The organism is Acinetobacter sp. 12966 (genome assembly GCF_031196995.1).
Lineage (GTDB): Bacteria > Pseudomonadota > Gammaproteobacteria > Pseudomonadales > Moraxellaceae > Acinetobacter > Acinetobacter geminorum.
Window position 1 is genome coordinate 1 of record NZ_JAVIMC010000048.1, and the last position, 56,015, is coordinate 56,015.

40 protein-coding genes, 3 pseudogenes and 1 CRISPR repeat array are annotated in these 56,015 nt (G+C 36.9%); of the genes and pseudogenes, 20 read left to right on the forward strand and 23 right to left on the reverse strand.

Features of this window, described 5'->3' with window-relative positions; genetic code table 11:
* The first annotated feature begins 95 nt into the window (after positions 1-95).
* From betI to RFW85_RS06705, 7 genes are all read left to right on the forward strand, one after another.
* Positions 96-719, forward strand: a complete 624-nt coding sequence (gene betI, locus RFW85_RS06675) for a transcriptional regulator BetI (RefSeq protein ID WP_005070763.1) — start codon at positions 96-98, stop codon at positions 717-719.
* Positions 712-2,184, forward strand: a complete 1,473-nt coding sequence (betB, locus tag RFW85_RS06680; RefSeq protein ID WP_078224601.1) for a betaine-aldehyde dehydrogenase — start codon at positions 712-714, stop codon at positions 2,182-2,184. The genes betI and betB overlap by 8 nt, the downstream gene beginning before the upstream one ends.
* 95 nt (positions 2,185-2,279) lie before the next feature.
* Positions 2,280-3,938 (forward strand): choline dehydrogenase, encoded by a 1,659-nt coding sequence (gene betA / locus RFW85_RS06685; protein ID WP_086400188.1) that lies wholly within the window; start codon positions 2,280-2,282, stop codon positions 3,936-3,938.
* A gap of 510 nt (positions 3,939-4,448) precedes the next feature.
* Positions 4,449-6,089, forward strand: coding sequence for a malate dehydrogenase (quinone) (gene mqo, locus RFW85_RS06690; RefSeq protein WP_309171269.1), 1,641 nt, complete (start codon positions 4,449-4,451; stop codon positions 6,087-6,089).
* 91 nt (positions 6,090-6,180) lie between these two features.
* The gene (locus tag RFW85_RS06695; RefSeq protein WP_170248868.1) at positions 6,181-6,651 is read left to right on the forward strand and encodes a hypothetical protein; all 471 of its coding nucleotides are present in this window, start codon (positions 6,181-6,183) and stop codon (positions 6,649-6,651) included.
* 216 nt (positions 6,652-6,867) lie between these two features.
* Positions 6,868-7,746, forward strand: coding sequence for a homocysteine S-methyltransferase family protein (locus tag RFW85_RS06700; protein ID WP_170248867.1), 879 nt, complete (start codon positions 6,868-6,870; stop codon positions 7,744-7,746).
* Between the two features lie 5 nt (positions 7,747-7,751).
* The gene (locus RFW85_RS06705) at positions 7,752-9,086 is read left to right on the forward strand and encodes a basic amino acid/polyamine antiporter (protein ID WP_170248866.1); all 1,335 of its coding nucleotides are present in this window, start codon (positions 7,752-7,754) and stop codon (positions 9,084-9,086) included.
* 55 nt (positions 9,087-9,141) lie between these two features.
* On the opposite strand, the gene RFW85_RS06710 is transcribed toward RFW85_RS06705, so the two are convergent.
* Complete coding sequence (locus RFW85_RS06710) at positions 9,142-11,055, reverse strand: triacylglycerol lipase (protein ID WP_216076559.1); 1,914 nt, start codon at positions 11,053-11,055, stop codon at positions 9,142-9,144.
* 149 nt (positions 11,056-11,204) lie between these two features.
* Positions 11,205-11,912, reverse strand: coding sequence for a YoaK family protein (locus tag RFW85_RS06715; RefSeq protein WP_170248865.1), 708 nt, complete (start codon positions 11,910-11,912; stop codon positions 11,205-11,207).
* 321 nt (positions 11,913-12,233) lie between these two features.
* On the opposite strand from RFW85_RS06715, the gene RFW85_RS06720 reads away from it, so the two are divergent.
* A complete protein-coding gene (locus RFW85_RS06720; RefSeq protein ID WP_130173819.1) occupies positions 12,234-12,509 on the forward strand; it encodes a hypothetical protein in 276 nt (91 codons plus the stop codon).
* Between the two features lie 13 nt (positions 12,510-12,522).
* On the opposite strand, the gene RFW85_RS06725 is transcribed toward RFW85_RS06720, so the two are convergent.
* Positions 12,523-13,413 (reverse strand): LysR family transcriptional regulator, encoded by an 891-nt coding sequence (locus tag RFW85_RS06725; protein WP_170248864.1) that lies wholly within the window; start codon positions 13,411-13,413, stop codon positions 12,523-12,525.
* A gap of 187 nt (positions 13,414-13,600) precedes the next feature.
* On the opposite strand from RFW85_RS06725, the gene RFW85_RS06730 reads away from it, so the two are divergent.
* The 4 genes from RFW85_RS06730 to RFW85_RS06745 all read left to right on the forward strand — a co-directional run bounded on the left by RFW85_RS06730 (position 13,601) and on the right by RFW85_RS06745 (position 18,459).
* On the forward strand, positions 13,601-14,545 hold the full coding sequence (locus RFW85_RS06730; protein ID WP_309171270.1) for a dihydrodipicolinate synthase family protein: 945 nt from the start codon (positions 13,601-13,603) through the stop codon (positions 14,543-14,545).
* 172 nt (positions 14,546-14,717) lie between these two features.
* A complete protein-coding gene (locus RFW85_RS06735) occupies positions 14,718-16,103 on the forward strand; it encodes an MFS transporter (RefSeq protein ID WP_309171271.1) in 1,386 nt (461 codons plus the stop codon).
* 79 nt (positions 16,104-16,182) lie between these two features.
* Positions 16,183-17,529, forward strand: coding sequence for an OprD family outer membrane porin (locus RFW85_RS06740; protein ID WP_309171272.1), 1,347 nt, complete (start codon positions 16,183-16,185; stop codon positions 17,527-17,529).
* Between the two features lie 645 nt (positions 17,530-18,174).
* On the forward strand, positions 18,175-18,459 hold the full coding sequence (locus RFW85_RS06745) for a hypothetical protein (protein ID WP_004842151.1): 285 nt from the start codon (positions 18,175-18,177) through the stop codon (positions 18,457-18,459).
* 271 nt (positions 18,460-18,730) lie between these two features.
* Here RFW85_RS06745 and RFW85_RS06750 read toward each other — a convergent pair whose 3' ends face one another.
* From RFW85_RS06750 to RFW85_RS06765, 4 genes are read right to left on the reverse strand one after another with little or no spacing between them, the layout of a single operon-like run.
* Complete coding sequence (locus RFW85_RS06750) at positions 18,731-19,159, reverse strand: hypothetical protein (protein ID WP_044101117.1); 429 nt, start codon at positions 19,157-19,159, stop codon at positions 18,731-18,733.
* A gap of 9 nt (positions 19,160-19,168) precedes the next feature.
* Positions 19,169-19,825, reverse strand: coding sequence for a hypothetical protein (locus RFW85_RS06755; RefSeq protein WP_044101118.1), 657 nt, complete (start codon positions 19,823-19,825; stop codon positions 19,169-19,171).
* 8 nt (positions 19,826-19,833) lie between these two features.
* Positions 19,834-20,352, reverse strand: coding sequence for a PAAR domain-containing protein (locus RFW85_RS06760; protein WP_309171273.1), 519 nt, complete (start codon positions 20,350-20,352; stop codon positions 19,834-19,836).
* 17 nt (positions 20,353-20,369) lie between these two features.
* Positions 20,370-20,798 carry a PAAR domain-containing protein gene (locus RFW85_RS06765; RefSeq protein WP_309171274.1) on the reverse strand — a complete coding sequence of 143 codons (429 nt, stop codon included), beginning with the start codon at positions 20,796-20,798 and terminating at the stop codon, positions 20,370-20,372.
* A gap of 341 nt (positions 20,799-21,139) precedes the next feature.
* On the opposite strand from RFW85_RS06765, the gene RFW85_RS06770 reads away from it, so the two are divergent.
* Both RFW85_RS06770 and RFW85_RS06775 read left to right on the forward strand, forming a co-directional pair.
* On the forward strand, positions 21,140-21,628 hold the full coding sequence (locus tag RFW85_RS06770) for a hypothetical protein (RefSeq protein WP_309171275.1): 489 nt from the start codon (positions 21,140-21,142) through the stop codon (positions 21,626-21,628).
* 127 nt (positions 21,629-21,755) lie between these two features.
* On the forward strand, positions 21,756-22,283 hold the full coding sequence (locus tag RFW85_RS06775; RefSeq protein ID WP_309171276.1) for a hypothetical protein: 528 nt from the start codon (positions 21,756-21,758) through the stop codon (positions 22,281-22,283).
* 190 nt (positions 22,284-22,473) lie between these two features.
* Here RFW85_RS06775 and RFW85_RS06780 read toward each other — a convergent pair whose 3' ends face one another.
* Together RFW85_RS06780 and cas3f are read right to left on the reverse strand one after the other, a co-directional pair.
* The gene (locus RFW85_RS06780) at positions 22,474-22,878 is read right to left on the reverse strand and encodes a hypothetical protein (RefSeq protein ID WP_309171277.1); all 405 of its coding nucleotides are present in this window, start codon (positions 22,876-22,878) and stop codon (positions 22,474-22,476) included.
* A 169-nt stretch (positions 22,879-23,047) separates the two neighbouring features.
* On the reverse strand, positions 23,048-26,284 hold the full coding sequence (gene cas3f, locus RFW85_RS06785) for a type I-F CRISPR-associated helicase Cas3f (protein ID WP_309171278.1): 3,237 nt from the start codon (positions 26,282-26,284) through the stop codon (positions 23,048-23,050).
* A gap of 1,210 nt (positions 26,285-27,494) precedes the next feature.
* Between cas3f and RFW85_RS06790 the strand changes: the two genes are divergently transcribed.
* Genes RFW85_RS06790 through cas1f form a run of 5 tightly spaced genes read left to right on the forward strand, consistent with a single transcriptional unit; the run spans position 27,495 to position 32,209 of the window.
* On the forward strand, positions 27,495-28,661 hold the full coding sequence (locus tag RFW85_RS06790) for a hypothetical protein (protein WP_309171279.1): 1,167 nt from the start codon (positions 27,495-27,497) through the stop codon (positions 28,659-28,661).
* The gene (gene csy2, locus RFW85_RS06795; RefSeq protein ID WP_309171280.1) at positions 28,658-29,542 is read left to right on the forward strand and encodes a type I-F CRISPR-associated protein Csy2; all 885 of its coding nucleotides are present in this window, start codon (positions 28,658-28,660) and stop codon (positions 29,540-29,542) included. Before RFW85_RS06790 ends, csy2 begins: the two co-directional genes overlap by 4 nt.
* Before the next feature lie 29 nt (positions 29,543-29,571).
* On the forward strand, positions 29,572-30,633 hold the full coding sequence (gene csy3 / locus RFW85_RS06800; protein ID WP_309171281.1) for a type I-F CRISPR-associated protein Csy3: 1,062 nt from the start codon (positions 29,572-29,574) through the stop codon (positions 30,631-30,633).
* 2 nt (positions 30,634-30,635) lie between these two features.
* The gene (locus RFW85_RS06805; RefSeq protein WP_309171286.1) at positions 30,636-31,244 is read left to right on the forward strand and encodes a type I-F CRISPR-associated endoribonuclease Cas6/Csy4; all 609 of its coding nucleotides are present in this window, start codon (positions 30,636-30,638) and stop codon (positions 31,242-31,244) included.
* Between the two features lie 11 nt (positions 31,245-31,255).
* A complete protein-coding gene (gene cas1f, locus RFW85_RS06810) occupies positions 31,256-32,209 on the forward strand; it encodes a type I-F CRISPR-associated endonuclease Cas1f (protein WP_309171282.1) in 954 nt (317 codons plus the stop codon).
* Between the two features lie 97 nt (positions 32,210-32,306).
* A CRISPR array of direct repeats spans positions 32,307-33,775; the repeat unit is 28 nt; unit sequence GTTGCTCATCGCATAGATGATTTAGAAA.
* A 475-nt stretch (positions 33,776-34,250) separates the two neighbouring features.
* On the opposite strand, the gene RFW85_RS06815 is transcribed toward cas1f, so the two are convergent.
* The 6 genes and pseudogenes from RFW85_RS06815 to RFW85_RS06840 form a co-directional block, all read right to left on the reverse strand.
* Positions 34,251-35,954: a LeoA/HP0731 family dynamin-like GTPase gene (locus RFW85_RS06815; RefSeq protein WP_202732879.1), complete on the reverse strand. Its 1,704-nt coding sequence runs from the start codon at positions 35,952-35,954 to the stop codon at positions 34,251-34,253.
* Entirely contained in the window at positions 35,955-38,330 is a 2,376-nt protein-coding gene (locus RFW85_RS06820; protein ID WP_284109167.1) for a GTPase, read from the reverse strand.
* 179 nt (positions 38,331-38,509) lie between these two features.
* A pseudogene (locus RFW85_RS06825) lies at positions 38,510-38,638 on the reverse strand (helix-turn-helix domain-containing protein); the annotation flags it as partial.
* A 143-nt stretch (positions 38,639-38,781) separates the two neighbouring features.
* Complete coding sequence (locus tag RFW85_RS06830; RefSeq protein WP_309171283.1) at positions 38,782-40,785, reverse strand: DUF262 domain-containing HNH endonuclease family protein; 2,004 nt, start codon at positions 40,783-40,785, stop codon at positions 38,782-38,784.
* Complete coding sequence (locus tag RFW85_RS06835; protein WP_130118758.1) at positions 40,785-42,212, reverse strand: DUF262 domain-containing protein; 1,428 nt, start codon at positions 42,210-42,212, stop codon at positions 40,785-40,787. The genes RFW85_RS06830 and RFW85_RS06835 overlap by 1 nt, the downstream gene beginning before the upstream one ends.
* 115 nt (positions 42,213-42,327) lie before the next feature.
* The gene (locus RFW85_RS06840) at positions 42,328-45,240 is read right to left on the reverse strand and encodes a type I restriction endonuclease subunit R (RefSeq protein WP_130118759.1); all 2,913 of its coding nucleotides are present in this window, start codon (positions 45,238-45,240) and stop codon (positions 42,328-42,330) included.
* Between the two features lie 175 nt (positions 45,241-45,415).
* Between RFW85_RS06840 and RFW85_RS06845 the strand changes: the two genes are divergently transcribed.
* The gene (locus RFW85_RS06845; RefSeq protein WP_130118760.1) at positions 45,416-45,637 is read left to right on the forward strand and encodes a hypothetical protein; all 222 of its coding nucleotides are present in this window, start codon (positions 45,416-45,418) and stop codon (positions 45,635-45,637) included.
* An 88-nt stretch (positions 45,638-45,725) separates the two neighbouring features.
* On the opposite strand, the gene RFW85_RS06850 is transcribed toward RFW85_RS06845, so the two are convergent.
* The 8 genes and pseudogenes from RFW85_RS06850 to RFW85_RS06880 form a co-directional block, all read right to left on the reverse strand.
* On the reverse strand, positions 45,726-46,187 hold the full coding sequence (locus tag RFW85_RS06850) for a GIY-YIG nuclease family protein (RefSeq protein WP_130118761.1): 462 nt from the start codon (positions 46,185-46,187) through the stop codon (positions 45,726-45,728).
* Positions 46,188-46,216: 29 nt separating this feature from the next.
* Positions 46,217-47,776 (reverse strand): type I restriction-modification system subunit M, encoded by a 1,560-nt coding sequence (locus RFW85_RS06855; RefSeq protein ID WP_130118762.1) that lies wholly within the window; start codon positions 47,774-47,776, stop codon positions 46,217-46,219.
* 53 nt (positions 47,777-47,829) lie between these two features.
* Positions 47,830-48,546: pseudogene (locus RFW85_RS20055) on the reverse strand (restriction endonuclease subunit S); the annotation flags it as partial.
* Positions 48,535-49,023: pseudogene (locus RFW85_RS20060) on the reverse strand (hypothetical protein); the annotation flags it as partial. The pseudogenes RFW85_RS20055 and RFW85_RS20060, both read right to left, overlap by 12 nt.
* Positions 49,023-50,594: a type I restriction-modification system subunit M gene (locus RFW85_RS06865; protein ID WP_130118764.1), complete on the reverse strand. Its 1,572-nt coding sequence runs from the start codon at positions 50,592-50,594 to the stop codon at positions 49,023-49,025. The pseudogene RFW85_RS20060 and the gene RFW85_RS06865, both read right to left, overlap by 1 nt.
* 418 nt (positions 50,595-51,012) lie before the next feature.
* Entirely contained in the window at positions 51,013-52,764 is a 1,752-nt protein-coding gene (locus RFW85_RS06870; RefSeq protein ID WP_202732884.1) for a UvrD-helicase domain-containing protein, read from the reverse strand.
* Positions 52,761-54,578: an AAA family ATPase gene (locus RFW85_RS06875; protein WP_309171284.1), complete on the reverse strand. Its 1,818-nt coding sequence runs from the start codon at positions 54,576-54,578 to the stop codon at positions 52,761-52,763. Before RFW85_RS06875 ends, RFW85_RS06870 begins: the two co-directional genes overlap by 4 nt.
* Positions 54,579-54,912: 334 nt before the next feature.
* Entirely contained in the window at positions 54,913-55,728 is an 816-nt protein-coding gene (locus RFW85_RS06880; RefSeq protein ID WP_309171285.1) for a hypothetical protein, read from the reverse strand.
* Positions 55,729-56,015: the final 287 nt, after the last annotated feature.

The window sequence follows — 56,015 nt, forward strand, 5'->3', positions numbered from 1 at the left end:
CAATCAATAACAAGTATGATAAAAAAGTGCTATGATGCTCTGCAAGTTAACATGTTGAATTTTAAGCACCCATAAAAGTGCTGATGTGGACAACCATGACAAAACGCAGAGTAAAACCAGAACATGTGCGACGTGAAGAAATCATGAACGCTGCACTCGACGTAATTTATGAAGTGGGGTTATCCAATACCACCATTGCACAAATTGCAAAAAAAGCCGAGCTGTCGACCGGCATTGTCAGCCATTACTTTGGCGACAAACAGGGGTTGATAAATACCTGTATGCAAGAAATGTTAAATGTTCTGCGTCGTAAAACCGAACAGTACAGAGCAGAAGCAGATTCGCATCCAGAGAGCCAAATTAAGGCCATTATCGACTCTAACTTTGACATTAGTCAGGTCAATGAAAAAGCAATGCGGGTCTGGTTGGACTTTTGGTCAGCAAGTATGCATGTACCAGACTTAAGCCGCTTGCAAAAGATTAATGATCAACGCCTGTATTCCAACTTAAAGTTTTATTTTCTTAAGTTAATGGATGAACAACAGGCCAGTGTTGCCGCTAGAGGTTTGGCAGCATTGATTGATGGATTATGGTTACGAGGCAGTTTAAGCCGTCATAACGAATTTGACAGCAACCTTGCTCGTTCCATTGCTTACGATTATGTACAAACGCAATTGCAATTTGCGAACAAGCCTTTGCAGGAGAGACAAAATGAGTGATGTACAAGTTCATCAATTGTATATCCATGGACGCTACGTTAAAGCAACCAGTGGTAAAACATTTAATAGTATTAACCCTGCCAACGGCGAGACAATCGCGACTCTTCAACAAGCTTCTGAACAAGATATTGAAGCTGCTGTACAAAGTGCCCAACAAGGACAAAAAATCTGGGCTGCCATGACTGCCATGGAACGTTCACGTATTTTACGTCGTGCTGTCGACATTCTTCGTGAACGTAATGATGAGCTTGCCCGTCTTGAAACACTCGACACAGGTAAAGCTTTTAGCGAAACATCTACAGTCGATATTGTGACTGGCGCAGATGTACTCGAATACTACGCAGGACTTGCAACAGCCATTCAAGGTGAACAAGTTCCACTTCGCGAATCAAGTTTCTTTTATACACGCCGTGAACCTTTAGGCGTAGTTGCCGGTATTGGTGCTTGGAACTATCCAATTCAAATCGCATTATGGAAATCTGCCCCTGCCCTTGCTGCCGGTAATGCCATGATTTTCAAGCCAAGCGAAACCACCCCACTTACTGCATTTAAACTTGCAGAAATCTATACAGAAGCTGGCGTACCAGACGGCGTATTTAACGTGGTGCAAGGTGCGGGTCGTGAAATTGGACAATGGCTGACTGAACATCCCGTGATTGAAAAAATCTCATTCACTGGTGGTGTGGAAACTGGCAAAAAAGTCATGGCAAGTGCCGCTGGTTCTACGCTTAAAGAAGTGACTATGGAACTCGGTGGTAAATCTCCACTGATTATTTGTGAAGATGCTGACCTGAACCGTGCCGCAGATATTGCCGTTATGGCAAACTTCTTTAGCTCAGGTCAGGTATGTACTAACGGTACACGCGTATTTGTTCCAAAATCACTTTTAGCCGACTTTGAAAAAGCTGTTGTAGAGCGTGTAAAACGTATTCGCATTGGCGATCCAATGGCTAAAGACACAAACTTCGGACCGCTCACTAGCTTCCCTCATATGGAAAAAGTGTTGTCCTTCATTGAGTCAGGCAAACAACAAGGCGCTAAAGTGTTAATTGGCGGTGGCCGCGCAACTGAGGGTGAACTTGCCAAAGGCGCTTATGTACTACCGACAGTATTTAGCGACTGCACTGACCAGATGGCGATTGTTCAAGAAGAAATTTTTGGACCGGTTATGAGCATCTTAAGCTATGAAACCGAAGAAGAAGTCATCCGTCGTGCTAACGACACCACCTTTGGTTTAGCTGCTGGCGTTGTTACTCAAGACATCAGCCGTGCTCATCGCATTATTCACCAAATTGAAGCTGGTATTTGCTGGATTAACACTTGGGGCGAATCGCCTGCCGAGATGCCAGTCGGTGGCTATAAACAATCTGGTGTAGGTCGCGAAAATGGCTTAACTACGCTTGGGCACTATACCCGTATCAAATCTATTCAAGTTGAACTTGGCGATTATCAAAGCATTTTTTAATGCCTCCATCGCTTTAAACACTTCAACCTAAATCACATATGCCGAGCAGTCTTTATAGATTGCTCAGGCAAACTGTTAGTAAAAAAAGGATAGTTATGAATATTAAAGAATATGATTACATTATTATTGGCGCAGGATCTGCCGGAAATGTACTCGCTGCGCGTCTTACTGAAGACAAAGATACCACCGTTTTACTCTTAGAAGCGGGTGGACCAGATTATCGCTTGGATTTCCGTACACAAATGCCAGCAGCTTTGGCTTACCCTCTTCAAGGCCGCCGCTATAACTGGGCTTATTTAACCGACCCAGAACCACACATGAATAACCGTCGTATGGAATGTGGTCGTGGAAAAGGTTTAGGTGGCTCATCTTTAATTAATGGTATGTGCTATATCCGCGGTAACGCAATGGATTTAGAGCAATGGTCAACTCATAAAGGCCTTGAAAACTGGTCTTATGCTGACTGTTTACCTTACTACAAAAAAGCCGAAACTCGTGATATTGGTGGCAACGACTATCATGGTGATAGCGGTCCAGTATCCGTTGCTACGCCTAAAAATGGCAACAATGTGTTGTTCCATGCCATGGTTGAAGCAGGTGTACAGGCAGGTTACCCGCGTACTGATGACTTAAACGGTTACCAACAAGAAGGCTTTGGTCCAATGGACCGTACGGTAACCCCTAAAGGTCGTCGCTCAAGCACTGCACGCGGTTATTTGGATATGGCAAAAGGTCGTCCAAACCTCACTATCTTGACCCATGCTACAACCAATAAAATCTTGTTTAATCAAAAGCAAGCGATTGGTGTTGAATACATTATTGGTGCTGACCAAAACAACTTACAACGTGCCTTGGTTAAACGCGAAGTATTACTTTGCGCAGGTGCAATTGCGTCACCACAAATTTTACAGCGCTCGGGTGTGGGTCAAAGTACCTTCTTAAAATCAATGGACATTGATGTGGTTCATGATTTGCCGGGTGTAGGTGAAAACCTGCAAGACCATTTAGAAATGTACTTACAGTATAAATGTAAGCAACCCGTTTCTTTGTACCCTGCGTTAAAATGGTATAACCAACCTGCAATTGGTGCCGAGTGGTTATTTAACGGCACAGGTATTGGTGCAAGTAACCAGTTTGAAGCAGGCGGATTTATCCGTAGTTCGGATGAGTTTACATGGCCAAACATCCAGTACCATTTCTTGCCAGTTGCCATTAACTACAACGGTAGTAATGCAGTGAAAGAACATGGTTTCCAAGCTCATGTAGGTTCAATGCGTTCGCCTTCACGTGGTCGAATCAAACTTAAATCGAAGGATCCATTTGAGCATCCAAGTATCTTGTTTAACTACATGTCGACTGAACAAGACTGGCGTGAGTTCCGCGATGCAATTCGTATTACGCGTGAAATCATGCAGCAACCTGCGCTTGATCCATATCGTGGTGAAGAAATTAGTCCGGGCAAACATTTGCAAACCGATGCAGAGCTTGACGACTTTGTTCGTAACCATGCAGAAACAGCTTACCATCCGTCTTGTAGCTGTAAGATGGGTGAAGATGAAATGGCTGTTGTAGATGGTCAAGGTCGTGTACACGGTATGAAGGGTTTACGTGTTGTCGATGCCTCAATTATGCCGCTAATTATTACCGGTAACTTAAATGCAACCACCATCATGATTGCCGAGAAAATTGCAGACCAAATTCGTGGACGTGAAGCGTTACCACGTTCAACTGCACCATTCTATGTAGCATCATAAAATCTCAAAGGGCATATTTCTTATGCAGAGATATGCCCTTAATTTAATCTTTATAGAACCAATATTAATAAGAACTATGTATGACAGAAAATAAGCGCCTGCGAAGAGCTTATTTACATAAATATGGTATGAAATAAAAATTAATCGATTTTTATAGGCAAATATTCTTCAATTGATCAAACTCCAATCAAATCTAAATTATTTTTTAAATTTCAAATACTTATATAACATAAATCAACTTAAATTATCTTATCAAAGCTCAATTTGGTTAAATATAAATCATATTTATGATTTTGATGAACTCCATTTATTATAAAAATTGTCTTGTCAATGCAAAATTAGTCTAAAATATAGAGTGTTTGCGATAATCCCAAGTAATTTTTATTTTTTTCAAGATTCTCTGTTTTAGAGAATTTACTTTCGCATTTATATCCTTTTTGTCTGGATACGCTGTCTAGGTTTCCTCACACCTTAAGTGACTCAAATAACTTATTTTAAGGTCCCCCTTACATGAAAAAGTTTTTGAAATACCTTCTGGTATTAATCATTCTTATTTTAATTGCAGGTATTGCGTTCTTGTTTAGACCTACAACGTCAAAACAAGTTGAAACTGCAAAAGATGAGCCAGTAGTTGATGCTGTTCTTGTTGGCGGCGGCATCATGAGTGCTACTCTTGGTACTTATTTAACTGAGCTTGAACCAAACTGGCAAATTCGTATGTTTGAGCGTCTTGATCAAGTTGCTCAAGAAAGTTCAAACGGCTTTAACAATGCCGGAACAGGCCACTCTGGCTTTATGGAAATGAACTATACCGAAGAGAAAAACGGTAAGATGGAAATTGCCAAAGCTGAAAAAGTTGCTTCTCAATTTGAAGTTGCTAAACAGTTCTGGTCATATCAGGTAAAACAAGGCGTTTTAGCTGAACCGAAATCATTCATTAATCCAGTTCCGCATATTGCTTTCGTTTGGGGCGATAACGTTCAATTCTTAGAAAAACGTTATGCTGCCATGATTCAAAGCCCGTTGTTCAAAGGTATGAAATTTACTGAAGACCCTGCTGTTATTAAACAATGGGCACCTTTAGTCATGAATGACCGTGATCCAAGTCAAAAAGTTGCCGCGACCCGTATGGATGTTGGCTCTGACGTAAACTATGGTTCAATCACTAAACAATTAGTGGGTCATTTAAATCAAAACCCGAATTTCAAATTACAGACATCAACTGAAGTGACTGGCATCAGCCAAAATGATGACAAAACTTGGACTGTGTCTTTCAAAAATTTGAAAACTGGTAAAGTAGATCACGTTAAAACACGTTTTGTATTTATCGGTGCAGGTGGTGCAGCAGTTAAATTATTGCAACTTACTGGTTTACCAGAAGCTAAACAATATGCTGGCTTCCCTGTTGGTGGTGAGTTCTTAATTACTGACAACCCAAAAATTACTGCTGAACACACAGCAAAAGTATATGGCCGTGCTGAACTTGGTACACCTCCAATGTCTGTACCACATATTGATACGCGTTATATCGACGGTAAAAAATATGTATTGTTTGGCCCATTTGCAACGTATTCAAACAAGTTCCTGAAAAATGGTTCTCAGCTTGATTTACTTGCATCAACCAACAAAAACAACGTTTTACCAATGACGACTGTTGGCTTGGAAAACCTTGATCTTGTTAAATACTTGGTTAGCCAAGTCATGATGTCAGATGAAGACCGTCTCAATGAACTTCGTAAATACTACCCAGATGCGAAAGCTGAAGACTGGCGTTTAAGCCAAGGTGGTCAACGTGTTCAGATCATCAAGAAAGAACCGGGTAAACCTGCAACACTTCAATTCGGTACAGAAATCTTTGCGTCTAAAGATGGTGCTGTAACTGCATTGTTAGGCGCGTCTCCGGGTGCTTCGACTTCTCCATACATCATGCTTAACTTGCTTGAAAAAGCTTTCCCTCAGCAAACTGAAGGTAAGTGGAACCAGAAGCTTCATGAAATTGTAGTATCTTATAAACAAGACTTAAGCAAAGATCCTGTGTTACTCGACAAAGTTCGTCAGTACACAAGTTCTACACTTGGCTTGAACTATACATCTCCGTTCAAGGCTGCAAACGATGAAACTGCTGCTGCCCCAGTTGCAAAAGCAAACTAAGTTTGACGATGTATAAATAAAATTCCAAAAGGATGAATTTCGATTCGTCCTTTTGTTTTTTAAGCCCTCAGCTGAGATATTTAGATTCACTATGACGCCTTTAAAATCATCACCTCGCCTTTTGTCATTTGGTTTTAAGCTCGTGCTTTTTTTGCTGCTGGCTTATCTTTTGCTAAGCGGTTTTTATATATGGATGATTGGTGGTACAGCAATTTACATCAGCTCAGCCGTACTACTTGCCATCACCGCTTATGCATTTAAGCTCGGTAAATATCAAAAACTGTGTTCTGTTTTAAATGTGCTGATGAGTGCAGTCGCGTTATATTTTAGTACTGCTCATTTATTTTTCTCCCCTGTTCAATTCTTTATATTTTTACCTGCCTTATTTTTTGTACTGTTAGCTTTTGCTCGACTAGAAAAAGTTCGCAGCTTATCTAAGATTTTATTATTCATCAGTTTATTGGTTTGGTCAGGCATACATTTTATGCAACTTGAACAACTTAAAGCGTATTATAAAACGCAGCACACTGGCGAAAGTTGGCAGCAATTTGGCGCGTTATAAGATCATTTTTTATTCAATGTGTTCAAATAAATACCTCATCTTTTTCACGTGAAGTTCATCAGTAAAACTGAACATCATCTACAGAAATCCTCTTAAGAAAAAATATTCATAACAATCTAATTTATTTAGAAATATATCGAGCATATTCGCGATTGAACACAATCCATCTACACGCTAGATTAGCTGAATTATTTTTCTCCCTTTACGTTGTAATTTATGAAAATTTTAGATGGCGGTTTAGGCCGTGAATTGGCTCGCCGTGGCGCTCCGTTTCGTCAACCAGAGTGGTCTGCTCTTGCACTCATTGAAGCACCTGAAACAGTAAAAGAAGTCCACCTCGACTTTATCAACGCTGGTGCAGAAGTCATTACAACCAATAACTATGCGGTTGTGCCATTTCATATTGGTCAAGAACGCTTTGAAACCGACGGTGTGCGTTTAATTAAAGTTGCGATTGAACAAGCAAAAAATGCAGTTAAAGAAAGCGGCAAAAATGTCAAAATCGCAGGCTGTTTACCACCGTTATTTGGTTCTTACCGCGCCGACTTGTTCCAACCGGAACAGGCTAAAAACCTTGCTGAGCCAATTATTAACACATTGGCACCAGAGGTAGATTTCTGGCTCGCTGAAACTCAATCATGCTTAAAAGAAGTTGAAACAGTCCATGCATTATTGCCACAAGATGGTAAAGACTATTGGGTGTCATTTACGCTGCAAGATGAGATTAAACAAGAACAAGCATTACTTCGTTCAGGCGAAAATATGCAACAAGTGGCTGACTTTATAAAGCAATCAAATGCCAAAGCAGTGTTGTTTAACTGCTGTCAACCTGAAGTGATCTTGCAAGCGATTAATGAAATTAAAGGACTTATTCCTGCGTCTGTACAGATTGGTGCTTACGCCAACGCGTTCCCACCGCAAGATGAAAGCGCTACTGCCAACGATGGTCTGGATGAAATTCGTAAAGACTTAGACGCTCCAGCTTATCTTGGTTTTGCTAAACAATGGCAGCAAGCAGGTGCAAGTTTAGTGGGTGGTTGCTGCGGTATTGGACCAGAACACATTGCTGAACTTTCTCAATTTTTTAAAGAATAAATACTATGTCTGCTGCCAAAATCGGATTATTGTCTCTTACAGCGCTGGTCTTTAGTTCTATGGTGGGGTCAGGCGTCTTTAGCCTCCCCCAAAATATGGCTCAGGTTGCCAATGGTTCTGCCCTTCTAGTCGCATGGCTCATTACTGGGGTCGGTATTATTTTCTTGGCCCTCTCATTGTTACATTTAACGCGTCAACGACCAGACCTTGACGGCGGTATTTATAATTATGCACGAGAAGGCTTTGGAGACCTGATCGGGTTTTGCTCAGCGTGGGGCTATTGGTTGTGTACTACCATTGGTATTGTCGGCTATGTAGTCATTGCCTTTTCAGGCGTCGGCATGTTTACCGATGGCAAAGACCATATTATTTTTGGTGAAGGTAATACGCTTTATTCACTGATTGGCTCAAGCATTTTTGTGTGGATGGTGCACTGGTTAGTGAGTCGAGGCATTAAAGAAGCTGCGATTGTGAATTTACTGGCAACTATTGCCAAAATTATTCCAATGGTGGTTTTTATCTTCTTTACCTTTATTGCCTTTAAGTTTGATTTGTTCAAACTCAACTTACATGACTTTTCTTTGCAAGTTCCACTTTGGCAGCAAGTGAAAGACCTGATGTTGATTACCCTTTGGGTATTTACCGGTATTGAAGGTGCTGTAGTTTTATCATCACGTGCAAAAAAACGTCATGATATTGGTAAAGCAACTATTTTAGGTGTTTTGCTGGCATTAAGTTTTTACGTGATGGTGACCGTATTGGCTTATGGTGTGGCGAGTCGTGAAGCGCTTGCTGGCATGCACAACCCATCAATGGCGACCATTTTACAGCAACTGATCGGCTTGCCGGGTACTATCATTATTACCATTGGACTCATTATTTCAGTTGCATCGTCTTATTTAAGTTGGACTTTATTTGCCACTGAAATTCCATTTTTGGCTGCAAAAAATGGTGCTTTCCCGAAATTATTTTTAAAGAATAATCAAAATAATGTACCGATTTCATCACTTTGGCTGACGACGCTTGTGGTACAAGGCTCACTCATTGCCGTGTATTTTTTCAATAAAAACTACACTCAGCTTTTATTGATTTCATCGGTCATGATTTTGCTACCTTATTTTCTGGTATCGGCTTTTTACCTTAAAGAATCCATTCGCCATAAACGCACGCCTCATATTGCGATTGCAAGCGTTGCTTCAATCTATGCGCTTTGGTTGCTCTATGCCGCAGGACTAGACTTACTACTCTTGTCTGGTGTGTTGTATTTGGTCGGCTTGGTTATTTTTTCAATCAGCTACTTTGAGCATAAAAAATCGCTCAAACAAAATCAGCTAAATTAATTATTTCAACCACTGTTGACCCAGTTCAGCAGTGGTTTTCTAAGAATAAAACTCTCTACTTTGAAGACTGCGACTGCTTTAAATGCAATCGTAAAATACGCCGTAATTCTAAAATTGCTTCAGGGCTAGTTTGAATCGAATGGCCACCTTTAATGATCAGCTCCGACTGCTCCCCACCTAAATGTGAACTTTGATACGGCACAATCCCATCACTGCTTTTTAACTTATCAGTTGTCCCATTAATATTACCCATAATCGAGTGATAGACCACTTGTGGCGATGGTTGAATAGCTTGAGTCAACTGCATAAAGTTAGAAGAGCGACTTAAATTACTTGCCCCATTTTCAATTAATCCTTTTCTGAGTTTTGTATTTTTCTCATCTCTCATTTCGACTGCAATAAAAAAGTCAGTAGGCAAACGAATAACACGGCGGGCAATTTGGGTAAACCATCGGTCAGCGTAGTCTGTACCATGATGCGGTGCCGAAACAAAAACAACTCGATTAAAATATGGCAAAGCCTTGAACTGAAAACGCTCTTGAATTACCGGATTTTCTTTTAAACGGTTTAGCTGTGCTTCATTCATTTTTTGCATGGCTTGCTCTGAAACATCGGCATTGCTCACCAGTAAACGGCTAATCACTCCACCCATACTATGCCCAACTAACACTGCATCGTGTGCAGCATAACTGTCTTTAGCAACATTTTGAAAAGCCTGATTCAGCAAAGAATAAATCTGAAAACGACTTTCAAAAATCGGCATATTGGTTGAATAAAACACTTGCCAAACTTGATAGTTTTTCCTTAATTCAGCATCGCCCATAATGTCATTGGTTAGGCTCACCCACGCCTCTGGGCTACTTGCTAAACCATGAATAAACACAATAATTTTCTTATTCGGGTTAAAAGGTTCCAGCATATATAAATGCGGCATGATTAAATTGGCTTCTTTATTAATTAAAGACCAATAACCTGCTGCGCCTAAATTATATTTCGATAACCACAGCCCATAAGGTGCCGAATAGTTTGCAGTCAGTGGATAGTCCACACCTTCAATTTTTACACGGTCTTGTCGATATGGATCGAACATTGAAATTTCTAACTCTGCCCCAGCAATGACCTGATCGGCTGTGGCTTTTTGTTTTGGGTATGCAATCGCAGTAGCAGGAAAGAAGCGAGGTAAATGAATATTAGGGTTGGCTTGATGAGCATAAAAATTATTGGGGTCTAAAATGAAGCCGTGATTCACATCATTTTCTTTACGCCCAACAATAAACTCTGCCCCCAAACCATCCTTACGGTTAACGGTATTAAAGCCAGAAAAGTTCATGTTATAGCTGGAGCGAAAAGTATCGACTTCAATTTTTTGTACATCTAACGCGTGGTCAAAATTGACGTGGTACTCATGCCCATCTGCTTTCAGCAGTGGTGGAAAGCGATGCGTATTTAAATGATTAAAATACGTGGTCATGAGCTTTGACAAGGCGACGTTATAAAAAATACGTACCTGATTTTGGCGATGGTCAAACACCCGATCGAAAGGCGACTCTTCAGAGTCAAATAAATAGACATAACTATAGCGTAAGCTTTTATCGAACAGCGCTAACTCTTGCTCAACGCAACTGTTACTTTTATTAATGACATTACACTGGCTACTACGTCCGACATCTAAAGCTTTTGCCAAGTAAATTTCACTCAGCGCAGCATAGCGTTCTTCTCGGCTGCTATTTTCGGACAGGCTCTGAACCTTATTTAAACAATCATCAAAATTTTGTAGGCAAGTTTTTTCATCTTCTTTGACCAAATACAGTAAGTTTTGGGTTTGATGACTTAAGGTGCCGTCAGTCAGAATACTTTCATTCTTACTTTTTAAAGCATTGCTTAAATTACTTTCTTTTAAATGAATGACCTGACAGCCACTGAGCAAAGCCATTATTGTTATGATTGAATAATGGTAAGACTTTGTCATTCTGCCTTCCTTAATCGAATGTATTCCCCATCTGGTCATTATGCCTGTAAAGCAGTGAACGAACAATTTCGACTCCGCTTCCGTCTTCCTTTATTTCAAAAAAAAGCCTGAACTCATTTTAATTCAGGCTAATTCGTTATTTTTTCAAATCAAGCTTGGTTGAACTTTTGCTGTGAAGCTAAATAAGAGAAATACAAAATTGGTAAGATAAACGGCGCTACACTCCAGAAATCAAAATAGACATAGAGGATCGCTCCCAAGAAAGCACCAATCACAAAACCAATTACAATACTGGCGCTTTTTAGAAAACTTGCCCGATTGGCTGCATTATTGTTTTTAAGTAAGTTGGCAATATCAATCCCAAGCTGGGTAGTGTTGCCTGTCATCATAGTGCTTGGGCTAATATTTTTAATAAGGGTTTTGCTTGAAGTATTACGAATAGCCAAAGCAATTAAACCTAGCCCACCCGTTACTGCAACTGTTAGCGCATCCGGATCTTTAAATGGCTCGAAGTAAAGCCCTGCCACCATAAAGGCACATAGAAAAATAGCTTCAAATAAAAATAAATAAGACAACGTTTTGTGCTTGACCTGACTGCGGTCAATCAACAGTTTGGTAATAACAACGGTCAAAATAAATAGCGGGATTGCTGCGAGCTTTATCCATACCCCCGAGCCACCTTTAACCCATGCTGCCCCTGCCAACACTAAGTTTCCCGTCACATGCGCGGTGAAAAAGCCAAACAGCGCAATAAAGCCAATAGTATCAATTGCCCCACCCACCATGGTGAGTAAAACAGGATCTCGACATATTGCCCAGGTACTTTCTGTGTCTTTTTTAATTGGGGTATCTGTCATATAAAATATCCTGTTAAATTAAAACTTTAAAGCAATTAAGTTGTATATAAATGATTTAAAAATGAATAATACTAAAGCGTTTATGAAAGCAAAAAACTATGTAAAAAAATAGGGTGCGTAATGTCGTAACACTGTCTTTAAAATGGCAACAATCAAAATTGACTATTTTTAAAACACTAAACTGTTCTCATCCTTAAATCAATTTGACCTCCAAAACTGTTCTAACTATGATGAAGCCGCTAGTTGAAATCAACTGGTTTTTGACCTGAAAAAGTTATGCCAGAATATGGATAATCAATAACAACAATCACGAGTAGATATATGTCACTTTATAATTTTTCAGTTTTTTTAGGGGGATTATTATTTGTATCTGTTGCCTTCGCGGGTCAAAAAAACAGTCCTCATCGTGATTTCTATCTGAAATGTATTGCTGCTGGTCACAGCCGTGCAAGCTGTACTTGCATTTATCATCGTTTAGAACGTCAATACTCACCTAAATTTATGAATAAACTTGGAAATTTAAGTTTACAAAGTCCTGAAATACCGCGTGATTTTGTAAAAACCATGCGTCGTACCATGCAACAGTGCCGTTCTTAACTTTACCAGTGCATTAAAGCAAATCAGCCAAATTCCTAATTTCCTCCATCACCGCCTTACACGCAGGTGTTAAATAGCCATGTTTAGAAATAGACAAAGAAATATAGCGCTTGAGCGCAGGATTAATAATTTTTGCGGCTTGAATTGAGGTGTATTGGCTGGCTTTTTTTAATGCTTGCGGCCCTAGCATGGTATACATGCGAGACTCGGAAACCAAATGGGTTTGCAAACTAATCGAGTCAGCTTCAAAAACAATGTTCAGCTCTACCCCATTTTCATAAGCCATGTGGTCTAAAAAATTACGCCAGTTACTTGGCCTGCAAAACGTGACCAGTGGTAACTGACTTACCTCTTTAAACTCGACTTGATTGGCCTGAGTTAACTCATCACCTTCGCAGCCGACTAAATAAGTATCGGCTTCGGTAAGGTAAACATCGCCTTGTTTAGGTGTCGGGTTAAAGCGATAGAGAATGGCTAAATCGACACTGCCATCTTCAAGCCATTTTTCTAAATGTACCCCTTGCCCTTCACGCACCGACAGTTTAATTAAGGGATATTTTTGTTGAAGGACTTTATAAAGGGTCGATAACAACGGATGCGCAGTAGATGGCAAACTGGCAATACGAACTGTACCAATCGGTGTATCGGTCGAGTGCAAAATTTCATTATTGAGTTGATCGGTTACGTTCAGCCATGAACGAATTTTAGGAAGTAAATGCTGGCCTAAGTCGGTGAGTTCTACGCCACGTCCAGTTCGGTTAAACAAACGACCGCCACATTGCGCTTCAAGCTCGTTCATTTGCCGACTGATTTGCGGTTGGTTGGTATTATGCAGCATCGCGACTTTGCTTAAGCTACCGAGTTCCACCGCGTCTAAAAATATTTTCCATAATTCATAATTCATCGATTCTTCCTAAATCGTAAATTGGCAATATTTTGAGCCATACATTTTCAGTATAACTGAAATTCAAGAATTGGTAATTCCTACATAGCTCACCTATTTCTATACTCCAATCATGTTCTCTACAACACGATTTAAGTCAGATTAAGAACCAGAGAATATTTAATTACACTGTATAGGAAGTACGATTATGAGTTTAGATTTACGTGGATTAACCCCAGCACCTGTGACTCCTTTTACCCGCGACGGACAAGTAGACCATAATGCAATTCAACGTTTAGGTTCATGGTTAGGCAGTATTGATGGTGTGAAAGGCTTGGTTGTTCTTGGGCATGCAGGTGAAGGAACATTCTTGTCGCAAAAAGAACAAATGCAAGTCATCGAAAGCTTTGTTAAATCGGTAGATGACAAAATTCCGGTAATCGCAGGGATTACACTCGAAGGTACTTCGGTTGCAGCAGAAGAAGCAAAACGCGCAGTCAGCGCTGGTGCTTCGGCAGGTTTGATTTACCCTTCACATGGCTGGTTGCGTTTTGGCTATCAAAAAGGCGCACCGCAAGACCGCTATAAAGCAATTTATGAAGAAAGTGGTTTGCCATCTATTTTATTCCAATATCCAGATGCGACTAAAGCCACTTACGACCTTGAAACTCTACTCGATATTTCTGCACAGCCAGGCGTGTTTGCCATGAAAAATGGCGTGCGTAACATGCGCCGCTGGGATGTCGAAATTCCGATTATTCGCCGTGAACGTCCAGACTTACAGGTGTTGACATGCCACGATGAATATTTGCTTCACACCATGTTTGATGTAGACGGCGCTTTGGTTGGCTATGGCAACATTGCCCCTGAACTGTTAATTGAAATGATTAAAGCAGGTAAAGCTAAAGAATATGCTAAAGCTCGTGCGATTCACGACCAATTATTACCAGTGACTCGCAATGTTTATCACCGTGGTTCACACATGGAAGGCACAGTCGCGCTTAAACATGCACTGGTTGCTCGCGGCATTTTGGACCATGCCACTGTGCGTTCGCCTCTGCTTCCACTGGCAGATGGTGCTGAGCAAGAAATTCATGATGCGATGCGTCAAGCTGGAATTGGCAAGGTCGATTTAACCCAAGCCGTTGCTTAAATTCTATTCGGGCTAGCATGTACGCTAGCCTTTTTTTCCTGTACGCTGCCTGAGGCCAAACATCGGGCATGTCTCTTAAAAACAATAATAAAAAGCATGCAAACTGTGGTGAACAGGTAGTGCGAAATAGAACAAAAAAACTACGAGGAATGTAGTAATAAGGAGATAGAAGATGACAAATCTAGCGGATGTAGAACAAATTAGTCATCATCAAAAAAATGCGGAAATTATTGCAAGACTTGAACGGCTACCCGTCACTGGTCGATTGCAATTTATGCGTATTACCATTGGTATCGCGACCTTTTTTGACGCTTATACTGTTCTAGCAATTGCCTTTGCTTTACCCCAACTCATTACCGAATGGCATCTGACGCCTGCCTATGTCGGTGCGATCATTGCCGCGGGCTATGTCGGGCAACTGGTTGGTGCGATCTTTTTTGGTTCTCTTGCCGAAAAAGTTGGTCGTTTAAAAGTGCTGTCTTTTACCATTTTACTGTTTGTAGCAATGGACATTTCTTGTCTGTTTGCTTGGAGCGGAATGTCGCTGTTAATTTTCCGTTTCTTGCAAGGTGTGGGAACAGGCGGCGAAGTACCTGTTGCGAGTGCCTATATTAATGAGTTTATTGGTGCAGAAAAGCGCGGTAAGTTTTTCTTGCTCTATGAAGTTTTATTTCCACTTGGTCTTATGTTTGCAGGCATGGCAGCGTTTTTTCTGATGCCAATTTACGGCTGGAAAGTCATGTTTATTGTGGGCCTAATTCCATCGTTACTGGTGATTCCTTTACGGTTTTTCTTGCCTGAGTCACCACGCTGGCTTGCTTCCAAAGGCCGCTTTAAAGAAGCCGATAAAGTCGTCAAAAGCTTTGAAGACGGTGCCATCAAAAGCGGTAAAACTTTGTCTGAACCTGTGGTTAAAGAAATTAACCCTCAAGGCATGGCAAAAACCGACTGGCGTGAGCTGTTCCGTGGCATTTACCGCAAACGTACCTTTACCCTGTGGGGCATGTGGTTTTGCGTGTATATGGTGAACAATGCCATGGTGACTTGGCTGCCATCTCTCTACAAACAACACTTTGGTCTGTCGCTGCAAACCAGTTTAGGTTATGGCTGGATTACCTCGGGCGTGGGTGTGATTGCCTCTATTATCTGTGCGTTAATGATTGATAAAGTCGGCCGCCGTCCTTGGTACAGTGCAGCGTTTTTCTTGGCAATTATTCCACTCATGAGCCTCTCAATTTTAGGTGCAAAATCGGCGATGGAAGTTGTGATTTTAGCAACGCTGAGCTATGCCATTTTGCAAACTATTTCCTTCTCTTTATACCTCTACGCTGCCGAACTTTACCCTACTCGCCTACGTGCGATGGGCATTGGTTTTAGTACCGCTTGGTTACGTGCCGGCTCTGCAATTGGGCCTGTGATGGTGGGTCTCGTGGTTGGTGGCTATGGCATTCAATATGTATTTAGTGTGCTTGCCGTTGTAGCGCTCATTGGTGGTCTAGTGACTTTCTTGTTTGCCATTGAAACCAAAGGCCAAGTGCTCGAAAAACTCTCTCCTTAACTCATCCATTTCATAAAAAAGCTTGCCTAACCTCAGCGTTAGGCAAAGGGCTTATTCATGCTTAAAAAAGGAATTTAAAATGAATAAATATTTGCTATGGGGCTGTATTGGTTTAGGCAGCGTGAGCAACGCTTATGCAGAGCTTCCTCAAGAATTTGGCAAGTTAGAATTAAAACTTAACACCCGTTACTGGAACGATGAAGGCACTGCCCACCCCACGCTTGCCAACCCTTCGCCTTCGTCAAGTGAATATGAACAAAGTGCGTTAGGGCTTGAGTTAAATTATCAGTCACCGTACATGTGGGACTGGCTTGGGGTAGATGGCTCACTCTATGCAGTCACCAAGTTATTTGACTCTGGCAAGCCTAGCGCTCAGCTTTTAGAGGTCGAAAATAACGGCAAGCTCGATCAAAACTTTGCCACTTTAGGACAGCTCTATATCAAGGCAAAACTCGGCGACAGAGGCCAAATTAAATTAGGTCGCCAGTTACAAGACTCACTGTTGCTTAAAAGCACCAATAACCGCGCTGTGCCCGATACCTTTTCGGGTGCGAGTGGTCAGTTTCAATTGAATGATCAGCTACAGACTTACATGGCTTACTATGACCACTGGAAACCGCGCAGCATGGACTCTTTTGAAAAACTGGTGACTGAAAATGACGAGCACATTGATTATGTCGGTTTGCTTGGTGCCAAGTACCAGTACAAAAACTGGAGCCTGAATGCCGAGTATTTAAATAGCAAAGATTATTTAAAAAAGTACGGGGCGATTGCTCAATATAAATTGCCCTTGCATGGCCTTGTGTGGACATTCAACACAGGTGCTTTTTTCTCGCGTGACGGTGGCAAGCTGTTTAAATGCGGTGCCGAAACCGAGCTAGACTGTGTCAAAGGCCAAGACATTAACAACCGTGGGAATGGTTATTTTGTCGATATAAATGTGGCTAAGAATAACCTAGAAGGTGGTATTGCCGTTTCAAAGTTTGATGGTTTTTGGATTGAAGATAACTTTGCCGTGCACTCCGCCCGCAACTCGGTTTTAACGCAAGACCACGGCACCAACCCGTTTCCGACCTCTGCGACCATTGGCCCTGACTTTACCAATAACGATGAAACTGCCGTTGCCCTTCGCTTAAAATATAACTGGAAAGACTATGTGAAAGGTTTAAAAACCGAGGTGAAGTATATTTATGGCTTTGGCGCTCACCAAAGTAACATCAGCAGTGATATTGAAGGTAAAGAGCGTTACTTTGACTTTACGGTGAGTTATGCCTTGCCATGGGTTAAAAACTTAGATGTGCGTTATTCATTTTTGCATTATGAGTCAAAGTTTGAAAATGCAAACCTAGGTGAAAAAATAAATGGTATGACCCGTAAAGATTGGGACCAACACCGTGTATTTATTAATTACCGTTATACATTTTAAGAGTAAGCTAAACGTTTAGTTTAGCTTTATTATTTTTATTAATTTATGGCTTTAAATAGATTAACTTTTGAGTTTAATTAAAATATAAATTTATATTTAAAATTTTTATAATATTTTATTTAAATTGAATTGACCTGTTAAAAACTTATGATTATTATGGTCCCGCTGGCCTACATTGCCAGTCGGTTTTGACAGACCGAGTATACAGCGTATCAGGTTTATACTTCCTGAGTATCAAACTTGTGCGCAACCTGCACCTCCCCCTTACCGTTGCGGTAGGACGGGAGGGGGACGCGCTTGCGCGTGCTGGTGTATACCCAGTCTGTCAACCCCTTCTCGTTCTACCACCATAATCAATTGACGGTGATTTTTGGTGGTAGAGCTCCATACATTTTAAGGAGTTGACCATGCCACTATATATATTTATCCCCTCTCCCTTATAAACTTTTTATTTATTTAAAATTTAGGTTTTCTATTATCTAAAGTTTTAAATCTATAAGTTATTTTTATTTTAAAATTTAAGTCATTTTATTTTATTGCTTTTATAGGCGGGTTAACTATTGCCTTTAAAAATGATTTTAAAAATTAAAATATAGCGGTTTATTTTTTCTCATTGAGATATCCCCAAATCATCACGAGAATAATATGAAATTTTATAAAACTATTTTGGTTTTAGGCCTCGTTGTCGGTGATTACAGCGTTTCGGGTTGTGACCTCCGCACACAGCAGGAGTTTGAAAAAATTTGCCTGTCTGGTGGGCACACCCAAGCCAGTTGCGACTGTATTTACCAACGGCTTGAACAAGTGTATTCGCCTAAGCTTATGCAACGTCTAGAACATGTCAGTTTGCAAAGTCCTGCTCTCCCACAGGACTTTGCCCCTACTTTTTTTAGCGTGATGCGGCGGTGCGATAAAAACGACATGGGCTAAGCGTTTGGCTTAGCTCCCTTATCTCTGTGCCGCAATGGTGGATGACTTTAAATCAGCGCAAAAAATTAAAGTTCTATTGTGGCACGGGGGCCTTGGAAAGTTATATTATTTATATTTAAAACTATCCAAACAATATCTAAAAAATCAATATATTATATCAATATCATTCTTACTTACTTCTCTTGAAATGATAGAAAATAAATTTTAAAAACACTGAAACTTAGAATCTTCAAAAAAGATAAAAGAGTATTTGATGAACTAGAAAATATCTTTATAAATTGTGGCATTTGTTTGTAAAACCTTGATCATCCTTTTTGTCCTCTTGAAGATAGACAGTTTTATCTTTAATACAAAACCCAAAGGTTTGTAAGACTGTTCCTTCTTTTGTCACTATTAAATAATAGGCATGATTATCTAGAATATTTTTCTTTTTATAATCTTCAATTGAGATTTCCTTAAAACCTTCATAATTTTGATATTTAAGAATATTTTTATAAGTTAAACCATCTTTCTCAAACTCTTCTAAACTATTAACTTGATAGGCTAAAATAACTATATCTTTATTTTTGAAACTGAATAGTAGATTTTTTGACTCAATTGAACCAGTTAGTTGAGGTTCACTTTTTAAGATAGAACATCCTGAGCTGAGTAAAATTAAAGATGAAATAAAAATCAACTTAATACTATTTATAATATCCATATTTATATCCTAGCTTAAAGCTTCCTCAATTTTTGTTTTATAAAGCTCTATAACTTGCGTTAAATTATGGTTTTTAATGTTAGCTTTATTATTCTTGCTTAATAAACCCATTCCACCATGCTGAATAGCCCAATAATCGGAGACCATTTCAGCTTGCTGTTCTAAGTTATAATCAACAAATTTTTTCGGAAGTGTCTCAACTAAGTTAGGCATTATTTTCGAAGGATATTTTTTTGTTTCGAAGATATTGTAATCATTAGGATTGGTACTCTTTAATCTGGCACATGCTTGAACTGCTCCCGCATGAATTAATACTTTTAACTTTTTTTGGTGTTGCCAAACATGACCCATTTCATGAAGAAAAATTTTTTTAAAATCATCTGTTTCAGTACTATAATCACTTTTATATAATTTTTGCATTACATAAACATTACCATTAGGTGTCACTAAAGTATCAACATCTTGTGCATCAAACGGAAAATAACTACCTAAATATATTTTAATTTTAGAGCAATCAATACTATTTTTATATACTGATTGTACAAGTTTCACCTCACCAGAAGTAAGGGGACGATTGGGTAAGCTGAGTTTTACTTCTTGAATACTTCCTTTTTTTGTATTTGTAAAAATATCAGATAATGTTTTCTTTTGTTCATATAATCCCATAAACCCTCCTACAGTTCATCAAAGTAAATAATATTATCTTTTAGTGTTAACCCAATTTCAGTAATAGGTTCTTTTCCTTCAGTGTAAAACCTATTTGTTTTACCAGTGATATCTAAGTTTGCATTTCTGAAATTTTCGCCAATTTTGACTCGACAATCAAAGTATTTAAGTAATTCATCTGTTTCATCATTAAAAGTAATTTTCAATTGTTCATCATATTTTTGGCTTTGAGGATTACTATCCTTTCCAGAATAAGGACTACCACTTTCCCCTACAACATGAGACTGTTGTGGTTGAATCGTTGCACCACATGATAGCTTATCACCCACATATGCCACTGGTTTACCATCAAAAATCACATGGTCATGACTTTTAATAACTATAGACCAGCACCTGCATTTAGGGCACATATGACCATCACCAGCTCTAACAAACAAGTTTCCCATCTGAGAACTTCTCGATTGTGTAGATGGAACAACTCCACCATGATCAGTAATAGCGTTGTGAATCGCAAAACCTTTCGCCATAGCCTACCCCTTAAAAATTAGTCATGACTCAAAAAGTTTTGAGGTAAGGCCTGATCTTTGTAAATTCTAATCGCAATAGTAGTATTCGGGCTCTCAATAATTTCATCCCCATTTTCTAATCGACTGCCCACTAGAGCTACTGGTGACCCATCAACAATACATGCTGTACCAGCACCAGAGATGATTTTGGAGGTTGTGCCATCTGCATAAATAACTTCATCACCAACACGGGCAATAGATAATCCTTTAATTTTCCCATTATTAGAAGAGGCATTAACTAAACCACCATTCTGAGATTTAGCGCCATGTACAGCCACGTAGTAAATAATATGAGGTTTATTATCCCAATAGAGTTTTTCAGCATTAGAAATCTTTTGAATATCATTTTTTGAAAGCTTTTCTAATTGTTCAATAGGAAGGTCTTGTAAAAAAATAGGACTTGTCATTATAGTTCCTGCTCTAATTTTCAATACAATAATATCAAAACTTACTTAAACTAAAAAATAAGTTATATGTAACCATATAGGGTTAATATCTTAGAAAGTTATTTAAAATTTCAGAGTAATTCATCTTTATGTCAATAGAAAATTTCTTTATGAAAGACTCCTCTTTTAAGAGATATCTTTTAATTAGTTTAGCCTATTCATGTTAATAATCGACCATACCTATTAATGAGGATATATAAAAAAGTATTTAATTATCCGTATGATAGTGCTACCGTATCGCAGTTTATACGACAATATCAATATACACCGCCGCTCAGTAGTTTCTAGTCACGAGTAATAATATGAAGAAAACGATATTAATATTTTTAGCACAGCTTCTTTTGGTTGGCTTCAATGGATGTAAAGCATCTGAAAAAGAGGATGTAGATACATTTATTCAAAAGGACTTCAAGAATTACGTTACAGATAATAGAAAGTTGATTTTGGAAGCCAATAAAGACGTAAAACAAGAACCAGCTCTAAAAGAGATCATTTTCAAAAATACTTTTGTAAAAGTAAGAACTGCACAAAGTCTACTGAATGATGAGTATGGTAATTGGTTAACTGGCTTAGATAAAAATAAGTTTGACTATACCGATCTCAACGATGTCTGTTGGCTGACCGTCTACATGCAAAACTATATAAATAATATGGATGAGCGATATAAAGCCAATATCACCGAAGACACCAAGAAAAGTGTTAAGCAACTATACGAAGCAAGAAATGAAATTATCAAGCTAAGAGATAGCAAAGACAAATCTCTAGTAACTTTTCAAAAAATTTGTAAGTAGCTGAAAATATTAATTAAATATTACTATATAAAGCTCCAATTAAAAGGAGCTTTTAATAGCTAATTTTATAAATTAGTTATAGCTAAATCTAGTTATTCCTGTCTGAATAAGAAATGGTTAATTACTTGTGAAATCTAAACTTTGTATTATTTTATTGTCTCTTCTAACGGTAGCGTGTAGCCAAGTCCGCACTCAGAAACATGGAATTACTGAAGCTGATATAACCCAAGCATATGAAGCATCACTCTATGCCCAGTTTAATCAGCTTTACTACACAAAGTTTCTGTATAAAGCAGCATACAATGAAGCTACCAAGGTAACTCAAACTAATGATCAGTTGCTAAGTTATGCCACTTTTTTAATGTATGCAGTCAATACAACTTACGATTCTTTAGACATAAAGCTTAATGATGATCTAGATTTAATGGCTTCGGGTCAAAAAAGTAAGATGTCAATTGATGCTTTAGATTCATTATGTGTAAGTAATAAATACATTGAAAAATATATAAAACTTAAAGAAAAAAGCGGAAGTAAGATATCAGCTAAAGCTAAAGAACTTTCAAAAGAGGCTCTGATACTTCAACCCAAAATTGAAAAAATCATTATGAAAACTGATTCGCCGTTAAATGATATTGAATGTAAAAAATTGATCTAAGCTAGAAAAAGCCCTGATTATTCAGGGCTTTTTCTAGAGAGAATTAAAGTTCTGTTGTGGCACAGGGGCCTTGGGGGATTCAAATGTTTAAAGAGTTTTTCTTAATTAACAAATTATATTTATAGAAGCTGAAGCAATTGAAAGATTCACTATTCAAGAACTGATATCTAATTAAATAAAAAAGAGCTCATTAGAGCTCTTTGTACTTATTACTTTCTATAAATTTTAGAAAATTAATTAATGCTAATTTATCTTTAAAGTTAACTCCTATCCCATACCGTGTAGGATTCTTGGCGCACTCAGACTCACTAGACTGTGGAAAACGAGCAAATGCTGTATTCATATTTCCTTTTTCTTCAAAACTAAACTCAACTTTCTCTAGCTTTCTTAAAACTTCTTTAAATTTCCGAAAAGATGGATGAATCATAAGTCTCGAAGGTTGTTTTTCCTTTTTTTGATTATCTTTCAATTGCTTAACATAAACATATTGACCATTTTTTAATTTAAATTCATGAGCATATTTACGAGTATTAGTTTGTTTATACCCTAGCTCTGTCATGAGCTCATCAATTTCTTTACAGGATAAAAAAGTCATTTCACTTAACCTAAATATTATTTTGAGGTATTTCTAACGAATCAAGAGACAAAATTCTAATGAAGAAACAGCGATACTATAAAAATAAAATTAGCTGCGATGGAAGGCTACTCTAAGTCGATATAAAAATTAAGCTTCTGTTGCGTACGAGAACCTTATTTTTAGTAATCTATTTTTGCATCACGCCAAAGCCATAATCATAAGACCAAGTAGGCACTTCATCTCTATTGTAAGGTGTTAAAGATATACGGCAGCCTTGCTCATTGGCAATTTGGTACTCATAACAGTAATCTTTCATTTGTTGTGGATCGAGAGCTAACCATGCTTGTGGTTTAGCAGGAATTTCTTCGAACTTCACTTGATCCCACACCAAACCATATTTTGGATATTTTAAAGTTTTAGTCGCTTTTTCATCAAAACCATAAACTTGCTTTTTCACAATCAAGCTCTCAGCCCACTCAAACCTATAGGTTTCTTGATAGTTACGTTCACGTAAAGGCGTTAAATTATAAATATTCTCTGTCATGATACTTGCATCTACATCCGACCGAGAAAATAACTGCTCCCCTTGATCATTAAAATAATTTTGGCAAAAACTTCCTATTTGTTGGTCATCATGTTTTGCAAATAAACAATTTACTTGATCAAAACGCAATCGGGCATTAATGACTAATTGAGATTGATGATCCCACGGCAAAAGCTCGCTTAAGTCTTGAGATGAATAAGTTGATGTTACAGATAAACCATACCCTTCATAGCCAGGGTATACAAATACAGGGCGACGCTGTTTACTTTGTTGCTTAAGTTTTTCAATATCGCGTCGTTCACAATAACGATAATTCCACTGTGGAATCATAATATTGGGTTGCTGTACTTTTTCTAACCTATGACGATTAACACGACCCGCTGTTTGTACAATTGATTGTACACTTGATGCATCAATGATAGCCCAATCAAAATCATGATCTCGTCCAACTTCTTCCACTGGTGTTGCAATCACAATAAATGGAATATTTAGAGAATTAGATTTTTGAATGAGGTCAATGATTTCATCATCTTGTTCGATCTGCTCATTACCAGTTTTTCTTTTTTTACCGTCTTTATGACGTGTTAAAAGCTGATCTAAACGTTGCTCTTTATAAAATCTTGAAATAAGCCAGTCGTTTGCATGATAACAAGCAACATTTGCCTCAGGTAAATGATCTGATAAAAATTGGGCAAGTCGAATTGCATGTTTAATATTGGCAACCCGTATAAGCCCCAAAGAAATTTTCTTTTCGGTCTTTTTAAAATTCCATGCATGCGCTTGATGAAGTTGCTTTACTCCTTCCAATACCGACTGTTTCCACGATAAAACTGTAGTTTCAGGTAACGAAAGCAACTGAGCCAGTCGATGAGTAGGCTTCGAGAGCAAGTGAACTTGTAAATTATCTAAATGCTTTTGGTAGTTTGTATTAAATTCTGATTTTTGATTTGATCGTTCTAACCAGACCTGTGGTTTAAGCTCATTATCAATAATCGCAATGATTGATTTTTTCTCGGTACCATAAAGGGCTGCCCGCATTTGCATACCCGACTCAAAAGCCCGATGAATTGTTTTGGCAACAGTAAGTGATAAGGTTGCAGACGAACAAATAACATTTCGACCATACATTGCAGCTAACTGAACTAAACGTAAAACAGCAATCAATGCCTTAGGTTCATAGCCATCAACTTCATCTAAAATCAAATCACTACTCTTCACTCTGAGTAATGCTTTAACGTGATGTCCTTGTCTATGGGGTTCACCTGCTGCTATCAGATAATCAATGGTTGAAACTAATAATGGCGAAGCAAGGATGGTAGTTTCCTTTTGATCTAAAACTTTACGTCCATTTTTTTCAACCGTAAATAATGGATGTAACCATTCAGGTAAATCACAGTCCTCCCCCCAAGCATCAAAAATAGGCTCAGGATGATTTTCATCTTCATCAACAAACTCAATTTTCTCTTTACTTTGATCGAATAAGGTCTGGGTAACAGTGTCCCCAATAATAACGGCGATTTCATCTTCAGATAAATTCATTGATGTTTTAAGTGCATGCCCAGTCTGTAAAGTTAGAGAACGCAAATTAAGCGCAATCGCTATTCTTGGGTCATCTGGACGTAAAGTACACGCAGCTCGCAAATTCATGCGTGTTTTACCACTTCCCGTCCCTGCAATATTGAATACCAATGCGGGTGTTTCAGGGTGCTTCTGTATATTTTTTTGCAATGCATTTGCTGCGATATTTTGCCATTGGAAACGTGGGTGAGTTGTTGGCTGGCAAATGTATTCAACCGTTTGTTCAGATAGGCCAGATAAACTCAAATCAGTCATCATTTGAACTGCGATGCGTGAAGCCCGATCTCCGACTTGGTGTAAATGCCATTCTAGTGGCTGGTCTTGTAATTTGGCTTTTTTGTCTGGGCCTATATTTTTAAGCTTTGTATTTGCAAATAACGATACATTTTCAGGCTTTTGCAAAGAATATTGCTGGGCCGAGATAATATGATCGGCATGAATGAGTGCTGCTCGTGAATGTAGTGCTAAAGCCTTCCAATATAAAAGCTGGTCTGTTTTTTGTTGTGGTATTAATGCAGTTAAACGCTGCATACGTTTTTGATGGCTTTTAAAAATAGAGTCTGGCAATTCACCAGCACAGCTCATTTGTTCACGGCTTGGAACTAATGTACGGACATGATTTTCATAGTGAGGTAAGGCTAATGGATCATTTTTTAAAGTTTCTTCAACTCCTAATAAACCATGATGTGTCACAACTAAATAATCGACTGCTTCTAATTCGTTTTGGATTCCCTGTTCAATTTCTTGTCGATCACCTAAAGTAAATTTCTCTAAACCTTTACCTAAATTTTTCCAAGCAAGTTGCCAGTCCCATCCATTTTTTCGGAGTTGTTGTAATAGTTTTAAAGACAGCCACTCATGTCGAATGTCATCTCTAATTTTTTGCCCTGCCATTTCTGGACTTAATTTGTTCTGAAAATGTTGTGAGGCCTTACCAATATCATGCATGTCCCCTGCTGCACCTGCCAACAAGCTACTTGCTTTGACCCATTCATCTAGCATCAGTAGTTTTTGCTGTTTCTTGGTCGATGCAACTGGATATGCACCGTCGTGCGCAAATTTATGTTTTGCTCCTACAACCCATGCCAACTTCATTCTTCGTACACCAAAATTAATGTAAGCGGCTACCGCAGTTTGTCGAGTGGCTACTTTTTTTAATGCACTACGAATTTCTTTTAAGCCGTCCATTGTCATTGGTGCTTGCCAAGACGAATGTCCTGTACGAATAGCATAGCTATCCAAAATCGCTCGAGTTTTCTTTAAAGCTCTTTTTTCACAAGCAGAGATGAGAATGACATGCATAGTTTATTGTTAAAGTTTGAATGTAATAAAAATATAATCTTTTGTTTTAAAAAGAGAAAGTTTTTATCAGCTTAATACAACCTTTTAACGACAAAATACGTCGTCTTAAATTTTGAAAGGAACTCTTTTAAATCATCTATGCGATGAGCAATGGGGCTTACCAGTAGCAGAAACAAATCAAGCTTTTCTAAATCATCTGGGCGATAAGAAACGCAGCCGACATTATTATCAGTCAGAAACGAATTTTCTAAATCATCTATGCGATGAATAACAAACCCATTTGACGAAAACGTTAAATTCTTTATTTCTAAATCATCTATGCGGTGAATAACCAACAATCTGGCTTCATTACGCCAATGTTCCTTTTCTAAATCATCTATGCGATGAATAATACATTGACCAAGTTCGACCAGGTATATAACAATTTCTAAATCATCTATGCAATGAATAACTGGTACTTTGATTGGTGGTATAGCTGGTTCTTTTTCTAAATCATCTAGGCGATGAATAACAATCAACCTAGACGGCATACAGGTTAAATAATTTGCTAAATCATCTGGGCGATGAACAACTGTCACGGAATGTTTGTTCCCCGTGGGATGGATTTCTAAATCATCTATGCGAGGAATAACCGTGAAATCCAAAAAAAATTTTCTATTGTCATTTTCTAAATCATCTAAGCGATGAACAACTTAATGACTTACCTAGATCAAAGCTCCCATGTTTACTAAATCATCTAGGCGATGAACAACTAAATTCAAAGGTAGTACGAGCAAAAGGTGAATTTCTAAATCATCTATACGATGAAAAACGTCTCAAGGCGTAGTCTAGACACTTTGAATCGTTTCTAAATCATCTATACGATGAAAAACCAGCTTTTGCCATGAGCATGATGCGATCTGCTTTTCTAAATCATCTATACGATGAAAAACCTAGAACTAAGTAAAAACAAAACTCTTAAAAACAATAACATAAAGTTTTAATGAATCAAAAATCTTCAAAATAGAACAACAATACAATCCATTGAATTATATTAATTTTTCTAATTTTCAAAAATATAACCTAATCGTCTTAGGCTAAATTTATGAAGCATATAATATTTTCATCCAATTGTCTTTACGACTTAATTTGTCGCAGCTCTCACCTTCAACACTTTCATTTTTCAAATAATGTGTTAAAAATTGGCTAGATAACAAAAACGGGGAAGATAATGCCTGAACCACAAACTGATATTTTTATAAACGCTTTAGAAGAATCGGTACACTTTAGCTTAAAGACGATTAATTCCAATATTGAAAAAGGTGGGATTCGTTTAAGTAAACAACAAGCACTTGATTTACCCTATCTTAGTGCTCGAACTTTATTAAATGAAGACTTCCTTATTCCAACCGATTATCAGGCAAATGCAGGTAAAACGGCTTCTATTTTTAAAGTCGTAAAAGCAGCCATGACTGATAATGATACAAATTCAGAAGACGCTGAGTTTCAACAACAAGTGGAACAGCTCAAGCCATCCATTTCATCTGTTTTTAATGAACCGTATCAAGCAGGTACAGAAAACATTGATATACGTATGCGCCAGCTTTTAATTCCAAAAAATGATGAATACGTTTCAGTTAGTCCACTTACTGCTGCTGGTGTAAATTATCTTGTGAACCAAGAAGTTGATGCTGTAAATGAATTACGCAAAGAAAAAGACAGTGAATTTAACCGCATTCAAACTGCTGTTTTTGGTATAGGTGGAGCCAATCCACAAAATGTCGGAAGCCTCGTGCGTTCAATGCAACGCCCTATTACAGTTGATGCTCCTCAAGCAAGTGAAAAAGTACGCCAAGCATTAGCTATTTTCTATAACGGATTTACGATACGACTATCCCGCAAGATAAAACTGCTTAATGGAACTAAACGAGCAAAAGACGCGATTAAAGAGTGGTCAGAAATTTTAAATCGCCAACTTATTATCACCGCGACGAATACCATTCAAAATTGGCATGACCTCGAGATTTTCGCTCCTTCTACTAATCGGGATGTTCGAGATCAGGAAGTTATTTTCCTGAATATCCTTGCTAAAGATGTATTAAGACAAGCGACTTTCCAAAAAAATATTTTAGAAGAAGCTGAAGCAATTCTACCAAGTATGGAAGAGATTGAGCGCCCTTCATTTTGGGTTCATCCGAGCCTTTCGTTTGTTTTACAAGGTTTGATTGATCCAGAGCTAAGAGATGATAGCTGGAGAATAAAGTTCTCAGATTATCTGGCTAGAAAAATCACCAATGAAACCTTTGATATAGAAATAAATAATGAAACTGTAACGATTAGCCTAGATAGCAATTCAGAAGGTTATATCGCCCGCCGCTTACGGGAGATTGTTCGATGAGTCGTTATGTCGTTATTCCTCGTATGCGAGTACAAAATGCAAATATGCAAACCAATGGCTTCTTATTAGGTGGTGTACCTTTGTTTGCAGCCAATATGTTTGCACATCATTTAGCAAGACAATTAGACACTCAAGAAGAAGGCATTATTTATATTCATCATGACCAACAACGTTTAGGTGGGCAAGCCTATGGGCGCTTTACGCCTGCTCAACGTCGTGGTGCCGTGTTTATTGGTAAAAAGGACTATTCTTCTAAAAATAAATATGCGTTGTCTTTACAACCCACCGCATCTTGTCACTTAGAGTTTAGCCTTGTTATCAAATTTTCTAGCTCTCGTATTAGTCCAGAAAAAATAACAAATATACTGAAACGTAGTCGTTTTGCTGGTGGACAAATTATCGAGTTTTTAGAAATTACGACGCATGCTGAAAATGAATTAGAAGCAGCCCTAAAGAAAATCAAAACTGGATTTGCCATTTTAGACCGACAAGATTTGCTTATTGAATATCAGCAGCGTAAACAAATTAATCGAGTTCAGGCATTTACCCAACTGTTGGCATTAAAAGCAGATGCACTTAGAGCTTTCTTTAATGATCAAAATTTAAGTTGGATATCGGCAACTAATTTGGGTTACGCCCTACTTGAGCCACTCACAGACCAACGAACAGGTATTCGTCAAGCACAAGATCAGGAAACTACAGCACATGCCTATGCAGAACCTCTTACAGGCATTGTTCAGTATTTTTCTTTAGGCGAGATTCTAAGGAAAAATACTGAGGCTGAGGATGACACTTGGCATAACTTGCAAAAATTATTGTGGACCTACCACTGGCCGCAAGATGACATTTTTCTTTTAAAACAAAATTGCATCAATGCATAACTAACTTTTAATCATAAGGAATTTTTCACATGACAATTTTTAAGAAATTACCGGGTAGCCTTTCTTTACAACGCGGCACAGTGGTAAGTGATGGGGCTTTTTTTAATTTATTTGAAGATGGCAAACAAGAACCGTTACATGTGATGTATCACGGAATTCGAGGGACTCAAAACGTAGCGGGTAACAAAGAAAAAGGGGCTGCAACAGGTAATTCACTTGCTCGTGAAGTCACAAATATTCAGCTTACCGAATCTGCAAAATTACAACCTAAAGCCAAACTTTTGGTGAAATGGGATTTCCGTTTTATTGACTTGAGCTATGTACTATTTGCAAGTGCGTCTAAAGCTGGTGCTGACAAAACCGAAGAATATAATTTCCGCCAAGCTTTCTTAAATTTTGTAAATCGCGCTAAAGAAAGTGATGGACTAAAAGAAGTTGTACGTCGTTATGTACGTAATATCGTGAATGGCCGCTGGTTATGGCGTAACCGCATTGTCGCTGAAAGTATTACCATTCAAGTGGCTGCTCAAGACTACCCTGAAACATTTAGCTTTGATGCCCTTTCTTATAACCTTAAAAGTTTTGATCAACCGTCTGAACAAGAACAAAAACTAGCAGACATTTTGTTAAAAGGAATTACTGGTGAATCAACAAGTGCTGCATTGCATATTGAAGCTATTGTTGACTTCGGAATGGGCGGTGTAGAAGTTTTCCCATCTCAGAATTACTTAGAAGATAAACCAAAAGGTTTCTCTCGATCTCTATATCAATTAACACCCAAAAAGCCAGACCACAAAGCAAATGACAACCAATATCTAGGCCAAGCTGCTTTACGTGACCAAAAAATCGGAAATGCTCTAAGAACAATTGATACTTGGTATCCTGATTTTGAAACAAACGATAATAAACCAATTGCAGTAGAGCCTAACGGTGCAAACCTAGAAGGACAGATTTTCTATCGCGTGGGTAAAGATAAAGTTTCTGCATTCGATATTTTAAAAGAAATTGATGAACTAGATGTAAACAGCGAAAAAGGTATGTTCCTGATTGCATGTTTAATTCGTGGTGGCGTGTACTCCGAGGGTGAATAATGATGGATGCCAATTACTATCTGGATATCCGTATTATTGAATCATCAGATGATACGGATTTAAAACTTGGTCATATTCGTAATCAAATTTACACCGTGATTCATGGTGCATTTCGGAAACTACCTGCGCATTACGCTCTTGCGTTGGAGATATCCGATAAATTGAAAGCGAAGCAGGAACTGTTTGAAAAAAAACATGGTCGTTCAGCTAAACCTAACTTTGATATTTTGCGAATTTTTGCAGAAAAACAGGATGAGTTAGATGAATTAATCGAGGCAATTAAAGGACACTGGAAAATTCGCGACTATACCGTTTTAGGTGCCGCAATTCCTGTTCCTACTGCCAAAATTTCTGGTTGGAAAAGTTATCGAAAGTTTCGTATTCCAACCCAGAAAGCTGAACGCACAAAGCTTTCTCATCAAAATGAACCTTTAAGAGATAGACGCTTAAAAACTGCCAAAGGAATGCCCTTCTTTCAGGTGGTCAGCAGTACAGGTCATGGTTTTACAGTCATTATTGATGTTCAGGAGAGTGAAAACGCAGGATACGGGCTGCCAGATAGCTATGGGCTTGCCCGTAAGGAAAGTCCTTTTGCCCTACCTGTCTTTTAAGGAAATATAATATGAGTCAACTCCGTCAAGAACGCAGCCGTCCACTTATGCTTTCAAAGCGTGCCTGCGTATTTTATCTAGAAAGAGTTCGTGTCGTTTTAAAAGATGATCGAATTGTTTACTTGACGGAGAACTCACAACCTGTGGAATATTTTTATAATATTCCCGAGAAAAACACAGCCTTTTTACTCCTTGGCAAAGGCAGTTCATTAACAGATGCGGCTGCCAGACGTTTAGCGGAATCTAATGTCATGGTTGGATTTTGTGGTTCTGGCGGTTCCCCTTTATTTTCATCATTAGACTTAACATTTTTAGCACCCCAAAGTGAATATCGCCCCACTGAATATATGCAAATTTGGATGAGAGCATGGTTAGAAGATGACGCACGCTTACTCATGGCAAAAATATTATTACTTGAACGTATTGCTCTAGTTTCACAATCATGGAAGAAGAATTTTGATTTGATTCAATCTGGTATTTATATTGATGAAAATGCTTTAAACACGTTTAAACAAGATATTGATCGCTCCGAAAATCAACAAGAATTACTTACAGCCGAAGGACGTTGGGCCAAAACATTATACAAGCAACTTGCTAAAGGCTTTGGAGTCGAGTTTATTCGTGATGAAGGAAAAAATTCTCACGACACTATTGCGGATATAGCCAACAGCTACCTCGATCATGGAAATTATATTGCCTATGGCTATGCGGCAGTTGCTTTAAATGGAATGGGAATTAGCTTTGCCCTCCCTATTTTGCACGGTAAAACACGTCGTGGAGGTCTAGTCTTTGACCTCGCTGATCTAGTGAAAGATGCTTTTGTTATGCCAATCGCTTTTACATGTGCAGCAAAAGGATTAAATCAAAAAGAATTCCGAATGCAGCTTATTGAAACATGCCAAGACCAAGATATTTTAGATTACATGTTTAGCTTCATTACTGACATATGTAGTAAAATTAAATAAAATCATTCATTTAACCCAAGTACCTCATAACGAAGTATTTTCACTCATTAAAAACTTATATAATTGATTTTAAGAGTTTTGTTTTAACTTAACTCTAGTTGCTCATCGCATAGATGATTTAGAAAGAACTGTGGCCGTCCTTTACGAGACTGGATATGTTGCTCATCGCATAGATGATTTAGAAAAACAAGAGAAAGTTACAGTTGAGTCTGAAAATGTTGCTCATCGCATAGATGATTTAGAAAACCGCCCTCTTTGTGGTCAATGTCAGTGTAAAGTTGCTCATCGCATAGATGATTTAGAAAATCAGGTTTTCTCCAAAGTGTTCCCCTCCATTGTTGCTCATCGCATAGATGATTTAGAAATTGCACTGCTTGCCGAAATGGATGAATCAGAGGTTGCTCATCGCATAGATGATTTAGAAAAGCTTTACAACAACCAACTTGCAGAAAAAGAAGTTGCTCATCGCATAGATGATTTAGAAATTTCCCTCTCAATTCGATTTTATTTACAGATGGTTGCTCATCGCATAGATGATTTAGAAATTGATGTACTTCATTGCATTCAAGCCATATTGGTTGCTCATCGCATAGATGATTTAGAAATTTTTGTCTTCTTCGTCCTCGGCCTTCTTGTCGTTGCTCATCGCATAGATGATTTAGAAATTCAATCTGCCCGCAAATGATACAACAGTAATGTTGCTCATCGCATAGATGATTTAGAAATTACTGTCATCAAATGGCGCCAATACTTAAGCGTTGCTCATCGCATAGATGATTTAGAAAAGTATTTAATTCACTGGAAAGAATCGATAGAAGTTGCTCATCGCATAGATGATTTAGAAAGTCATCGAATTGCTGGCCTAATTCCTCTAACTGTTGCTCATCGCATAGATGATTTAGAAATCCACGCGCAGCCTAACGATAGCGCAGGCAATGTTGCTCATCGCATAGATGATTTAGAAAAATAGCTCCAAAGTCTTTAACGCTCCAAGTTTGTTGCTCATCGCATAGATGATTTAGAAAACCATCAATCATCAAGTTAGCGTTGGCTGTAGGTTGCTCATCGCATAGATGATTTAGAAAATGTAGTCGGCGGCGCTCGGCTCGCGGAAAATGTTGCTCATCGCCCAGATGATTTAGAAATATCCCGTTTGTCTCGATTGTTATTTTTGGAAGTTATTCATCGCATAGATGATTTAGAAAATCGTGTCAACAAGGACTTGAGCTGTACGGGTGTTCGTCATCGCTCAGATGATTTAGAAAGATCATCTACAGTGAATTGAATAAACGGTTTTTGTTGCTCATCGTGTAGATGATTTAGAAACAACGACGCCGCCGTGTGTTTGTTATCGGAAGGTTGCTCATCGCGTAGATGATTTAGAAAATCCATTTTTGAACTTCACCAGCGCCAGCATAGTTGCTCATCGCTCAGATGATTTAGAAAATCGTGTCAGCAAGAACTTGAGCTGTACGGGTGTTGCTCATCGCATAGATGATTTAGAAATTGAGGTAACGATTTTGAGCTTGTTCTGTCAGGTTCGTCATCGCTTAGATGATTTAATAATTTGAATCATAAAAAGAAAAAAACCCGAAACTTACGTCTCAGGGTTTTTCACGAATTTTGGTGGAGATGGCGTCAATTGAACTCAAATTCTAAGATATTGATTTAGTTAACAATAAAGTCAATAACTTTTTACCTGTACCCACTTTTCACCCAAATAAGATTTAGTACATTGAATAACAAAATAGATTGTCAGAATTATCCTATTTGTAAGCTTTCTAACATTGTCTGCAACCCAAACTAACTTTTAAAATCATCCACCACACGTACGATACAATTTGGATAATGTTCAAAGAATATTTTACTTAAGGTACGACCCAACTTCCAAGACGATATTAAGCTGATTTTCTTGAATTGCATCTAAACAAGCATCCTAGTCAATCTCATGACTCAGACGTTTATATTCCAAATAAAGGATGAGTTGATGCTTTTTGATGTATTCTCAATCACATTAAAGACCATAATATAAATATGAAGTCTATAATATACTTCTAAACTCCCCATCAATAATCATTGCCTCTTTTCTCCAAGAGGCAAAAGACTTAGTCTTTGATTCATGATCTGTATGCATCAATTTTATCTCTTCAACTTTATCTTTGAGCTCTTTGTAAATAGGGAAGAATTGTTCAATAAATGCATCACTATCAATTAGCCCTAAGATCTCTCTTTGCTGGTTTTGTAAATTCGTTATTAAGCTATTTCTTGCTAGCTGAAATTCTTCTTGTTTCTTCGCTTGATTCCAAGTATCCCAAGCTTCTACTGCAATACCAATAAGAGGTAATGCAGTGTTAATATTGCTCGCTAGATTAACCGCTCCCCATGGTTGGAACTTTAATGCTTCTTTTAAATTCAGTCCAATGAGTTGCCCACCGGCAACAAGACCATCCCTTGCAGCTAAAATAGTTGTATTATCCAGCTTAATATTTTTCGCTAAATGATTAAGGCCTTTTTTAGTCAATGATCCCACGGCTGTGTCAATATTATCAATTTCCGCATTAAAGTTAACTGCTTGCGTATTTAATGCAATATTGATTTGATTTGTTTCATTTTGGAAATACTCATTAATATTACTTGAGATAACTGCCCCTTTATCTCCAATCTCTCTCGCTAAAAACTCGCCAATAGTCTCTAGACTAGTACCTTTAACCTGCATTACCAAATCTAGGAAATACCCATTAAAACTAGATTTTAAATTTGATCTTGCATGGGCAATTTTTTTTGAAATTACATTCAATGCACCAGTTTCTATTTCATAAATTTGATTAAGTTTCTCCATTTCCTTTGATAATTGGGATTGCCGCTCTTCAATTTCTGGTATTTTCTTAATCAAAATATCACTAATAATGGACTTTCTCGTTTCATCAATTAAACCAGTATAACCACCATTTTTTTTCACAATTTGACTAGTCGCATTTTGCAACAATTTGATATGCGACAATTGTTCAAATTCATCTAGATTTTTCATCCAATAATTAACACCTTCATCAAATGGATTTGCTGAAACTGCGACTATTTGTAAGTTATTGGTTTCATGAATAGAAAGAGATAAGATTGAAATTAATCTTTCTTTGACATTGTGCTCTTTAATTTTAAATTTATCTTGGTAATCTATTTCATCTTCTACATCTGCAACTTCGTCAAAACGACTCAGTACAAAGACTGTTCTTGGAAGTAAATTCAAATCTTTAAACAACCATTTCAAGTCTTCAATATGACTTTCTTTAATCGGATTTTTAGAGTTCATTACATAAAGAACAATATGTGCTTCACTCACATATTTTTTTGTAATATCTTTATATTTTTCAACATTTTGATCATCATTTTTCACCTTCTCTTTATAACCATATAACCCTGGTGTATCAATGAGTTGATACTCTTCATCAATGTTATAAATGTTAACGGCATTTGATGACTCAGAAGCACTAATATTCATAGTTGCTGGATCAATTTTACCTAACCATGCAGCAGCAATTGAAGTTTTACCTTCCGAAAATCCACCTATAAGTGCAATTTTAAGTTTATCACCCTTTAAAGTATTTAATGAGTTCTTTAATTTAGCTTTAATATCTGTTGATACATCTAAACCAAATTCTTGACCTTGTATAATAAAGCCCTCTAATTTACTTAATAAATTTATTACTTTAGCTTGATTATCTTGATGATTTTTTAAAGTTTCAGACATTTATTTTACCTTGTAAGCACTGCTAATATTATTTGATAAAGTTTTAAACATTTTGATTGATTGCTGTATATCGTCTACAAGCCCTGTAATTTGATCACTTGGTTCATTTAGCTTTTTCTTTAAATCCAATAATGAAGGCTCAATTTTCCCTTCGACCTCACTCAAATTTTCTCTAGCAACTTTTTTAAGTTCTTTCACAATATTTGATAAATTTTTATCAACATTTTTCTTTTGCTCTGACTTTTTAAAATCCGAATCAAAAAAGCTCCAAATCGCTTTTGCAAAACTAAATAATAATCCGGCAGCAGTTAAAGCGATCGCTGTCCACCCCGCTGGATTCCACCACATTACAGCACCTACACCAATACCAACACCAAGCAACCCCATTTTGTTAATGCCATTATTGATATCAAATTTCAATGGAACTTTGTTATTCAGACCTGTTACACCATCAGCTTTAAAGTTATTTTGAATACTAGCCAACCGTGAAGAGAGTTTCTGTAATTTTTGCTTTAAATTTTCATCAAAATTTGCAGTCTCAGTTTTAAAACCAACAACCAAGTCTTTACTCACTAATTCAAGATTGTTATCAATTTGTCTCTTCAAGATGCCTTTAAACTCCTCATTACTAATATCACTTTCAATCCGCTTGTAAACTTCTTGACGAGTCTTGCGCTCAAAGTTTTGAATGATTTTTTTAATCATCGTTTTAAGACTTTGCATTAGATCCAAGTATTCACTATTGATTTCTTGTTTAGTAACCTCTACTTGGTTATCAATATTCAGTTTTAATGTACCAAATTCTTCATGAATATGATTTAACCTCTCTACTGTTTGCTTCAGGACATAGTTCACTTTATTGAAGTTACTTGCTTTAATTTTATAAGACACATCTCCAATAACTCTTTGAGTTAAATGCTCTTGAAACTTGCTAAGCCCTGATTTTTCCTTTAATTCATCACGATTCGAATTATTCAAGAATTTTATTTGATTACGATGTTTTTCACCGAATGGAACCAAACAATTAGCTACTGCGTAAAATGCTGCTAGCCCAGCTACTACAGTATAATCTTTGTAATTTTTATCTAATGTGCCTTCCATTAATATATTCAGATCATTTAAGGCACATCTTTCATCATCATTACTAATCAGTCCATTTTTTAATGATCTAGGTGATGTAACAGGCTTATTGTAAACTGTCCAAACCTCTGTCTGATCTGCCAAGTGAGTTTTTATCTTTTGAAGCGTACCTTCATTTGGCGCAGCATCTTTACTTGTAACATAGAAAACAGAATGTGCTTTTTTAACGGCTTTAGAAACTTCATTCTCAACTAATTTTTCATCGCCCTCAATTCCTGGCACATCAATTAATTTTACCTGTATGCCTTTAATATCAAATAAAAACTCTTTACTCTCTCGAGTAAAATCACTCCGGCCATCCCCCATAATTTGTCCATCTTCAAATGCTCTTAGCTTTTCTAAATTTTTTTCAAATTGATGTAACTTCTGTTCAAGTATTTTCTTTTCATTTTCTAATTGTAAAACAATTGAGCTTATTGTTTTTTTGGTTGCATCATATTCATCTTGTAGCGTTGCAAGATACACTTGTTTTGAAGCATATTCTTTTTCGATCTTTTGCTTCAATAATTTCAATTCAGTATCTAATTGAGCTTTCTGTTTGATTAACTCTAGTTCAATTAAACCAATTTTTTTTTCTTCTTCGAATCGTTTAAAAATATAAACAATCTTTAACCACCATGGCATATTTTTCTTTTTATATTGAATAGAGTCTTTTAAAAAAACGATCTGGCTATTAAAAGTTTCAAGTTTCTGTTCATTTAGTAAGGATTGATCAGATATCTGCTCTTCATGTTCGTGTTTAATAGCATTTAGCGTTTTCTGATAATCTTCTAATTTTTGATTATAGGTTTGCTCTATCTCTTTTAATTTTTGATTATTTTCCAAACTCTTCTGATCGATTTCATTTTTAGTTTTTTTTAACTTCTCGTGTTCATTTTCATCTAATGAAAACTCTCTTTTAATATCATTAAATTTAGCTTGAATTTCGCTTTTTGTTTTTTCAGAAAATAAAAGACGTAATACCTCTATAAGCGTTGATTTACCAGCATTTGTTTCACCAAAAAATGCAATCGTAAAATAATCCCATTCAGAATTACTTTTAAGCTCATCCATCTTTTTTTCAATTTCTTTTTGTTGTAAATTCAAGATTTCCTTAGATTCATTGAACTTCTCACCCACCAATTGAGTATCTAAAACACCTTCATTCTTTATAATTTTTTCAATCAAATCTGATATTTTATCTTTCAAATCATCATAAATATTCTCAGGACGATTTAAATTAATATGACTACTCACTGTTTAACCCCTAACCAAATAATTTTAAATATATTTTCAAATTACATCCAAATATTCTTTTAAACTTATTTCCAAATCTTCATGCAAATTCTCAGAATTGATAATTTTTATATGTGGAATCCAAAATCCTATTAACCTCGATAAATGAGAGCATGTATATTTCCTGTACTGGCAAGTTATTTATAGCGATAGAAGGTATCTCTTGATACTTCCATCACTTTACCAGCTTTGGATGTATTCTGGAGTACTTCTGCTAAATTCAGCAGACCGACTTTGTGTTTGATGATTTGATTGTTAGTATGCCACATGAGAAGTTACCTTTATTGATTGAGATTCATACCTTTAATCGATAAAGGTAACTTCTTCTTTTTCAAGCTCTGTTTCGGATTAAGTCTGAACTAATACAATTTAATCCCCCTTAAAAGGTATAATACATAATAAAAACATGCCACTAAGAACATATTGTTCCATTTAAATCTTCTATTAGTAACTTTACCATTTCACACTGATGTTTTTCTATATTCTCGGTATTCCACTCAGATCCATTCTTCTCGACAACCTGCATCATCAATTCTAACTTCAAGCTAGTTGGTACTTTTGTATATTTCCTTAACCAATTAGCTTTTTGAATCGGCATGTCATTAGTTAAAGTAGAATTTTCACTCTGATTGACCAACCCTAAATTACCAAAACTATGTAACACCGATTCCTCAGATAAAGGTTTACCTACTTTTGGATTTTGCGGATAAAAGTGCTCAATCGAATCCTTGTAGCTAAAATAAAACTTAGCATGACTACCTTTTTCCTTCTTTAACAAAAGATAATCTAAATAGTTAAAACAGAAGTAAGGGATCTTCCCATAAGTAAACTGCGTTTTTATGTCTTCTGCAGTGACCTCAGTATTACTATCAAATTCGTAGCCATACATGAAACTTTCATAGTCTTGCTTTGTACCTAAGTACCGCTTCTTGATTAAAGTACGTGCCATATTTTCCACAAATTCAAAATAGGCAGTTAAACCAATTCCTTTGTCACTATGATCCATGAGCCAATATAAAATGCTCAACAACCAATTCTTACGTGCATGTGTCGGGTAGGAAACATGAAATGCAGATAGAAGCATCACAAGGTTTCTTTGACCACCTTCTAATGCTAATTCATTTTCCCCTTCCTGTTCAGATTGTGAAAAGGTATTTACGTAGCTCACATTACCAGAACTATAGTATTTAGGCTTCTTGAGTGACCAACCTTTGTACTGGGGACTATTCTCACGTTTGAGGACATACAGATCAAATAGATATCGTATTTTCAAAAGTAGGTAGATGAAGTCTTTTGCATGACTTGCATCTACAATCGTTTGTTTAAAGCTTTCTAATAAAGTTTTGTCATCAAGTGCAATCTTGCTAGCATCGCCATCTTTCAACTGCGATTTGACATATATTTTCAAAACCTGCATCAGGAAGTTGGGATAATCAATGATACTTGTAAAACGTGCACTCGACTCTTCATTTGTCTTCTCACTAACAGGAATAAGATTAAGCTTTAGAATTCCTTCCAAAGTGAGCTTATCTCCATATATGCTTGTGTCTTCAGAACTAACATCTTTCAATGGTATTTCGATAGGTAGGCATGACTTAAGGTGTTCATAGTCTTTGACACACCATTCATGATATGACCCGCCAAATATCTGCTTTCTCTGATCTGGACTAAAAGCATAGGCAACATATTTGTACATATCCTGACATGCTGACCATACTTGATGAACAACATGACGATCTTTATTCTCAGCACTTAGCAAACTCAGAAAATGAGCCTTAATAACTTCATGCGCTTCTAACTGTTCCCCACGGTTATTGAGTGCATCAAAATAATGCGTCACATCCGCAAGTTCTGGAATCATTGTACGTAAAATCACCACGTGATCCAGTAGATAGCCTGCAAACTTTTCAAGCTCATCTTCTTCTTCGACAATCTTGAGGCATTCTTCCTGAATAATGCGATAACCTCTGAGAATAGCGTGATCCCCATATTGTGCATTTAATCTATCTATTTCTTGTTCAATAGATTGATCACTCACAAACTTCCATAATGACTTTAAAAGAATTTCTGACTTTTCACGGCTTTCAAATTTTAAGCGTATGCAATTGAATTGACCTAGTTTTGGATTTTTAAGTTTAGACTTTAAGAATAAAGCCATGAGATTTAAGGTTGTAAAGCGTTGCTGTCCATCCAACACTTCAAAGTAGTGCTCTTTTTTTGCGACCACCAAACTACCGATATAATAGTTTTCAAAACACATCTGTGACTTTAGATAATAATCATAAACATCCTGTATCAACGCTCGGATCTGTGGTCGTCCCCAAGCATAGTTTCGTTGATAAACAGGAATTTGGTAGTCAATATTTTCGCTCAATAGTTGCAAGATAGTATATGGCTTTGATTGCTCTGTAGACATTATTCCTGCTCCGCCATGCATTTCATTTCTTTGAATAGTTTTTCAACACCTATAGCTTTGCTTGTCTGGCTAACTTCAATATAGATATTCAAGGAAAAATTAAAGAAATCTTTTGGTCGTAGTGATTGATCCAAACGGCTAAAAAGATTTTGCCCTATCACATGGTTCTCAATACTAGACTCATAGATGCTGGATTGTTTAAGGCGTAAACTGTATGCCCAAATAAACCCTATTTCCAAAGCACTCGAAAACTCCGCTTCACCAAAGCGATCATAGTAAGCCAACAAAAAAGCATTGAGTACTTTACGGACATAGCCATCACCTGTTCTTGTCCTACCTGAATAAACATAATCTTTAGGATTTTCAGGCAAGGCATCGCCATTGATGACTGTCCAAATTTTTTTCGACATTGCTGTTGTTAATAATGGAGCGACCCAATCATCATGTCTTAGTGAGTCAAGCAAACCTAAAGCTTTACTTTCATAATGGCTAAACCATTCAAAAAAACGTCGCCCATTAATCATGGTTTGGGTGATTTGAAATGGATAAGCTAAATTTAGGTTATCTACTCTGCGGAAGCGATCATTGTTGTACTCATCGACCATACTGTGCAAGATGCGATATGACTGGCTCAGTGGAAACTGATCTTCCTGATGCAATGACAAACCTTTAAAACCCTCCACCTGCTCTTTACCAAAGTGGAATGCCTTTCCCCCTTTCGTCCATTGTCTGATGGGATACAGGAAATGAGAAAATATTCGATGGACTTCCTTTTCATTCCTTTGCTCCCATTGCTGAACGGCTTTTGTTTTTAACTCTGCTTCTGATGGATCAAATTCTCGCAGATGGTATGCCTTCAACAAATCATGCGGATGTAAATCTAATCCTCTTGAGTTCTGTGAATCAAAGAACTGGAATGCTTCAGACAGCTTGCTTAGCTCAACAATCACAAACTCGCATTTACTTAGAAGAATTTCAATATATTCTTCTAAGGACTTTGAGCGTGGCTTATCGATCAGCTTTTCAACCACATCATAATTTCGGCGTAAGTTTTCTTGGCTAATGCGACAAGCAGGAATTTCTAAACTAAATTCAGGCAGATCCAACTTATTGAATTGATCTTTTCTAGCTTGCAAAGCATGCCAAATTAAATAGAAAGTTAATGTCCGTTGCTGACCATCTACGATATCGCTTTTTACTTCCGCAGAGCCTTGGTGAAGAACAATTGTCCCTAGACGATACTTGTAACGATCATCGTCACGGTTCTTTGCAGTAATCCCTGCTACAAAATAATCCAGATCATCAAACAGTGTCCTGACATGCTTCTCTGTCCATTTATAAGGACGTTGATAATCAGGAATACTCAAATGCTGTTGGTACAGTTCTTTTAATGAAATTACTCTCGGAGCTAGCGTTGCGGTAGTCATTATTGTTCAGTATTCACTTCAGATGTTCATCATAGCGTGACAAGCACAGCCTTCGCCCGAGTAACTCCTCGGCTGACTTGAGCTGTCCCCGCATTCATTCTTTCGCAATTGCACCTTACAACTTCAAACTGTATCGGCTTAACAATTCAGAGGTCTTGCTATGTAGCTCTGCGAAATAACGATTACGCTTCAGCAACGGTGGTTTTTGAATGGGTAGTTCTTTAATTTCGTGAGGCAATGGAAGACGTTCAGTGAAATTAAAGTTATCCGCAACTTTATCAAACTCAGGCTTTTTCAATTGTTCATCACGACAGAAACCTTCATAGGCTTGCGCTCTTTCTGCATCCCAAAATGTTGAGAATGCCTGCTTCACCGTTTGCCCTGTGATCATCTTTGGTAATTGTTCATTGATGAATTTTTCGATCAGGTCTTTTTTGTTGTACATCTTGGCATCATTACTCAGCATATCTATCAACTCTTTTCTACGTTGATCCTTCTGCGCTTGATTAGATGCAGTCACAATCAGCCCAAGCAGTGCCATAATGTAATCTTGATTCACTCGGTCGTTATGCACCAGTTCGAGCTGGAAGTCGATATCATCTAAGACAGAAGCTTTATCTTTGCCCTCAGATGGTTGTTTGATACGATTATATAAGTCTTTATATTTCCCCTTATAATCTTCTAAATCTTGAGGACTGATTGGCGCTTTGTTTTTATCATACTCAGTAAACATATTTAGTAAGTTATTCAGGCGTAGAACTTCCCTAAAGGTTTCTACAAACTTCAACTGTTCAGCTTCAAGTTTTAAATCATCTACGTCCTGACAATTTGGAGTCAGTGTTTTCAACTGTGCTACAGCAGTTTCATACTGCTCTAAGAACACACTCATTTCAGGTATGGTTACACTACTGAATGGTTTCTTATCAGAAAACAAACGTAATGCCTTATCCGTTGCTTGCTTTAAGTTGCGATAACAAACTACGTTTCCAAATGGCTTTGAAGGTTTATAAACACGATTGGTACGTGAGAATGCCTGAATCAAACCATGATATTTTAAGTTTTTGTCTACATAGATCGTATTCAATGGTTTTGAATCAAATCCTGTCAGGAACATGTTCACAACAAGAAGTAAATCTATCTGCTCATCTTTCTCATACTTGATGTTAAAAAATTTCACTCGCTTACCAAGATTTTGATAGTACTCATAGAAGCTATCTGTTGTATTGTAACTTGAACCATAGGTTTCATTGTATTGAGCAATATACTTGTCGAGTTTTGCCTTTCTTGACTCATCTACAATATTTGGGGCATCCACTGGTTCTTCAGCAATCATACCTGCTTCTATTTCGTCTGCTGTATTTTGCTGATCCTGTTCTTCTACACCGAATGAGAAAATTGTTCGCACTGAAATTGGTTGGAAATAGGTCTTGTTTCTTTCTGCGTCCTCTACCATTTCAGCTTGGACTTTTTCAAACAGTTCGTAGTATTGAATGAGATTTTCAACTGAACTCACACAGAACATGGCACAAAACTCTCTGTTCCGAGTTTTTTTATCGTGGATACTCAATATATGACGAACAATTTTTTCCAAACGTTCAGGGTTGTCGTATAACTCTTTACTATCAATTTCCTCAACTTTTTCATTACTATCAGTTTCACCTGTGGCGCTATATTTCCCCCAATAGTCAATTTGGAAAGGTAGTACATTACGATCGGTAATGGCATCCACAATGAGATATTCATGCAAGCGTTTAGGAAATAAAAATTCAGTCGTAAATTTCTCTCCTGATTTCTTTAAACCATTTTCATCAAAAATTGGTGTACCAGTGAAACCAAACATTTGTGCATTTTTAAAGAAGCGTTTGATGTTCTGATGTGTTTCACCAAACTGACTACGGTGACATTCATCAAAAATAAAAATAACTTTTTCTTTTTGCAGATCAGCCATCTCCTTTTGATGGCGGTCTTTGGTAATCGCATTATTCAGCTTTTGAATGGTAGTTAAGACTAGACGATTATCTAAGGAGCGTAATTGCTTAATGAGGTTGGCAGTGTTGTTCGTACTATCCACCGAACCTTCTCTATACGCATTAAATTCAGTGTAGGTTTGCTCATCTAAATCTTTACGGTCAACGACAAAAATTACGCGACGAATCTCAGGATTCTTAATCAGTAACTGACTTGCCTTAAACGAGGTTAAGGTTTTCCCTGAGCCTGTGGTATGCCAAATATAAGCATTTTCCTTAGATATTTTTACATGCTCAACCATGCGTTCGATGGCATAAATTTGATACGGACGCAGGATCATTAAGAATTGATCTGAGTGATGTAACACAATGTACTGAGACAACATCTTAAATGCGTGTTTCGGATTCAAAAAGACATTAGTAAATTCAGTAAGATCGTTGATATTTTTATTATTTTCATCTGCCCACGGAAAAGCAAATTCTATGTTTTTGGTACCATTGGCATAATACAAACAGTTGACACCATTACTAATCACAAAAAACTGGATATAACCAAATAATCCATCCCCTGCTTTATAGGCTGATTTTGCATATTCAATCGTTTGCTTAAATGCTTGTTGAATTTCTACTCCACGGCGTTTTAACTCGACTTGTATGAGAGGAAATCCATTCACCAACAAAGTGACATCAAAACGACTCGTTTTACCATTCAAGGCTGAATGGTCAGATACGATTTGATTAGAAACCTGATAGATATTATCGGTTGCATTTTCACCAAGAAAAGATAGGTGCTTGACCGTACCATCATCGAATTTTAATGGGAAACGATCACGTAATAATTGTGCTTTACCAAAGACAGATGTTTCTTTGGTGAGATAATGCCAAACTTGTTTCCACTCTTGTTCTGAGAAAGCATGGTGAATTTGATTGAGCTTCTGGATTTGCAGTTTTAAGTTATCGACTAATGCCTTTTCTGTTCGTAATAACACTCTTTCATAGCCTAACCCTTCAAGCTGTTGAATGAAGTTATTTTCTAGCTCAAGTTCTACTTGTGTACTCACTCGCCCATCTCTTCTTTGGTCTTTATAATGTAATGATTTACATCATTTTAAAGTGTTAAAATAGCACTAATTCAGCGCATTTCATATACAGCGAAAGGTCTATGGCAATTTTTGATGAAAAATTTAGTGATCCATTTTATTTTCTAACTTCTGATGGAAAAAACTCTTTCCTGTCATGCAAGAAAATGAAAAAACGAAAGAGCTAAATTTTAGAATTGGAGCTAGTGGTTCAGCTCGTATTTTAAATCATCCCGACCCTAAAAAGTGTGCTTTGAAAGTCAGTGAGTTGGAGATGTTTGAGGCTGTTATAAATCAAAGTTTCTTTACGCGGATAAAACTCGTAAAAGATAAGAAAAAGCCTCAGTACAATTATCGCTATAAAAAAGTCGAGATGTAAAATAGCTAGTAATTCATCCCAACTGGATACATCTAAAAAAGTAAAGTGAAAATCATTGCATGGCTAAATTCATGCAATGATAAGCTATTTAAACCTTACTAGAAAATACAGGTATCTCTTCATCAATAATACTTAATGCATTTCCTTTGGAAATAATATAATCATATTGATCTTTCATTAGTTTACGATTAAGCAAAGGATGCTTTTCATCATCTAATTGATTAATTAACCCTTTTTCAGCTTGAGCTAAGGCTTTTGCCAAGTCTGACCGAGTTTTGACTTTTGCATAGATTAACTTCTTTTGCCCCTTCGGCGTATCTATCAGTCCATCAATTAATTTCATGCTATTAAAGTGAGCTTTCATTCTTGTGCGAATATTTTCTGACTTACCAACATAAAGAGCCTCTTGGTAATTGCTATATTCTCTATAAAAAATATAGACTCCTGAGATTTCAGGAAGTAATGAAAAATCAAAATTCTTAACATTCTCTTTTAATGTACTTGAACTACCTAGCTCCATTGGTTCATACCAATCTAATTCAATTTTCATTTTACTCCCCCCTCTTTTATATTTAACAATCAAATTTTAAACGGATAACGAACACTTAACTCATCGCAATACTTTCTAATATCTAAATCAATCTGCTCTAAGTTTTCATCAATTTGTTCTAACTTGAATGCGACATCATCTATATCAATGTCAGGCTCAGGCTCGAACAGGTCTATATAGCGTGGAATTTTAAGATCGTAGCCATGCTCTACAATTTTTGAGCGCCCCACATACTCAGAAATTTTAGGGATGATTTTTTTCGTTTTATAAATTTCTGTAATTTCAGCAATTTGAGTTTGCGAAATAATATTGAACGCTTTCTGCTTTTCGCAAAATTCTTTGGCATTGATAAAGAGTACTTTATCGTCGACTTTCCTATTTTTCTTTAGAACCAACATGGCAACTTCTGTGTCTATCACAGGAGATAGATCTTTCGCTAAGCCAATTACTGCATCAATACAATTCAAGCGTTCAAGTAAAAACTCACGAATAGCCCCTTCAGCTTTATCTCTAAATAGAACCCCATGAGGAATCAGCACGACAGCAATACCATCGTCCGCTAAGGAATAGACAATATGTTGTATAAAAGCAAAGTCAGCCCTTGTTTTCGGTGCTAGCTTTCCATAAGGTGCAAATCTTGGATCACTCTTTTTAGCATTGTCATTATTCCAAGTTTGTGAAAACTTCGGATTACACACAATGACATCAAATTTCATATCCAAATGTTTTGGCTTTTCTAAAGTATCTTCGCTTTCTAATTTTAGTTTTGAATAATGATAGCCATTAATCAAAAAATTCATTCGAGCTGTTTTTAAGTTACCATCGATTAGGTCTTGCCCATAGATTTGATCTACAAATTCTAAAGTTTGATCAGTCTGAATCAACAATGAACCAGAACCAAAGGTAGGATCATAGAGGCTACGAACTCGACTTTTTTCCGTATGAATAATACTTGCCAATAATGCAGATACATGAGCAGGCGTATAAAAGTCGCCTTTCTTTTTCCCTAAACTCATTGCCATATATTCAATGATGCTAAAGAAGGCCTTACCCAATATTTTAGAATCATCATGTAGATAGAAGTTCATCAAGTTCAAATCAACAAGCATTGATCCTAAGACCTGATTTCTTGCCTTTCCTGAACCCCCAAGCAAGGAGCTTGCGGTATCAATATCACTCAGCAATCCATCAAATACTTGAATGGATTGCTCTGTCAAACTCTGTTGAAATTGAAGAATGGCTTGATCAAAATCTTCTAAAAAATAGTACTCATCATTATTGGCATAGGCTTTTGCGAGTGAGCTGATTAGATATTTAGGCTGAATAAAGTATCCTAAAGAGATTTGTCCTTCTTCCTTTAGAGCAATAATGTATTCTGCATGTTCACATTCATCTAACTCACAGTACTCTGCTTCACCTGCTAAGTTTTTATTCGCAAACTGTTCAAATTGATCTGATAAAAATTTGTAGAAAATCAGACTCAAAGCCACGTTTTTATACTGAGCAATATCTTTAGAGCCAAAATGCTTCTGAAGCCAATCCTGCAAATTTTGGCTTAAATCTTTAGTTTTTTGTTCTATGTTCTTCATGATGAAATCTCAATAAAAAAGCAGTATTGATGTTGCTTAATACTGCTTTTACTTTATACAAACATTTGCTGTAACAAGCCTTTTTTCCACTGTTTGGTTTCTTCTATCTGCTGTGAAACCTTGTCTATTTTTTGATCAATTGTCGATAAAAAATTAGCGATTTTAGTTTGTTCACTTAAACTAGGCAGATCGATTGACATGGCCAAAAATACTTTTTGGTTGATCCGCTTAGCCTTTCTACTACCATCTGCCTCATCTCCATTTTTTTTATAAAAATCTTTCTGTAACAATCTATAAAACAAAAAAAGTGAGTTACATTGTTCTTGATTAACATCAAAAGCAGGAGCATCTATTGTTGATTCATATCCATCTAGGTAATCTGGAATAATACCAAAAGCCCCATTAAGGAAGTCTAATTTCCCATAAATCAACTGACCTTTTGAACGCTTATAATATTGTGTATTTTCACTACCTTGGAATACTTCATTTTTAGCGACAACGCCTTTCCCCCATAATTTAACAGTTATTTTTTTAGCTTTATCCCCCTTACTCCCTTTAATTAAACTTTCGGTCAATATTCTTGAAAGTTGTTTTTTATCCCATTCCCTAAACTCACTCCCATCATCCGCTTTAAAACGAATCTGCTGACTAAACAACTTTTGCATCATACCTTGTTTATATTGGCTGAGCAGTTCATGCTTCTTTGTGAGTTCACTAATTTTTTCATCGACTGCCGATAAAAAAGAAGCGATTTGGGTTTGTTCTTCTATTTCTGGTAAATCTATTTTTAATTCTGCAAAATTTGTCTGACCTAAAGTCTTGTTTCGACCAGCCCCACCAGGTGAAGCTAATTCTAAATAGCTCTGCCCTTTATCCGTAATAAACATATAACGCAGAAAATCTACATTTGATAAATTGTTCTTAGGCAAATACATTGGAAAACGATGTGAGGCAATTAAACCATTTTCATTTTGAGAGGTAACAGCGATAGCTCTTTCCCATGCAAAAACAATATTTACCACTAAAGCATTCGGTACGATCCAAAAAACTCTTTTATTCCCTAACTCCTTACCTGTTAAAGGTTTTTTATGAAAAATCCCTTTACCATGTGAGCGAATTCCTATTTGTACATATTCCTGATCATCAACAACATCAACTGGTTTAGATACTCGCTCAAGGAATGAATCTAATCTTTTTTTGCTCCATTCCGCTGTAAAACCTTTAAATCGTAGCTGTGGTAAAGCCATTATTTCACCTCCAAAAATGGTGAATCAATCCCAAGTTCTTTACAAAACTCCATAATCACCGCATCAGTATTTTGACTTTCTACTTCCAAGGCTTGAAGTTGTTTTGCAAGTGCATTCAAATCAATCTCTGCTTCCACTTCAAAGGTATCCACATAACGTGGAATATTGAGGTTGTAATCGTTCTCTCGAACCTCTTGAATTGAGGCAACCTTGGCATATTTATCAATATCCTGACGGTTTTCAAATGCGCCTAAAATATTATCTAAGTGCTCAGGCAATAGCTTGTTTTGATTCTTCTGCTTATCAAACTCATTACTTGCATCAATAAACAGAATATTGTCTTTATTCTCACGGTTTTTTTTCAGCACCAGTACACAAGTTGGAATAGTAGTACCGTAGAAGATATTGGCAGGTAAGCCAATAATCGCATCCACCACATTCATCTTTTCAATCAAATGCTGACGGATATGCCCTTCACTCGAACCACGGAACAATACACCATGAGGCAGTACAATCGCCAATGTTCCTTCTTCGTCAAGGTGGTAGAGCATGTGCTGAACAAATGCCATATCTGCTTTAGAACTCGGTGCCAGCTTACCAAAAGACTTGAAACGCTCATCACTTAAAAATAATGGATCAGCAGACCACTTTGCAGAAAACGGCGGGTTAGCCACAATCGCATCGAACTTCATGTCCATATGCTGTGGTTTTTTTAAAGTATCTTCCTGCTTAATGTCAAACTTAGAAAAATGAACATCATGCAGAATCATGTTCATTCGCGCCAAGTTATACGTGGTGCGGTTCATTTCCTGACCGTAGATGGCATCGACATTATTTCCAACTTCACGCTTAACACGCAATAACAAAGAGCCCGAACCACAAGTCGGATCATATACGCTACGCAAACGGTCTTTGCCTAGCGTCACAATACGTGCAAGCAAAGTCGATACCGTTTGTGGTGTATAGAACTCACCTGCCTTCTTACCTGCTCCTGATGCAAATTGACCAATCAAGTACTCGTACGCATCACCCAGTACATCAGCTTCAGTATTCGAGATATCAAAATCAATCGCATCTAAATGTATTAACACTTTAGAAATCAATTCATTTCGATCAGTCGCATTGTTGCCTAGCTTGGTCGAAGTTAAATCCATATCCTCAAACAAATGTGCAAAATCTTCTGATGACTCAGCATCTAGCGTGCTTTGTTCGATCGCTTTTAAAGTCTGAATCAGTTCATCCAAAATAAACTTATTATTTCTAACACGGTCTGCGAGCGTATGGAACAACTGAGTTGGCTCTAAGAAGAAACCCATGTTTTCAAGGCTTTCTTGTTTGAGTGCTTCTAAAAATTCTTGATGCTCTGCATTCTCAGCATCTAGATCACTAAACTGTAAGCCTTCTTCTTTTAGCTCTTGGTTGGCACTGTTTAGTACTTTTTCAGATAGATATTTATAGAAGATTAAACCCAAAATATAGTCACGAAATTCATCTGCACCCATCTTACCGCGAAGGTCATTAGCGATGTTCCATAGTCGTTTTTGCAGTTCTTGAAGCTGTACTTGGGTCATGTTAAAAATCAACCAAAATCATTATTTTAGGATGGCGTTACTTTGCCATATCTAGCTGATGAAATTAAGTATTTATTTGCTTAAGTGATCACATTCTCAATGTAATGAAGATACACATGTACAAATACATCATAAACGGCCACGTCACCTATCTTATAGAAAGTTTGATATATCACTGAAATGGCAGTAAGTTTCATCGCCTTTTTAACAAGTTCTTCTGAATAATTCATAGCATTAACATAATAACCTTTGTTCTTAAAAACCAAACTATCGCATTCTGTCCTACAACCTAGATCAAGAATATATGCTGATACAGTAAAAAGAACTGTTTAGACATTATTTTTCTGTAATACTTAGCAATTTGCTATAACCCAAAATTTACAGTTGCTATTTACCCAAATAGGAAACTAATTAATGATTAATTCCTTCCAATCTCAATAAAGCCTTTATTTATTAATTCTCCTCTGAATTTTGCTATACAGTTTTCTGGCACTCCCAACCACAATAGTTCCTTTGCTCTTGTAATGGCTACATAGCCTATACGCCCTATCTCAGTATCTGTTCCATTTAATAAGTTTTGTATGTGTGATTTTTCAGTAGCAAGATAAAGTACCGCATCAAGGCTTTCACCCTTTGCCTGATGTACTGTATCAATACGTATTACAGAACGTAAATTATTTACTAAATCAGATTCCGGGATCAATGGAGTATTCGGTAGGCTTTTATTTGCTAACTTAACTCCTAAATTTTTCTCAGGTATTAAACCGAAATTACATTCCAAAGTTTGTAATAGCTTCTCTACATTATTTTTCAACTTAGAATGCCAACATTTATTAGCAACTAATTCTGCCGATGGAAGTCCATCATTTGGATTGCGCACAAATTCCCAAATAACCCGACGGAGTTCAGACATTTCAGAATCTCCATTAGACTTACTAATCATAGCCATAAAGTTTTCAGGTGGATTATTTAAAAGGCTAATTAAACAACGGATTACTTTATTAAAGGCTTTATTATAATCATATGCCCTATCTCTTAAAATTGTGGCTTCGACAAAAATTTTAACGATACCTTGGCCTGCCTCAATATTTCTACCTGCAAGCTCGTCAACATGCGTACGACTCCGACAAAGAACTGCAGATTTATTCATACTTAATTTCACTTTCTGAAGTTCTGCACAAAAGGCTGAAATTAGCTGTTCTTTTTCATCAGCTTTATAGGAAATAAAATAGGCTCCCTGAAAAGTCACGGGAACTTTTCTATAAGCCTCATCAGTACGAGATGACAACTTATTAGCAACGTTCAAAATTGGTAATATAGATCGATAATTACAAGTCAAAGGATATGTTTTCACTCCCGACTTCCTTCCATATTGGGAAAGGAAGCTTCCATCAGCACCAGCAAACTCATATATCCCTTGATTCGGATCACCAATCAGAGTCAGTTGAACCCCAGCCTCTATTAATAGCTCTAAAATAGCTTGATGTGATGTACCAATATCTTGTGCTTCATCAATTATTATATATGGGTAGCGACATACTAAAGCACTTAAAATTGCAGGTTGTTCTTTAAGGGTTCTATAACACCAATATCTACCTAGTTCATGAGTATATGCACCTTTCTCCCCTAAGTTCCTTACCACTTTTTCAGCATTATTGATTACTAGTAAAGAATTATGTTGACGATAAAGAAAGCTTGGTATTCCATCTTGAAAATTTACAATAACATTATGCAATGCGTTAGGCTGAATAGGAAATTTTCGACCTTCTTTAGTCTCTATCCAAAAATGAAAAGCTTGGTTCTTTAAAAAAGGCTCAGTACCTGCAATTAAAAAAGGTAATTTTTTACATTGCATGGTTCTAACAGCATGAGGATTTAATATATTCTTTGAAATAAATCCATCAAGTGTATCTATTTCAACACGACTTCTACCAAAGCCTGATATACCTTGAGCTAATTCGTTATAAATTTTACTAAAAGTACTTACTGCGACATTAGAAAAAGATAATAATGCAATACGACCACGCTGTTCTCCAATACGCCTTCGCATTTCTATAAGTCTGTGAACTGCAGTCCAAGTTTTACCACTTCCGGCGCAAGCAATCACAGAAATTGGTTCAAGAGGAGCATTTATAATATCAGACTGTTCATTAGAAAAATTTATCATCATGGGTCAGCCTCACAGGAAGAAGCCACCTTAACTTCTCTTTTTTCACCTGAGCAGCTATTACTGATGTCACAAACATGTTCAATAGCATTAATGATGTATTCTGGAACAACACAAGACATAGATCCTTTAGGGTCAGTAAGTACCTCAGCTAGAGCTTGACTAAATTTTCCTTTCTGAACATTGCTGCTCATATTTTTTGAACGTTCAAACATTCCGCTAAATAAAGCTCGAGCTTTATTAGAATTATCTACGGCTTCACTAACCTCATCTTGAACTTTAATTGCAATTTTGGGATGAATCATTTTCAACGCTTCAATCATTGCAAACCGGTTATCTTCATATAGAGCAAAATCATATTCAAATGTCTTTAATCCATGAAATACTCTCACGAAATTATTTTCATATTCCTTCAAATTTATTGTATTTCTAGAAATTTCAACTTCCTCACCTAATGACGGATAAACAGGTTCCTTTAAGCCATCATCTTCACATTGTAAGGCTGAAGGATCTGCATCTGTAATAACCGATATTTTAATATTAAGTGCATTTTCCCCAAACAGAGGTAAAAAACAATCAAAATTCAAACCCTCTACACTAATTAGACTCACACCATGTTCACGAAGATTAAAACCTGCTTTATCAGCAAGAATATTGATCAACATCAACTCTGCTGCGCCCTCAACAAAAATCACTCGACGGGCAAAAAAAAGTTCCGCACGAGTGACATCTAAATAACGTTTTAGCTTCTCACGTTTACCTGTTTTAAACGGTGTTGTTATTGGTGAGTACGCCTTTATATTTGAACTAGTATCTACAAGACATATAAGACTATTAAGATCAGCAATACTTGCAAAATTAGGTGAATGACTTGTTACAAAAATTTGTACAGGTTTTTCTCCATCAACTGTTTGTACGCTTTCCAAATAACGTAAAAGTACAGCCTGTAATTGAGGATGAAGATGAGCTTCTGGTTCTTCTACTATGAGACCGCGATAACTCGCATCTGTGTTCTTACTAAGTTCACTAAGTACCACAGCCATGAAAATCAAGTTATTAAAACCTAACCCATTCTGCTCGATATCAAAATTATCAACTGAGAGTGAAAGCCTAGATGCTAATCGTTGAAAATCGCTGACACTTAATCCAATCTCTAACAGTTGTGATAATTGAGAACCGAGCATAGCGTCATGTCGTGAAATAATTGCTGTATTTGTATTAATTAAAGGTTCATGTTTTTTTAATTTATCGTCTAAAGCTGATAATTCTATATTAATATCCTCACGTCCCTTATCATCAGCTAGAAGATGAAATAAACGAGCTAAAAGGCTTGCTCTACCTGGCCTAAGACTTTGTGAGGCATCTCTGAGAGCTGGTAAATATACTCCTCGTAGATTTTCTAGCATCTCAATAGTTAAATTATTTTCCTCTTGATCTCCACACCAACGTTTAACTCGTAATCTACCTACTTTATCTGGGTCTGAATAACGAACTGAAATACGAACTTCAAATTTTCCCTCTGTATCTTGTACAAGTGCTGCTAAAAAATCTGCCTCATCTTCTAAACTTAGTTCACGAAAAATGTATTCAAAAGTAATATCTCCAAATGAAGTACCGTCTTTTGGACAATGAATGTCGTTTACATCTAACCGAGGATATGGTTCGTCATGTCCTGCCAATAATGCTCTTAAAGCATCTATAATCGCAGTCTTCCCTACGTTATTTGGCCCCACTAAAATATTTAAACCAGGTTGAAAATTAATTTTTGCATTAGATAACTTTCTAAAGTTAAAAATATTGAGTTGTGCTAAATACATTCCGCGCCCTAAAACTTTTAAATAATAATTTTCAACAAAATAATGATAATAGAGTAATTCTCGATTTTTAAATTTACGTTATTAAGTTTATACTTTCAACTTAAAATTATGAATTACAAAAGCTATTAAATTTATAAATTAACTATTCCAAACCATTTTTATTTTTTATTATCCTGAGCATTTGAAAAAATAAAATTTAGTATTGCATATCCCTAATACTCCATTTGATCCAAAGTCTTCTTATAAAACCTGCCACTTCGTTTTTTACTTCTGTATGGTCATTGGATAGAGCTTACTATTTTTATATAAAAAAATACAATTAAAAATAAGGGAGCTAAAGCTCCCCCCTAGATTTATCAACTTTTTTGATCACTTTCATCTTATTCATTTTTTTAGCTTTGGCCTTTCTAGGCTCTGTACCACGGATCAACCACTTTGGGGTAGTTGCATAGAAATCATCATCCAACAAATCACGATAAACGACCAATGATGAAATATAGTCAATAAATTGCTTTTTTAATTTCCTGTTTATATTCTCAATAATTACTTGTTCAGTAGCAAAATCATCTATTGAATTTATGAGAACTTTTTTAGCAAACTCAGCTTGGTAATTAAACCGAATATTACTCTCAGACTCATAAATCTGAGCATGCTTATTCAATGTGTTTTTCCAAGCCACCTCCATTTCCCAATAGATGTCAGGAAAATCATTTAATATAGAAGACTTAAAAATAAAATAGACATTTGCCGTAAGCTTATCGACCACATCATTTTTGGTAGACCATTCCCAAAAGCCCAGATATGCCGTAATTGCTGATAAGGGCTTACGCCGTTTACCCGCATGTATCATTTGATAAAATAAGGACGACATTGCCTTTTGCTTTAAATGCACGCCCTTCGTCTCACAACTAAACTGACATCTAACAACGACAACGTCCCCTTTCATAGCCTGATTTAAATAATTTTTAACCTTAAGCAGCCTAGTCTTATGTAGAGGAATGCGTATCAATTGCTCTATTTCAGTGGATTGCCCCCTTTTACTGTCTACCTGAAGCAATTTTTTTAGAAAGACATCATACGGGTAGATGAAGTCATGTATTAAATCATTTATTACTTTACGGTTTGCCGTCTTGGTTATATCTAAGCCCAAGACTCTCTCCAAACTTAATTGCTTTCGATCATAAACATATAAAAAATAATTTAAGAGTCTTGAGCTTAAGAGTGGACTAGATAGTCGTTTGAATTCTAAAATTTTTTCGTGTTTCATTAATAATTGAATAAATTGTAGCAAAGGTCTAGTAGTACTATCTTCAAGACTTTGATGATATCTACCACGAATTTTGATATACGCTGAATTATCAGGAGACTTTCCCTTGGGAGATTCTAGGCAGCCAACTTATAAAAGTCTTCGGCCATTTGATTTGGTGTCTTAAAACC

Bases quoted from the DNA above. Each gene is read 5' to 3' on its own strand.
- RFW85_RS06780 (WP_309171277.1), bottom strand. From the start codon at position 22,878: ATGACTTTTTTATCCTGTAAAGAAATTGATGAGCTCATGACAGAGCTA.
- RFW85_RS06855 (WP_130118762.1), bottom strand. From the start codon at position 47,776: ATGAAGAACATAGAACAAAAAACTAAAGATTTAAGCCAAAATTTGCAG.
- RFW85_RS06755 (WP_044101118.1), bottom strand. From the start codon at position 19,825: ATGGGATTATATGAACAAAAGAAAACATTATCTGATATTTTTACAAAT.
- RFW85_RS06850 (WP_130118761.1), bottom strand. From the start codon at position 46,187: ATGAAAATTGAATTAGATTGGTATGAACCAATGGAGCTAGGTAGTTCA.
- betA (WP_086400188.1), top strand. From the start codon at position 2,280: ATGAATATTAAAGAATATGATTACATTATTATTGGCGCAGGATCTGCC.
- RFW85_RS06735 (WP_309171271.1), top strand. From the start codon at position 14,718: ATGACAAATCTAGCGGATGTAGAACAAATTAGTCATCATCAAAAAAAT.
- RFW85_RS06710 (WP_216076559.1), bottom strand. From the start codon at position 11,055: ATGACAAAGTCTTACCATTATTCAATCATAACAATAATGGCTTTGCTC.
- cas3f (WP_309171278.1), bottom strand. From the start codon at position 26,284: ATGCATGTCATTCTCATCTCTGCTTGTGAAAAAAGAGCTTTAAAGAAA.
- RFW85_RS06805 (WP_309171286.1), top strand. From the start codon at position 30,636: ATGGATGCCAATTACTATCTGGATATCCGTATTATTGAATCATCAGAT.
- mqo (WP_309171269.1), top strand. From the start codon at position 4,449: ATGAAAAAGTTTTTGAAATACCTTCTGGTATTAATCATTCTTATTTTA.
- RFW85_RS06725 (WP_170248864.1), bottom strand. From the start codon at position 13,413: ATGAATTATGAATTATGGAAAATATTTTTAGACGCGGTGGAACTCGGT.
- RFW85_RS06765 (WP_309171274.1), bottom strand. From the start codon at position 20,798: ATGACAAGTCCTATTTTTTTACAAGACCTTCCTATTGAACAATTAGAA.
- csy2 (WP_309171280.1), top strand. From the start codon at position 28,658: ATGAGTCGTTATGTCGTTATTCCTCGTATGCGAGTACAAAATGCAAAT.
- RFW85_RS06700 (WP_170248867.1), top strand. From the start codon at position 6,868: ATGAAAATTTTAGATGGCGGTTTAGGCCGTGAATTGGCTCGCCGTGGC.
- RFW85_RS06770 (WP_309171275.1), top strand. From the start codon at position 21,140: ATGAAGAAAACGATATTAATATTTTTAGCACAGCTTCTTTTGGTTGGC.
- RFW85_RS06740 (WP_309171272.1), top strand. From the start codon at position 16,183: ATGAATAAATATTTGCTATGGGGCTGTATTGGTTTAGGCAGCGTGAGC.
- RFW85_RS06835 (WP_130118758.1), bottom strand. From the start codon at position 42,212: ATGACTACCGCAACGCTAGCTCCGAGAGTAATTTCATTAAAAGAACTG.
- betI (WP_005070763.1), top strand. From the start codon at position 96: ATGACAAAACGCAGAGTAAAACCAGAACATGTGCGACGTGAAGAAATC.
- RFW85_RS06730 (WP_309171270.1), top strand. From the start codon at position 13,601: ATGAGTTTAGATTTACGTGGATTAACCCCAGCACCTGTGACTCCTTTT.
- RFW85_RS06760 (WP_309171273.1), bottom strand. From the start codon at position 20,352: ATGGCGAAAGGTTTTGCGATTCACAACGCTATTACTGATCATGGTGGA.
- RFW85_RS06875 (WP_309171284.1), bottom strand. From the start codon at position 54,578: ATGTATTTAGCACAACTCAATATTTTTAACTTTAGAAAGTTATCTAAT.
- RFW85_RS06870 (WP_202732884.1), bottom strand. From the start codon at position 52,764: ATGATGATAAATTTTTCTAATGAACAGTCTGATATTATAAATGCTCCT.
- RFW85_RS06830 (WP_309171283.1), bottom strand. From the start codon at position 40,785: ATGTCTACAGAGCAATCAAAGCCATATACTATCTTGCAACTATTGAGC.
- csy3 (WP_309171281.1), top strand. From the start codon at position 29,572: ATGACAATTTTTAAGAAATTACCGGGTAGCCTTTCTTTACAACGCGGC.
- RFW85_RS06720 (WP_130173819.1), top strand. From the start codon at position 12,234: ATGTCACTTTATAATTTTTCAGTTTTTTTAGGGGGATTATTATTTGTA.
- RFW85_RS06705 (WP_170248866.1), top strand. From the start codon at position 7,752: ATGTCTGCTGCCAAAATCGGATTATTGTCTCTTACAGCGCTGGTCTTT.
- RFW85_RS06745 (WP_004842151.1), top strand. From the start codon at position 18,175: ATGAAATTTTATAAAACTATTTTGGTTTTAGGCCTCGTTGTCGGTGAT.
- RFW85_RS06815 (WP_202732879.1), bottom strand. From the start codon at position 35,954: ATGTCTGAAACTTTAAAAAATCATCAAGATAATCAAGCTAAAGTAATA.
- cas1f (WP_309171282.1), top strand. From the start codon at position 31,256: ATGAGTCAACTCCGTCAAGAACGCAGCCGTCCACTTATGCTTTCAAAG.
- RFW85_RS06715 (WP_170248865.1), bottom strand. From the start codon at position 11,912: ATGACAGATACCCCAATTAAAAAAGACACAGAAAGTACCTGGGCAATA.
- RFW85_RS06750 (WP_044101117.1), bottom strand. From the start codon at position 19,159: ATGGATATTATAAATAGTATTAAGTTGATTTTTATTTCATCTTTAATT.
- RFW85_RS06865 (WP_130118764.1), bottom strand. From the start codon at position 50,594: ATGACCCAAGTACAGCTTCAAGAACTGCAAAAACGACTATGGAACATC.
- RFW85_RS06790 (WP_309171279.1), top strand. From the start codon at position 27,495: ATGCCTGAACCACAAACTGATATTTTTATAAACGCTTTAGAAGAATCG.
- betB (WP_078224601.1), top strand. From the start codon at position 712: ATGAGTGATGTACAAGTTCATCAATTGTATATCCATGGACGCTACGTT.
- RFW85_RS06695 (WP_170248868.1), top strand. From the start codon at position 6,181: ATGACGCCTTTAAAATCATCACCTCGCCTTTTGTCATTTGGTTTTAAG.
- RFW85_RS06845 (WP_130118760.1), top strand. From the start codon at position 45,416: ATGCAAGAAAATGAAAAAACGAAAGAGCTAAATTTTAGAATTGGAGCT.